Here is a 57,671-nt window from a genome sequence, read left to right as displayed (position 1 = left end):
CATCAAAATCTTTAATTAGATCATCAAAATACAGACTCGCCGAAGTCTGTTTTTCGTTTAAAGAAAAATCTTCAACGCAAATATGGTCTTTAAAACTGATTCCTTTTTCATTTCTAATTTTAAAAATCGCTTCTTTCGCTCCCCAGATTACGGTTAGTTTTTTAATGTATTCTTCTGTAAAATCCGGTTCCAGATAATTACATTCATAATCAGTAAATTTATCCGCAATTCTGATGATTTTTTCGCGCTGCAATTCCATATCAATTCCAACGGTTTCTTCACTTATTATTATTGCTGCATAATTGTATGAATGCGTAATTGAAATATAATTATGACAGTCAAAATATGGTTTTCCAAACTCATCATAATGTAAATCTTTATCGGTAAAACCCATTTCCTGAATCAGCATACGTACACTTAAAAAAGCACGTTGGTGAAGTTCAGATTTCATTCCGTCCAGTCTTCGCTGCGTCTTTTCTTTTAAAGTAACCTGACTGTACAATTCATCAAAAGATTCGGTAATCTTCCAAATTAAAATTTTAGTGTTTTCGTTAAATTGTATGGTTTGAAATAGAGGCATTTTTGAAATTGTTTGTTGTTTTGCTTTTAAACCATATAAGTTATGTAAGGAAATATTACTTTGGGTTTAAAAATATGTGTTAAGTAAATTTAAGCATTCTTAATAAATCTGCATAGTTAAGAATCTTTTTTTAAATGAACTTATATAACTTATATGGTTTAAAACGCACAGTCCAGAATCTTTTTTAAATGAACTTATATCACTTATATGGTTCAAAACGATTCTTAAACTAACATTCTAGAGATTAAGAAATTAAAGATTTCACAAATCTTACAGAAAATAGTAAAATTCAAAAGCTATTCCTTAAATTTGCAAAAAATTTACAATTATACAAATATAATATAAATGAGTACTACAACTACGCCTTATGTGGCTTTCAAAGTAAAAGATATTTCTCTAGCGGCTTGGGGAAGAAAAGAAATTGAATTGGCTGAGGCTGAAATGCCAGGTTTAATGGCGCTTCGTGCTGAATATAAAGATGAGCAGCCTCTTAAAGGTGCTCGTATCGCTGGATGTCTTCACATGACTATTCAGACTGCTGTTTTAATCGAAACTTTAATCGCTCTTGGTGCTGAGGTTACTTGGTCTTCTTGTAACATTTTCTCTACTCAGGATCAAGCTGCTGCTGCAATTGCTGCTGCAGGAATTTCAGTTTACGCTTGGAAAGGTTTAAACGAAGAAGAATTTGACTGGTGTATTGAGCAAACTTTATTCTTTGGTGAAGACAGAAAACCATTGAACATGATTTTGGATGACGGTGGAGATTTAACAAACATGGTTATCGATCGTTTCCCAGAATTGGTTCCTGGAATTAAAGGTCTTTCTGAAGAAACTACAACTGGTGTTCACAGACTTTACGAAAGAGTAAAAGCGGGAACTCTTCCAATGCCTGCAATCAACATTAACGATTCTGTTACTAAATCTAAATTTGATAACAAATACGGATGTAAAGAGTCTGCAGTAGACGCTATTCGTCGTGCAACTGACTTAATGTTGGCTGGAAAAAGAGTTATTGTTTGCGGATACGGTGACGTAGGAAAAGGAACTGCAGCTTCTTTTAGAGGTGCCGGTTCTATCGTAACAGTTACTGAAATCGACCCAATTTGTGCTTTACAAGCTGCAATGGACGGTTACGAAGTTAAAAAATTAGATACTGTAATTGCTAATGCTGATATCATCATTACAACTACAGGAAATAAAGATATCGTTGTGGGAAGTCACTTCGAAAAAATGAAAGACAAAACTGTTGTTTGTAACATCGGACACTTCGATAACGAAATCGACATGGCTTGGTTAAACAAAAACCACGGTGCTTCTAAAATCGAAATCAAACCTCAGGTTGACAAATATACTATCGCTGGAAAAGATATCATTATCTTAGCAGAAGGTCGTTTAGTAAACTTAGGTTGCGCTACAGGTCACCCAAGTTTTGTAATGAGTAACTCATTTACAAACCAGACTTTGGCTCAAATCGAATTATGGAACAACGCTGCAGCTTACAAAAACGAAGTTTATATGTTACCAAAACATTTAGATGAAAAAGTTGCTGCTTTACACTTAGCTAAATTAGGAGTTGAATTGGAAACTTTACGTGAAGATCAAGCTGCTTATATTGGTGTTGAAGTTCAAGGTCCATTTAAACCAGAATACTACAGATATTAATCTATTTTAGATTTAAGATTTCTGATTTCTGATTTTTAGAAATATATCTTAAACCCGACAAGTTTTAAAAAACTTGTCGGGTTTTGTTTTCTATATGAATTACATCTAATAAAGATTTCTTTCAAAAAATTGCACGTTTATAAATATCTCCTTACTTTTAATTACCAAAAATAAGTTTCTAATTCTCAACGACATAAACAATATACTTTGAAAAAAATATCTTATTTATTCGTCTTCATCTTTTTACTAACTCTTCCGCATATCATTTTTTCTCAGGAAAAGAAACCTAAAGTTGTATTAGTATTAAGTGGTGGCGGAGCAAAAGGAATTGCCCATATTCCGCTTTTGCAAAAACTGGATTCGCTACACATTGTTCCCGATCTTATTGTTGGAAATAGTATGGGAAGCATTATAGGCGGATTGTACGCGATGGGATATTCTGGAGACAGTATCGAAAAAATTACCAAAAATATTTATTGGGATAAACTTCTAGGCGGAGGTCAATCGTTACGATCTGTAAGTGTAGAAGAAAAAAGAGAATTTCAAAGATATTTAGTCGGAATTGGGGTTAAAGACGGAAAACTGAACAGTATTGGTTCCCTTTTAAATGACCAAAATTTGAGAGAATATCTTTCTGAATTAACCTTTCCGGTATACAATGTAAAAGATTTCGATAGCCTTCCAATACCTTTTAGAGCCATGGCCACAGACTTGGTTGAAGGAAAAGAAGTTATTTTAAGCAAAGGCAGTTTAGCTTATGCCATGAGAGCAAGTATGTCATTGCCTGCTATTTTCAAGCCAATGCCTTATGGGAAATCAATATTGGTAGATGGAGGAGTTTTAAATAATTTCCCAACAGATGTTGCCAAACAAATGGGTGCCGACATTATCATTGGAAGTGACGTGGGAGGCGGAATGGAACCATTAGACAAACTGAATAACATTATGACGGTGTTAATGCAAACCAGTATGTTTCCGAGTAATATTAAGAATCCTGCAAACCGTGATCTTTGTAATATATTAGTAGATCACTTCCCCAATTTACGATTCTCAACTGCTGATTTTGCAAAAAGTAATGAAATTTACAAAGACGGTAAAATAGCCACAAATCAAAATCTCCCGGCATTAATTTCTTTATCTGAAAAGCTAAAAGCATTTCCGCAACGAACTCACGCATTGCCTGAGATGCCAAAAGAATTTGTGTTTGACACTATCGTTTATAGAAGAATAAGTCCCGAAAACATGCCTTTGGTTGTAGGAAGAACAAATCTTAAAACACATGTAAAATACACCACCAAAGATTTAATTGCTGGAATTAACAGAGCTATGGGGACTAATCTATTTGAAGAGATTACGTACAGCTATTTCATAGAAGACAAAGACAAACTCGGCATCAACTTATTTGGGTTTGAGCGTGCCAAAAATCAGCTTAGCAATTCTGTACATTACGACACTTACAGAGGAGTCGGTATCATTTTTAATTACACCGGAAGAAACATTCTCGCAGATGCTTCCCGCCTTCTTATAACTGCCGATATTGCAGAACAGCCAAAAGTGAGAATCAATTATCAGAAAAACTTTGGAGGACGCAGAGAATGGTGGTGGGCAACAGAAGGTTACGGAGCTTTTCTGAGACAAGAAATTTACATCAATGGCAAGGCTTCAGACAATATATTGTACAATGCTCTTGAATTCAATAATGAAGTAAACCGAAATTTAAACTCCCTAAAAAGCTATGTAGGTTTTGGACTAAATTATAGCTACACTAATCTAAAACCAAAATATGACCGAGAATATAATCCTAACTCCCTCTCAATAAACAACTACAGTTTTAACAACATCGAATTTAATTTGCACTATTCCTACAATGATATGGATAAGGTTTTCTTTGCTACAGAAGGAACCATTATAAAATCAAATGTAGCGCGATCATTCCTTACCGATCTCGAAACCTCGTTTTCTGATCCAGATTTAACCAGCATTTCTGGTTCAACAAATGGTTACACCAAGTTTGGTTTTACTTATGAAAAGAGATTACCCATAAAAAAGAAAATTACAGGAATCCTAGGATTTGATTCTTATTTTATTTTTCAAGATAAACTCAAACAAGATGATATTCCATTTTCAGGATTTGGCTATGCTGCAAAATATTTCGTTGGTGGCATTATACCAAGCTCTGGCAGTAATCGTTTTTCATTTCCTGGCCTTCACGAAGACGAACTCAATGTCACACAATACATGGGTGTTAAATTGGCATCTCAAATCAATATTACAGGAAAAATTTATGTGACACCTCATTTTAAAGTTGCAACTGTTGGCTTTGACACTTTTAACGAATATCTAGATCACGCCTTTAATCCAAAAGGAAAATGGGATGACAACATGGATACTAGTCTTGTATTATCAGGGGGAGCCGCAATCTCCTACCAATCCATTTTAGGGCCAATCATTTTTGATACCTCATGGATAAATAATATCGAAAAAGTAAGATTGTTTTTTAGTGTCGGATTATCGTTTAATCCATAAAGATTTTAAAAATCCAAAATTTCAAAACCCAAATTCCAAAATCTAAAATCAGAAATCTAAAATCAGAAATCTAAAATTAATTTGGGCGTGCCACCACCCCGATAAAAATGGTAATTCACTTTGCGCACATGCCCCTTTTTATCGGGTTGCTGTCGGGCTATCCGCGCTACTTCGGTAGCCAACTCCTATCCCTCACGCAAACGGGTGTGCTACAAATAACAGAATTAATCAGATTATTATTATTTTATTGAAATATAAATTTAAATTTGGATGGAATAACTAACCGAAATCCAACTATGAAAAAACATTTATTTTTAATCTTATTAATTCTCTTTCCTTTTTTTGCTTCTGCCCAAAGTAGCAACTTTAACTCTCATATACAGCAAGCGCGAAACATGAATATGCAAATGCAGAGGCAAAATCAACAATGGGCAAGTGAACGCAGCAGAGCCGACCAGCAATGGTTCATGCAAACTATGATGAATCGCCAGTCAATGTCTAAAATTCAGCTAACAGAAAAAAAGATTGCCAAAGAAGAAAAAAACAAAAAGAAACTCGAAGAAAAAAATGCAAAGCTAAATTCTGAATTGGAACAACAGAAAAAACAATTAGAAACACTTGAGCATTCAGATAAAAATTTAAATGAAGACACGCAAAAAAGCATTGAAAAAGCCAAACAAAAAATAGCAAAATCTGAAGAAAAACTAACTCAATCAAAAGGTGAATTGGAGACAAGCTCTAAGAAAATTGATGATTTAAAAAATGAAAATACAATCTTATTAACTAAGAAATCTGAACTTGAAAAAAAGGAACAAGAAGAAAAAGCCAGAAAACAAAGTCAAGAAGATATAAACAAAGCTCTTTTGCAAAATTTAAAAACAAACTGATTAATTAAAATCATTTAAATGACCAACGAAAACATAATTCAAACCGCATTCGACCTCAACGTTCAATTCGTTGCCAATATAAATACAATGAATTTTGAAAATCTAAATAGTAAGTTCGAAATCAATCAAGCTGTTTTTGAAGAAATCAAAGAAGAATTATTCGACTACTTTGGAACAGAGGATTTACCCAAACTAAAAATTCTTATAACCGATTTCATTGTCTTTAAATACAATTCTGGCGAAAAATTGGGCATCGAAGCAAAACTTTTTACCGAAGATAATCAGGAAACAGAACTAACTTTACATACCGAATTCTACAATAATAGCTTAAGATTTAAGTTAATTGAAGTAATGTAGGATTACTTTTTAAAATTCAAAATAACATAGAATGATCGAGAAAATTATGTGCGATTTGCACGGCTCAAAAGAAATGTCTTTCGCTTGTATTCATATCGCAACAGCAATAGATTCAAAAAACCAAGTTGGATTTTTCTATTCTGAAGCCGAAGGAGATCTGCCACAAATTGCGTGGTGTAATTCCTGTGAACAATATCTTCTCGATAATGGTGAAGAATGGACTGACGCCTTTCAAAACTTAGCCGATTTCAAAATGCTTTGCTCCGATTGTTTTGATGAAGCAAAAAGTAATGAATTAGAGACCCATCTCAGATAAATACGATTACATGAGAAAGATTATTACGTTTTTTGCATTCGTTATCCTAAATTGCTCTGTTTTCGCGCAAAGCAATGATATTTGGACTTCATTCCCAAATAAAGACACAACACTTATCGGTTTTAAAGACAAAAACGGAACAATAAAAATAGAACCAAAATTTACAGGTTTTACAACTGCTCAAAAATTCGAAAATATCATAGCGGTTTCTGAAGAAGAAAACGGAAAATGGAAAAGCTATTACCTAACCAAACAAGGAAAAATAGTTGGACGCGACAGTTTGTATGTTTTTGACAATGGCCCAGATTGCGAAAATGAAGGTTTCATAAGATTTACAGATCGCAAAACAGATAAAATGGGAATCTTTAACAGTGAAGGAAAAATTGTAATCCCAGCGCAATACAGCGCTTTAACCAAAGTTAGAAATGGCCTAATCGTTGTCTTAAAAGACGCAGAGAAACAGCAAGATGGAGAACATTTTTTCTGGAAAGGCGGAACTGAATTTCTAATTGACATTCATAACAAAATCCTAGTAGAAAATTTTCCGTACAACGACAATCTTAATTACTATTCCTTAGAAAAAACAAAGGAACCAAGCAAAGATGTAACTAAGGAAAGCTTTCTTGGAGTCGACGGCCAATATTATTCTTTTATTAATTATGAAAAAGAATTCACACATTGGTTGAAAAATACTTTTCTTCCTAATTTATCCAAAGCCAATTTAGAAAAATATTCTTTCGATAAAATCACGTATTGGAAAGAGCCCGACGGCTGGATCAGCAAATCTAAAACTAAATTTATTGAACAGAATTATACTCTTTTAAAACTAAAATTACAGCAGTTAAATTCTAAAAACACAGACTACTTTATCTCTTCTGATGGATTAAATCAATTCATTTACGAATCAGAGGAATACGACATTTATTTCAACAATTGCAACGAATCTAAAGATTGGCAATATCCAACTATGGATATCGTAATTAATTCAAAAAACAAAACCGATTTCGGGCAAGATCACTTTGAATTTTTGCGGACAGAAAATGGCTATAGATTAATTAGTGTTTCGCTTAAAAAAGAAGTTCTTAAATAAGATTCTAGATTAAAGTTTAACTTTGTAAAAAAGCGAACTATGAAGAATTTTCTATTTTTATTCTTGGCGATAGTATTCGAAATCATCGCAACCTCAGCATTAAAAAAATCAGAAGAATTTACAAAATCGATTCCCAGTATCATTACTATAATTGGGTATTGCGGTGCTTTTTATTGTTTGAGTTTTGCAATCAGAACAATTCCAGTTGGTTTTGCGTATGCCATTTGGTCGGGAGTTGGTATTGTTTTAATCACTATTATTGGTGCTGTTTTCTTCAAAGAAATTCCAGATTTGCCTGCTATTATTGGCTTAGCATTAATCGTAATTGGCGTGATTGTAATTAATGTTTTTTCTAAGACTGTGGCGCATTAGAAAAATGCCACGAAGCCACAAAGACGTGAAGTTTTTTAAGTTTTAACCGCTCAATTCAAAACTTATGCTCTATCTTTGATAGTATCAAATGATACTATCATGAAGCCGCCTTATGACATTACTCCTACTATATTAAAGCTAATTAGTTTAATTTCTGAACAGATTGGTGCTTTAAATGCCACTTATCTTGACAAACATTCTCCACAGTTAAGAAAACAAAACAGAATTAAAACCATTCACTCTTCTCTAAAAATTGAAGGAAATACTCTAACTGAAGATCAGATAACTGCTTTAATAGAAAACAAAAGGGTTATAGGACCACAAAAAGATGTTTTAGAAGTTTTAAATGCTATTAGAGTGTATGACGGTTTATCAAAATACAAAGCTTCTTCTTCAAAAAGTTTTTTATTAGCTCACCAACAATTAATGAAAGATCTTGTATTAGATGCTGGAAATTATAGAAAACAAGGTGTTGGTATTGTTAAAGGTACAAAGGTCGCGCATATAGCTCCTCCACATGAAAATGTACCTTTTTTGATGAATGATTTATTTGATTACTTAAAAAATAAAGAGGAATTAACTTTAATTAAAAGCTGCGTTTTTCATTATGAAATGGAATTTATTCATCCATTTCTAGACGGAAATGGAAGAATGGGACGATTATGGCAAACCGTTATTTTAATGGAGAAGTATCCTGTATTTGAATTTTTACCTTTTGAAACCTTGATAAGCAAAACACAAGACAATTATTATAAAGCATTAGCCATTAGCGATAATATTGGAAAATCTACTCCCTTTATTGAATATATGCTTGATGTAATTCATAAATCTTTAGAGAGTCTATTGGACTATGACAATAGAATAATCAAAGATATTGATCGATTAGAGTATTTTTATTTGTTAGGTATTAAAGAGTTTACTCGCAAAGATTATATGCATGTATTTAAAGATATTTCAGCTGCAACAGCCAGTAGAGATTTAAAGAAAGGAGTAGCGCTAAAACTTTTTAATATAACAGGAAATCACAATACGAGTAAATATACTTTAAATGCAGAGTAATTTTTTTTAAAATAATATATTTTCTATGATTTTAAAAAAAGCAACAATTTCAGACCTTGAAGAGATGCAGCAGTTGTATGTGCAAACCATCCAAGCAGTTTGTCAAAACGATTATAATGAAGAGCAAAGAAAAGTTTGGTCTTCGGGTGTAAACAATACAGAACGCTGGCTTGAAGTCATTAAAACACAATTTGTTTTATTAGCAATAATAGAAAATCAAATTGTAGGTTTCGGAACTTTAAAAGACAGCAATTATATTGATTTCTTCTATATTCATAAAGATTTTCAACGACAAGGAATTGCAGATAAAATCCTAAACGAATTAGAACTAGAAGCTAGAAAACATAACTCAAAAATTATAACGTCTGATATCAGCATCACTGCAAAACCATTTTTCGAAAAGAAAGGATTTCTTGCTAAAGCTAAACAAAAAAATATTCGCGAAAACGTTGAACTGATCAATTATAAAATGGAGAAGAAATTATCGTGATTTTTTTTATGCCACAAAGGCGCGAAGGCACAAAGTTTAATTATTAATCTTTGTAATACTTAAAAAAATAGTGCCTTTGCGCCTTTGTGGCAAAAAGAACAGCAAGTTTCGGATTTTATACCTTTAAAAACCAATCGATATTTGTATTATAAAATTGAATGAAGATGAACACACAGGAAAACATCAATTATAATCGTATCGCCGAAGCTATAGATTATATCAAAGCAAATTTTAAAGACCAGCCTAATCTTGATGAGGTGGCAGAAAAAGTACATTTGAGTCCGTTTCACTTTCAAAGACTTTTTAGCGAATGGGCAGGCACGAGTCCGAAGAAATTTTTGCAATATACCAGTATCGAACACGCCAAAAAATTACTGAAAGAAAATCAGGCAACTATTTCTGAAACTGCATTTGAAACAGGTCTTTCAGGAACCAGCCGTCTGCACGATTTATTTGTAAATATTGAAGGAATGACACCGGCAGAATACAAAAACGGTGGAAAAAATCTGTCCATTAATTACAGTTTTGCCGAAAGTCCGTTTGGAAATATTATTGTGGCTTCTACCCAAAAAGGTGTTTGTTTTATGGCTTTCGCCGAAGATGAAGCAAAAGGCTTTATAGTTCTGAAAGAGAAGTTCCCGAATGCTCAATTTTCTAAAAAACTGGATTTAGCACAGCAAAATGCGCTATTTATTTTTCAAAACGACTGGAGTAAATTATCCGAAATTAAACTACACTTAAAAGGAACCGATTTTCAATTGAAAGTTTGGGAAGCTTTGCTGAAAATCCCAATGGGACAGCTTTCTACTTACGGTTCTATTGCACATCAAATTCAGAAACCAAATGCATCACGCGCAGTTGGAACAGCAATTGGTAGTAATCCAGTTGCGTTTTTGATTCCGTGTCATCGCGTAATTCAGTCTTCTGGAATATTCGGAGGTTATATGTGGGGAAACACCCGAAAAACAGCCATAATTGGCTGGGAAGGCGCGCAGATAAATCTTTAATTTTTTTGGCCACGACTCGAGCGATAGCGAACAGGCGAAGCAATTCACGAATTATTTTTAAAATCTTTGAGATTATTTTTTTCGAATTAATTAGAATAATACCAGGTAACGCATTTAAAAATAAAATTCGTGAATTCGTGGCAGAAAAACTTAACCCAAAACACCGCAAGTTTCGGATTTTTTAGCTTTTCCGATTTTAGAAACTTTGCATTCTAAAATCATAGAAAATGGAAAAATTAAAAAACAGAATTGCTTTTATTACAGGCGGAACCAACGGAATGGGATTTGCAACAGCGCAAGAATTCATTAACAACGGCGCAAAAGTAATTATAACCGGACGTAGTGAAAAAACCGTACATAAAGCCGTTGAAGAATTAGGCAAAAATGCCATCGGAATTGTTTCTAATGCAGGACAATTATCAGATATTTTCGAACTGCAAAATCAAATTAAAAAACATACCGATAAAATTGATGTTTTGTTTGTAAACGCAGGATATGGCAAATTTAATCCTATTGAAAATGTAACAATCCAAGAGTTTGATGAGGTTTTTAATATGTTGGTAAAAGGAACATTTTTTACTGTTCAGCAAATTTTACCGTTAATGCAAGAAGGAGGTTCGATTATTTTAAACACTACTTTCTTAACTGACATCGGGCAATCTAATATGTCAATTTACACTGCTTCAAAAGCAGCAGTTCAATCCTTTATCAAAACTTTTGCTGCCGAATGTACTCCAAAGAAAATCAGGGTAAACGGAATCAGTCCGGGTTATATCGCAACTAATATTTTCAACAATACTGGTTTAAGCGAAGAAAACATCAAAAACACGATCGATGCTGTTACACCCACTCTCCCATTTAAGCGTTTTGGGGAACCTGGAGAAATTGCCAAAACGGCTTTATTCTTAGCCTCAGATGATGCTTCTTATATTCATGGAATCGAATTAAGAGTTGACGGAGGTTTATCAAAAACAAAATCATGAAAACAAAAATAGAATCTCTAAACTGGGAAAACATCACCGAATCTATGCACGAAAATGGTTTTGCCATTATTCCAAATATTCTTGATAACGAGCAATGTGAAGATTTAAAATTCGATTATGACAATCCCAATTTATATCGGAAAACAGTTGTGATGGAACGTTATCGATTTGGTTTAGGCGAATACAAATATTTCAATTATCCGCTGCCAGATTTAATTCAGGATCTTCGAACTTCGATTTATCCAAAACTTGCGCCGATTGCCAATGCTTGGATGAGAGCCTTAAATATCAACACCATATTTCCAGAAACTCATTCTGAATTATTGCAGCAATGTCATGAAAACGATCAATTAAAAGCGACCGTTTTAATTCTAAAATACGGAAAAAGCGGATTCAATACTTTGCATCAGGATTTATATGGCGATGTTTATTTTCCGATTCAAATTGTGCTTTTTCTAAATGAACCTGACAAAGATTTTAGTGGTGGTGAATTTGTTTTGACGCAACAAACTCCTAGAGCGCAATCTAAAGCCATAGTTCTAAAACCTAAGAAAGGAGATGTTCTTGTTTTTACGACTAATTTCAGACCTGTCAAAGGAACAAAAGGTTATTATAGAGTAAATATGAAACATGGCGTAAGCGAAGTTCATTCTGGTGAAAGATATACGCTGGGGATTATTTTTCACGATGCTTTGTCCTGATATTTTTTTGCCACAAATTGCACAAATTTTCACAAATTTTTATTCTCAATATTTAAAAATTAATTCGTGGAAATTAGTGCAATTCGTGGCGAAAAATTACAAAACGTAGACGCACTGCAGTGCGTCTCTACAATACAAAACTCATAACCTTATGATTAATCATCAAAAAATATCCGATTCTAAATTGTTTCATAAAATTAAAAATGGCGAAATTTGCTTTGGCGGCAACCAAAAACTCAAAATTTACGGAACGCTGAAATGTTCTTCGGGAAAAAGAATGAAACGCGAAAATCGGGTTTTCTTTTCTTCTGAAAATGAAGCCAAACAAAACGGCTTTAGACCTTGTGGACATTGCATGAAAACCGAATATCAAAACTGGAAAAATGGACTTATTTAATCCTCAAATAGACGAAACTACGAATCTGCTTCCAAAAGATGGAACGGTAAATTATTATGGAAAATTATTCTCCAGACAAGATGCCGATTTCTACCGCGATATTTTGCTCAATTCTATTGAATGGAAAAATGATGAAGCCGTTATTTTCGGAAAATTAATTCTAACCAAAAGAAAAGTAGCTTGGTACGGCGATCAGGAATTTGAATATACGTATTCGAATACGACGAAAAAAGCACTTCCTTGGACTCCTGAACTTTTACAATTAAAAAAGAAAATTGAAGAAAAAACAGGAGAAACGTTCAATTCTTGTCTGCTGAATTTATATCATACTGGCGAAGAAGGAATGGCTTGGCATAGCGATGCCGAAAAAGATTTGAAGAAAAATGGAGCGATCGGATCCGTAAGTTTTGGTGCCGAACGCAAATTTGCTTTCAAACACAAAGAATCTAAAGAAGTTGTTTCATTGATTCTAGAACATGGGAGTTTGTTGGTAATGAAAGATGAAACCCAAACACATTGGCTGCATCGATTGCCGCCAACAAAAAGCACTCAAAAACCTAGAGTTAATTTGACGTTTAGAACTATTGTTCGATAAAAATATTTTCACCATTAAGAGATTAAGAAAATTAAGTGTAATTCTTAATTCTTAATTCTTAATTCTTAATTCTATAATCATTTCTTTTTTGTGGCGACATTTTCATAAGAACGTATCAAAGCGTCTTCAAACATTTCGGGTCTTACTCTGGTAAGTTCAACAATTGTCCAACCTTGTTTTCCCCATTTGTTTGGAACTTCGTAAAAAATCTTTTCGCTTGATGCACAAAAAACTGACTGATCAATTTCGTTTAATTTTAAAACAGCGTGATTGTTTTTTTTGTCAAAAGTCGCAAAAATTTTCTTTTTGATTCGAAAAGAAGTCTTCTCAAAATGAGGCTCTTCGGTTGCATCTGGAAATGATAGCGCTAATTTTCTAAATTCTTCAATTGAAACCATAATCATCATTTTTAAGATTAAAAGTTTACTTTACCAGCCTTGATTCAGTCCGTTTTTAAGAACCTCATCGTATTTTTCTTTATCAAAAGAATATAAGTTTGGAGCTTTGTGTGCGACGTTGCTTTTCTTTTCGTCGAGTTTGTTAAGGATTCCGATATTGGTAATTTTTCTAAGAAAGTTTCGCCTGTCCAGTGTTTTATCCAAAATGGTTTCATATAACTTTTGCAGTTCCGGAATCGTAAATTTCTCGGGCAATAAATTGTAACCAATAGGCATTAAATTCAATTCTGTTCTTAAAGTGTCCAACGCTTTATCCAAAATTTCTCTATGATCTAAGATAAGCTCAGGAACTTCTTTATGATCAATCCATTCTACAACTTCAAATCTGCCTTCCGGATTTGGAAGAATTTGAGAAAAATCGACCAAAGCATAATAGCCAATTGTTACAAAACGTCGCGTGAGCCATTTTCCCTTTTCTTCTTCAATCTGCAGGTATTCGAGTGTTTTTTTATCAAAATGCTGATGGTTACGATTTACTTTTCCAAAGGTTGCAAATTGTCTTAAAAATACGCCATCAACACCTGTTCTGCCATTTAATATTGTAATCGCGGCGGTATCAATATCCTGATCTACAGGAATAAATCCGCCAGGCAGGGACCATTTATTGGCGCGTTCCACTTTAATCAATAAAACTTTTAACTGATTATCATGAAAACCAAAAATGACACAATCTATTGACAGTCCTGGCTGGTAGTTTTCGTTATTATCTAAAATGTCTTTTAACATCTGTTTTGTATAAACTTTCTTTTAATAACCCTGCAATTTACTTCATTTTTATAGAACTAAAATCTTTTCGTAAAACAAAGGGATGATTTTCATTAAAAATAGAAGTGTTGAAATCACAATTTTAACGAAAATTTAAAATCAAATTTAAAAAAAATAAGTACATTGCGTCATAATAACACATTAATGATTTTAATTGTTAGAAAATAAAGAAAAATAATACAAGCTGTTTCCATTTTTCTCAAAGTGAGTGTAGAAATTTAAATACAGAAGCTATGAATGCCAATCCTTTAAAAAACATCAATAAAAAAATCAGGACTTCGATATGGTCGTCTTTTGGTTTTGTTTCGAAAACCTATCTTTTGGAAGCATCTCTAAAATATAGTGAAGAACAGGAACGAATTTTCAACGAAATGATTGTTGAAACTGATGTAAAAGATAAGAAAGCGAAGAGAGAAGCTTATGAGAAAGCTTTGTATGCATCTTATAAAGGAATTGGTGCAATGGATTTTATTAATACCGTTTTAAAGTAAGTCCTTTACACATTTATAATAATTTATATTGATTGCCTCACTTCGGTGAGTTTATTTATTCCAAAAAAAATGGGGTCTTTAAGACCCCATTTTTTTAATTTGCTAATTCAAAATCAGCTTTTAGTTTTATATCTGCTGATGAAGCTCCGATCATTACTTCGAAATCTCCTGGTTCAGCACCCCATTCTAATTTATTATTGTAGAACGAAAGTTTTTCTTTATCAATTGTAAATTCGATTGTTTTAGATTCACCTGCATTTAATTTCACTTTTTGAAAATCTTTTAATTCTAAAACTGGACGAACTACAGATCCAAATTTGTCTTTTAAGTATAATTGAACCACTTCTTCTCCCGCCACTTTTCCAGTGTTTTTCAATTGGAAAGAAACTTTGATTGTTTCATTGCTTTTGATTTTAGTTGAAGATAATTTCAAGCCAGAATAATCAAATGTTGTATAACTTAAACCGTATCCGAAAGGGAATTTTGGAGAGTTTTTCAAGTCAATATATGCCGAAACATAGTTGGTTGAATTCTCATCTTTAGCAGGTCTTCCTGTACTAAAGTGGTTGTAATAAATTGGCACCTGTCCTACTTCTCTCGGGAACGTCATTGGCAATTTTCCAGACGGATTGTAATCTCCAAACAATACATTTGCAATTGCATTTCCTGCTTCTGTTCCTAACCACCAAGTGTAAACAATTGCTGGAACATTATCTGCAGTCCAGTTAAAAACTAAAGGTCTTCCAGCGTTTATTAAAACTACAACTGGTTTTCCTGTTGCCATAACCGCTTTTACTAAATCTTCCTGAACACCTGGTAAATGCAAATCGCTACGACTTTTTGCCTCACCGCTCATATCGCGTCTTTCACCAATACTCAAAATGACAACATCTGCTTGTTTTGCTGTTGCTACCGCTTCTGCAAAGCCGTCTTTATTGTTTCCTTCTATTTCACATCCTTTTGCATACAATAATTTGGTGTTTTTGCCTACTTTATTTTGCAAACCATCCCATTGCGAAACGATCCATTTATTATAGTCAACTTCTGGAAGTTCAACCGCCCAGAATCCCATATTTTCTTTGTACTCTTTTACCATCGGCCCAATAAAGGCGATTGTTTTTGTATTTTTCGAAATTGGTAAAGTTTGGTTTTCATTTTTTAATAAAACGATACTTTTCTCTGCCATTTCGCGTGCAGCCTTTCTGTGCTCTGGATTGTTTAACGCTTTCTCTTCGCGTTTTGCATCAGAATATCTGTAAGGATCATCAAATAATCCCATTTCGAATTTCTTGCGAAGAATACGTCGTACCGCGTCGTCAACCAAATCAATAGAAACTCTTCCTTCTTTTACTAACTCTGCTAAATTCTTACGGTATGCATTACTTTCCATATCCATATCGCTTCCTGCTGTAATCGCAGCATAAGCCGCTTCTTTAAGATCTTTAGAATAGCCGTGTGCCACCATTTCTCCGATTGATCCCCAATCTGAAACTACGAAACCTTGAAAGTTCCATTTTCCTTTTAAGATATCTCTCTGCAAATGCGCATTTCCAGTTGCCGGAATTCCGTTAATATCATTAAATGAATTCATGAAAGTTGCTGCTCCAGCGTCTAAAGCGGCTTTAAATGGAGGCAAATACGTTTCTAAAAGCATTCTTTCGCTCATATCAACCGAGTTGTAATCTCTTCCTCCAACTCCAGCACCATAAGCTGCGAAGTGTTTTACGCAGGCCATTACAGAGTTTAATTCCCCTAGTTTATTTCCTTGAAAACCTTTTACTCTTGCATAAGCGATTTTAGAACCTAAATAAGTGTCTTCTCCTGCACCTTCCATTACACGTCCCCAACGCGGATCACGTCCAATATCAACCATTGGAGCAAATGTCCAGTGGATTCCGCTTGCTGCTGCTTCAATTGCCGCAACTCTTGCTCCTAATTCTATAGCTTCTAAATCCCAACTTGCTGCTTCTGCTAACGGAAGCGGAAAAGTGGTTTTATAGCCATGGATAACATCTTGTCCGAACAACAATGGAATTTTAAGTCTTGACTGCATTGCCAATTCCTGATATTGTCTGGTATATTTTGTTCCGATAACATTCAGCATCGAACCGATTAAGCCTTGTTTAATTTCGGCTTGTTTGTTCGGGTTGATTGTAATTGGCCCAGTTGCCTGATTATCGCCAGTGTACTGATTCAGCTGGCCTACTTTTTCTTCAATTGTCATTTTTTTCAACAGATCATTGACTTTTTGATCTATTGACTGCTGCTGTGCCGACGCCATAAGCGAAAGCATAAACAGCGTAATTGTTGTTACTTTTTTCATAGTTTAAGTTTTTACCAAACGTAAGTCGCTACTGCGCCAGCGTTTAGAGTGGTTGAGGTTTGTTTTTGGTTGTATTTAATATTAAATGTTTCTGCCGAAGCTCCGTCATTTTCTACAATTAAAACAGTTTGTCCTGATGGAGTTTTGAAAGCCACATTATATAAGTTTCCTGCAATATTACTTCCTATCCTTACTGAACCCTCTGGAACAAATTTAGAAGCGTGTCCTATAATATAATATCCTACTTCTCTTTTGATATTTTGATTTTGATCAATCATCAAAGCTCCTTTACAAGTTGAACATCCTCCTGGTGTAAAAGGTTTGTAGAATTCATCATTTGCTAATCCCCAAGAAAGCGCGTTTTTACTCCAGTTTCTCATCGAACCGATTACTACATTTTTTACGCTCCATTTTAGATCGTTTTCAAAATTGCTTCCAGATCCTGTATATTGTTCGGTAAAATACAAATCTTTATTCGGAAATGCATTATGAACCGTTGTTAAAGCGCTAATATCTCCTTCGTACAAGTGAAAAGCTGATCCTGTTACAAACGGATTTGCTTTTGGATCTTTTAAAATCGTTAAAGGATATTCTGGTTTGTTGCAGTTGTGATCGTAAACAATAATTTTTGTTTTGATTCCTGCTTTCGCGAAAGCGGGGCCTAAATGATTTCCAATAAAATCTGCCTGCTGCTCTGCCAACATCAACAAACTCGGATTGTTTCCTGGATGCAAAGGTTCATTTTGAGGTGTGATCGCGTCAATAACAATTCCGTGCGATTTCATTGCTTGAATGTATTTCACAAAATATTGCGCGTATACTTCATAATATTTTGGCTGTAAACTTCCACCTTTTGAACTTCCGTTGTCCTTCATCCAAACTGGAGGCGACCACGGAGAACCCATTATTTTTATTTTAGGATTTATAGCTAAAATTTCTTTTAAAACCGGAATCACATCTTCTAAATCTGGTCCTAAATTAAAATGTTTTAGTTCTAAATCGGTTTGCCCTTCTGGCATATCATCATACGAAAAAACTTTTTCATTCAAATCTGATGCTCCAATACTTAATCTTAAATAACTTAAACCAATTGCGTCGTCTTTTCTTGAGAATAATTCCTGAAGTAAAGCTTCTCTTTTTGGCTTATCCAATTTTTTGATAGCCTGAGCACTTCCTCCTGTTAACGAAAATCCAAAACCTTCTATGGTTTGAAATTTCTCTTCTGGATTTACTTCAATTGTTGGATTTGAATTTGTTTCTGAAGCGAAAGTCAAATCGGTTTGTTTTTTAAGTTTTGACGTTTCATCTGTGGTCGTAATCCAAGAAGAAACTTTTCCAGTATTTTTTACAGCATTTGTTGAAGATCCACAGTTGAACTGCATTGCAATTAATGGCAGTAAAACTAGAATTTGAAGTTTTTTGTTGATGTTTTTCATTTTAATCTATTTCTATTAAGACAGGCAAATGATCTGACGGATATTTTAAATCTTTAGAATCACTTAGCACTGCGTGTTTTGTAACGGTTAAACCACTATTTTTTGAAATAAAAATGTAGTCTAATAATAAGGTTACGGGTTCATTATGTTTGAAATCGTTGAAAGTTCCTGAAGGTCCGAAAGGTTTTGCTTTTGAAACGTCTCTAGTGTCATTCATCACTTTTTTGATTTCGCCAATTTGCGGTGTACTTGGTTCAGAATTAAAATCTCCCATTAAAAAAGCAGGATAATTTTTTGTGTTCAGTTCTTTCATTTTAGAAAGAACAAGCTGTACGCCTTTCACTCTTGCTTCTTCACCCATGTGATCCAAATGCAAATTGAAAACCCAGAATGTTTTTTTAGTTTTTAAATCTTTAAAAAGTCCATAAGTACAAACTCTATTGCATGCCGCATCCCAACCTCTTGAAACTACATTTGGAGTTTCTGACAGCCAGAAAGTATTGGATTGTTCTACCTTGAAACGATCTTTTTTATAGTAAATCGTACAAGCTTCTCCCAAGCCTCCTTCTTCTCTTCCTACTCCAAACTTGTTATAATTGGTCTGCGCATTTGCAATATCTATTACCTGGTTTGGTGTCGCTTCCTGAACTCCAAATATGTCTGGACTGTAAAAACCGATTTGAGCATTAAAATAGTCTTTTCGGTTTGGCCAGGCATTTTCTCCATCTGATGCAACATCGAGACGAACATTGTAAGTCATAATTTTTAAATTCTGACCATAAAATGAGTTCACGGTTAAAAACAGCATTACTGCAAAAACAAGTTTGTTTATCTTTTTCATGTTAAAAAATTTTAATCCCGTAAAGCTAGGTTTTCCGAGGCTTTAGAGAAAAATATTAACTTAAAAAATATGTTAATTATGTCTTATTTGTATAATAATATCAAGAAAGTGTATAAAAATCAGAACGCTGATAAAACAGGTTTTAATTATAAACTCTTACGTAGTCAACTTCATAAGTTGCACTTTTAAAGTTTGGATCTACTGCGCCTCCAAAATTTCCTCCCATCGCAAAATTCAGAATAACAAAGAATTTTTCGTTAAAAGGAGTTGAACTTGAATTTTTGAACGTATAGAATAAAGTATCGTCTACATAGAATTTGATGCTTTCTGCGCTCCATTCTGCCGCATAAATATGAAATTCTGTTGCTGTGTTTGCAATTTTTATGGTTTTAGTATCAGGCGTATTTCCAGAACGTCCCGGAGAATGAAGAGAAGAATGAATTACATCTGGATTATTCCCAACCGATTCTAAAATATCAATTTCGCCACAAGCTGGCCAAGGCACTGTATCAATATTATCACCCAAAAGCCAGAAAGCAGGCCAAGTTCCACCACCAACAGGCAGTTTTGCACGAACTTCGGCTCTTCCGTATTTGAACGAAAATTTACCTTTTGTCAGCATTCTTGTTGAAGTGTATTTACTTCCTTGATAATCTTCTCTAATTGCTGTGATTTTTAAAGTTCCGTTATCAATTCTAACGTTTTCTGTCCTGTTAGTATAGTATTGCAATTCGTTATTTCCAAAGCCATTGCCAGTTCCTAAATCATACCCCCATTTTGAAGAGTCTGGAGCTCCGTCTGTATTAAACTCATCTGACCAGATTAATTTTCTAGCCACAAAAATGTTTACTGTTGCTGTAGTATGTGTGTACTTTATGCCGTTAAATGCTGTTACATCAATCGTATAAGATTTTGTTCCTGGCTCAGTAAATTCATAAGCAAAAGTGTTGGCTGTAATTTCTTTTGTTTCATTGTTGACCACAATTTTATAAGACTTTGCATTGGCAGCTTCTATTTTTAAACTAATTTTTCCGCTTCCGTCACCATTTGGCATTTCGGCCGTTTTACCCACTACATCAACTTGCAGAGAAATTTTATCGGGTGCTACCACCACAGGATCTTCAGTCGAATCATTATTGCTGCTGCACGATTGAAACACAAACAGCAGGATTAAAGTAAATACTCCCGCTCTATTTATGAGATTGATTATTTTCATCTTTTTATTATTTAATGGTTTAGTTAATAAATTGACTTTCAATATAAATATTATTTCTTCTACTTTTTTGTTTTGTTAATAACAAAGTCTAAAATTGAAGAAAACTACTATTTTTAGAATCTATTTTATTTCCAAGTATAAGTTCCAACTGATCCCGCTTCTAGCGAAGTTGTTAGCCATTTTCCGTTAAATTTAATATTGAAAGTTTCTGTTGCAGCACCATCATTTTCAACAATCAATACTTTCGAGCCTGAAGGCGTAATAAAAGCAACATTTTGCAAGCTTCCGCCCGAATTACTTTCAATACGAGTTGATCCCATCGGAACAAATTTTGAAGCGTGGGCAATAATATAATAGGCTACATTACGCTGAAAACTATCGCTTGAAGTTATGGTTATAGCACCTTTACACATGGTGCAGCCGCCATCTGTATTTGGGCCAAAATTTTGGTTGTTGGCTACGTTCCATTCTAATGCATTTTTACTGTAGTTTCTCATCGATCCGATAATTACATTTCGAAGATGCCATTTCAAATCGCCATCAAAACTACCATCAGAAGAAGTCCATTGTTCTGTAAAATATACATTTTTAGTCGGATACGAATTATAAACATTTGTTAGAGCGCTAATGTCTCCTGCATATAAATGAAAAGCCGATCCGTCTACAAATGGAAATGCTTCTGCGTCTGCCAAAATTGCTTTTGGATAATTTGGGTTATCACAATTGTGATCGTATGCGATAATTTTCACGTTTAGGTTTGCTGCTTTAAATGCAGGCCCTAAACTCTTTTTAATAAAGTTTGCCTGATCTGCTGCAGACATATACATACTTGGATTATTTCCGTCATGCAAAGGTTCGTTTTGAGGAGTTACTGCGTCTATTGTAATTCCCTCAGCTTTCATCTGCTGAATGTATTTTACAAAATATTTAGCGTAAACATCATAATATTCTGTTTTCAGTTTGCCTCCTTTAAAACTAGCACCATCTTTCATCCAAATCGGTGCAGACCAAGGTGTTCCCAAGATTAAAATTTTCGGATTAATTGCTAGAATTTCTTTTAGCATAGCAATAAGATTTTTGTCTTTTTCTAAACTAAATTTATCAAGATTTAAATCTGTTTCTCCTGCCGCAAGATCATTATAAGTAAAAGGTGCGGCATTTAAATCTGATGCTCCAATACTGATTCTGATATAACTTACTCCGATTGCATTTTCACCAGAACCAAACAATTCCTGTAAAAGTGCGGTTCTTTTTGCTGGGTTTAACTGATTTATAACGTCTACACTTCCTCCTGTCAAAGTATATCCAAAACCGTCAATAGTCTGATATTTTTGAGCTGCATTAACTTCGATATTGGCATACGCATTTGCTGTGGTGCCAAATCCTAATACTCCTGCTTGTTTTGCCAATAAAACGCTTTGATTGCCTTTTGTCAGCCAGAAATCTACATCGTTGGTCACAACAACTGGCGGATTTACCACTGGCGGATCGACAGGCGGATTTTCTACTGGATCACTTGAAGAAGAGCATTTTACTTGTGCCAAAACAGCTGCCATAAAGAAAAATGCTTTTATGGTATTTTTAAAATTAAATTTCATTTTTTGTGGTTATTTAGTTAGTTGACAATCAATAAACAATTGTCTGTATAGCATGCGCTGGAATTGTGATTGTCGATTTTTCTTTTTTATTTTCTAAAGAATACACAATTTCTTTTTCAGATTGATTCATTACGATTGTAATCAATTGTCCGTCAGAGTTTTTAAAAGAAGTACTTACTAATGATTTGTCACTTGTCGTTTCAAGCATTCTTTTTGCATTTGGTCTAATGAATTTTGAGAAATGCCCGATATAATAATACATTGGCGTATAGATTAATTCATCTTTTGTAGTATCGGCATGAATGGGCGCAAAACAGAAATTTCCAACATGATTAGGGCCTCCTTTTTGATCTAGAAGAATATTCCAGTCTGTCCAGGCTACAGTTCCGTTATTAAAATCATTAATCATATTGATTCCGTAACGTTCTGCATTTCCCCAAAACTGATATTTTGCAGCATCAAATTTTTCAATGCAGCCTTCTGTAAAAATCAGGTTTTTATTTGGAAAAGCTTTATGAACTTCTGCTACAGATTCAAACTGAGGCGGGCCTCCATTCCAAGTTTCATACCAGTGAAATCCAATTCCCCAAGCATATTTAGAAACTTCTGGATCTGAGAAAACCAGATTGGCTCTTTTGGTTAACATGTCTCCTCGATTATGATCCCAAATAATAATGTTTTTAGAACCTAATCCTTCTTTTTCTAAAGTTGGCCCCAGATGATTTTTAAGAAAATCTCTTTCTGCTTCTGGAGTATAAATACAAGATTCCCAACTTTGTCTGGCCATTGGCTCGTTCTGAACCGATAATCCCCAGATTGGAATTCCTTCTTTTTCGTATTCTTTTATAAATTTAGCATAATACATTGCCCATGCTGGAGCAAATTCAGGCAATAAAACGCCGCCGTGCAAAATGTCATTATTGTCTTTCATAAAAGCTGGGGGACTCCATGGGCTGACAAATAAAGTTAGTTTCCCGCCGGCTGTTTCAATTGCTTTTTTGATTAAAGGAATTCTATATTTTCGATCGTGATCTATATTAAAAGTCTTCAGGTCTTTGTCTCCTTCAGCAATATAAGTGTAACTGTCACTGCTAAAATCGCAACTGTGAATGTTTGTTCTAGCTAAAGAATAACCAATACCATTTTTTTTGTCGTAATATGCATTTAGAAATTCCTTCTGCTTTTTTGGAGATAGTTTTGCAAAAACTTCTGCACTTGCATCTGTAATGGCACCTCCAATTCCAAGAAAGGTCTGGTCTGTTTTTTCAGTATCTACAGTAATAGAAACCGTTGCTATTTTTTGTGTGTTGTTAGAAATTAAATCATTTGATAATGACAATTTCCTGTTTGTGTTTTCGGCAGTAGTAAATACCTTTATTTTAGTTTTTTGCTGAGAGAAAGCACTCAACTGTGTGAAGATTATAAAGGCTGATATAAATATTTTAGTTTGAACATTCATCTCTTTAAAAAATAGTTTTTGAATTAAAAGAAAAGAGAAGACTAATGTGGATGATTCAAATTAGTCCTCGTCTTTTACTTTACTACAAAATATTAATAAACAAGCGTTTGTATAGCATGTGGCGGAATTTTTACTTCTGCCTTTTTATCACCAATAATTAAATTGTATGTAAGATCATTTGCCGATTGGTTCATGACAATTGTTGCCATTGTACCATCAGCATTTAAAAAAGAGGTGCTTAATAAAGCGCTTTTGCTTGCAGCTGTACTTACGCGAACAGCATTTAAACGAATGAATTTTGAAAAGTGTCCAATATAATAATACGACGGAGTGTAAATTAATTCTCCTGTTGTAGTATCAGCATGGATTGGCGCAAAACAGAAATTTCCAACATGATTAGGGCCTCCGTTCTGGTCTAAAAGAATATTCCAGTCTGTCCAAGCAACCGTTCCGTTATTAAAATCGTTAATCATATTCATTCCATAACGTTCTGCATTCCCCCAAAATTGGTATTTAGAGGCATCAAATTTTTCGATGCAGCCTTCTGTAAACATCAGTTTTTTATCTGGATAAGCTTCGTTTACTTTTCCTACGTTATCAAACATCGGTGCACCGCCAGACCAAGTTTCGTACCAGTGAAATCCCATTCCCCAAACATATTTTGATGCTTCAGGATCTGAGTAAATTACGTTGGCACGATAATTCATCAAATCACGGTTATGATCCCAAACAACGATTTTTTTATCGCCAAGATTTTCTTTTTTTAAGGTTGGCCCAAGATAATTTTTGATAAAATCTCTTTCTGCTTCAGCTGTGTAAATACAAGATTCCCAAGTCTGCACCGCCATTGGCTCATTTTGAGTCGAAGTTCCCCAAATTGGAATGCCTTCTTTTTCGTAAGCTTTAATAAATTTTACATAGAAATTTGCCCAAGTCTGGTAGTATTCAGGAAGAAGAGTTCCTCCTTTTAAGACATTTTTATTGCTTTTCATAAAAGCGTTTGGCGACCAAGGTGCTACATAAGTTGTAAGCTTTCCTCCTGCTTTCTGAATGGCTTGTTTGATTAAAGGAATACGATATTTTCTGTCGTGATCAATAGAAAAAGTCTTCAAATCTTTATCTCCTTCTTCGATATAAGAATAGGTTCCACTGCTAAAATCAGAACTTTGAATCGTTGTTCTTAGCAAAGAATAGCCTATACCTTTTTGCTGATCGTAGTAAGCATTTAAAAATTCTGCTTGTTTTTCTTTTGAAAGCGTAGCAAATATTTCGGCGCTAGCATCTGTAATAGCTCCTCCGATTCCCATAAAAGTCTGAAACCTTTTGGCTGGTTCTACAAAAATAGAACTTTCAATTTCTAGAGGCTGTTTTGCTGCAGAAAATGTCAGATTATCTGTAGTGGTTAATCGTAACTTAGAGTTCTCTGCTGTAGTATAAACGGTTATTTTTTTTCCGTTGGTTGTAAACTCTTTTTTTGTTTTTGGCTGTTGCGCAAAAGCTGCAGCAGAAAACAAAAGGCATATAATTTTTAGGCTATTTTTTTTCATTCGCTTTCAATTATTATGGTTTCAAATTGAAGTTTAGAAGAAATCAAAAAATCGAGTTCTACCCTTTTGAGGATTTAAAAAATAGCCCATACTCATAATGATTATGGGCTATTTACAACCAAACTTAAACTTAAACTTAACTTAACTTTTTATTTTCCTCTGAACTCAACTTTTGTAATAGTAATTGGCTCATTTCCTGTTTTATTACTTCCAGATCTAATTACAAGGTAAATTGTTCCGCTTTCAGAGAATTTAACTACGTTAGAAATGTCACCAGTAACTTTATTTTTCTTGCATCCAATTCCAGATAATCTTCCTGAAAATTTAGATGTTCCGCAACCATCCCAAGTGCTTATCCCCATAACTACATTATCATTATATTCAACACCTGATGTTGGTACAGTTTTCCCTGCGAACACTTCAAACCATGTTTCATTTAAACCGCTAGGACAAGAAATTGTCATATCGATAGTATATTCTCTATCTTTTACAACTTCAATAGCTTGGTAAATACCTTCTTGAGCACCTCCTCCTGGTAAATGAATCGTAGCGCTATTATTAGCAAAAGACCAAAACGCGGCGCCTGATGGACTTAATTTTAAATTTGTCCATTTTGCTATATCGGCAGGTGTTTCAAATTTTCCTCCTTGAACTAAGTTTCCTTTTGCAGGATCTGTTTGTGCCACAATAATCTGCTGAGAAGAAGTTCCCATTGCTGCACCAGCTCCAATAGCGGTATGCGTAACAGTATACGTTCCTGCATCTGGTAAAGAAATCACTTGATTCATTTTTCCTGGACTAGCACCATCTCCTGTATCCCATTTTGAAGAGATAACTCCAACAGGCTGCGCTGTTAGAAGATACGTATTCATAGCTCCCGCAACAGGAGTTATTGTAAACGAAGCATCAACATTTTCAGCTACAAGCGGGTTTTCATTAACTTCTTCGCTACAGCTATTTAGTGTTCCTAATGCTAAAGCTAGCATTAGGTATACACTTTTTCTAAAATATATATTTAGGTTCATTTCTTTTTGTTTTGGTTAATTAGTAAAATACTATTGGTAATTAGGATTTTGTTTCAATTTAGTACCGTTAAGTTCTGTGTACGGAATTGGTAAAATCTCATCTGTTCCAGCATCAAAACCTCTATCAGATAATGCAGCTGATGCATCTCCCCATCTTACTAAATCGAAGAATCTGTGTCCTTCACCCGCTAATTCCATTCTTCTTTCATGCTTGATAGCGGCTAATGTTACAGGAACAGAACCTAATCCAGCTCTTTTTCTAACTGCATCAAGTAATGCTTGTGCTCTTGCGCCAGATCCTAAAGCTTCTGCTTCCATTAAGTAAGTATCTGCAAGTCTGATTACATAAGAGTTTTGTTTGTAATTCAACTCTGAGTTACCTCCACCTGTACTAACATCTGACTGTCTTGGAAGATATTTGTTTAAGAAATACCCAGTATCTTGGTAAGCTGGAATATAATCTGCTTTACCCGCTGCTTTTAATGCTTTTAAATCAAGAATTGTAGCATCTTTACGTGGATCACCTTGCATTGCATCGTATAATTTTTGAGTAGCAACGTTGAAAGCCCATCCTGCAGGAAGGTTTGGTGCATCAGAACCCTCTGGTCTAGAATATCCTCTAGGTCCAACCATAATGTTTAATGAGTTTCCTTCGTCTCTACCATTACCCCAGAATGTCCAATCTGAGTTACCAGCACTACTGTGAGATACTTCGATTAATGATTCTGCGTTGAATTTGTTTGATGTAACCCATAAATCACTAAAGTTATCTAGTAATTTATTACCGTATTGGTTTGTCGCTCCTGGAGTTCCGTTTACTTCTGCTAAAACAGCTGCTGCCTCAGGTTTTTTACCTTCAAACAAATATACTTTTCCTAAAAGTGCTTGAGCAGCCCCTTTGTTAAATCTTCCAGCTTCAGTTTTTGCAACAACCGTATTTGGTAAAACTGCAATAGCTTCAGTTAAATCTTTTTCGATTTGAGCATAAATCACTTCTGGCGCAACTTGCTCAGGAGTATAGATTGTTTCTGTTGTTAACGGTTCTAAAACTAATGCAATGTTTTTGAACATTCTTACTAAGTTAAAATAGTAAAGCGCACGTAAAGTTTTAGCTTCTGCAGCAAATCTGTTTCTAACTGCATCATTCATTGAAGCTGCTGGCAACTTAGATAATAAAATATTTGCTCTAGAAATACCTTGATAGTGATCGTTCCAATAACTTCCTGGAATTGTAATTGAAGAAAGCGAGTGTGTAGAGAAATTTTGAATTCCAGTTCCATCTGTAGAACTACCTCCACCAGCATAAAAATCGTCTGAACCAGCATTCATCATGGCTACCCAGTTTTCAAAACCTCCAGTGTTTTTTCTCATCGGATCGTAAACTCCAACTAAAGCCGCATAACATTGCTGTTCATTAGAAAAGTAGGTACTTGTATCAAATTTTCCTTCTGGATCAATGGTCACGAAATCTTCAGAACAAGATCCTAAAAGTGCCATTGCTACAGCTACATATATATATTTAAATTTTATCGTTTTCATGATTCTTTAATTTTATTAAAATTGAACGTTAGCTCCAAACAAAATAGATCTTGCTTGTGGATAAACTCCTTTGTCTACACCATAAACTTGGCCTCCAATTTCTGGATCAAATCCAGTATATTTTGTAAAAGTGATTAAGTTTTCTCCTGTTAGGTAAAAACGAACTTTATCTGCACCAATTTTAGAAGATAAATTAGTTGGCATTGTGTATCCAAGAGTTACTACTTTTAAACGTAGGTAATTTCCATCTTCAAGATAAAAATCAGACATGTTAGTGTAGTTTTTATTTGGATCGTTATTTGTCAATCTTGGGTAATCGTTTGAAGTTCCTTCTCCAACCCAACGCTCTAAAGCTTTAGTCTGGTAGTTTGCATTCAATACATCTAGTCTTCTTAATCCTTGGAAAATTTTGCTTCCCGCAGCTCCTTGAGTAAAGGCCATAAAGTCAAAGTTTTTGTAATCTAAGTTTACTGTAAAACCAAAAGTATATTTAGGCACGTTTGTTCCTAAGAATTGTTTATCATCATCTGTAATAGATCCGTCACCATTTGAATCTACCCAACGGAAATCTCCAGGTCTAGCATTTGGCTGAATTAAACCTCCGTTTGTGTTTTTGTATGCTGCAACTTCAGCTTCGTTTTGGAAAATTCCAGCTGTTTTAAATCCGTAGAATTCATTAAATGAATGTCCAACTTGTGTTCTTGTTACAGGTCCCATAGATTGGAAAGTAGCATCTCCAACGATGAAGTTTGTAGATGATCCTACATAAGTAATTTCGTTTTTCAAGTAAGCCATGTTTGCATTAACACCTAAGTTAAATTCTCCAAGTCTTTTCTTATAACCTAATTCAACCTCAAAACCGCTGTTGTCCATATCTGCAATGTTTGCAGAAGGCGCATCAACTACTCCAACATATCCAGGAATTACAATATTTCTTAAGATTCCTTTCGTTGTTTTTTTGTAGTAGTCAAGAGTAAGAGAAAAATCATTAAATAATTTTGCATCAAGACCAACTGTAGTTTGAGATGTTTCTTCCCATCCTAAGTTAGCATTCGGAAGCGTAGAGTTTCCGTATCCTGTTGTAATATCTCCTGAAGTTCCAACTGCATAATTATAACCTCCAACAACCAAAGCTCTATATTTGAAATCATCGATGTTATCATTACCTACAACTCCATAACCTCCACGTAGTTTTAAAGTATTCACTACATTGTTATCTTTCCAGAAACCTTCTTTTGAAAGTACCCATCCTAAAGAGAATGATGGGAAAACCCCCCATTTTTTGTTTTCACCAAAACGAGTTGATCCATCACGACGAACAATTCCTGTGAAAAGGTATTTCTCCATGTAATCGTAGTTAGCACGTAAGAACAATGAAGATAATTTGTGCTCTGTAAAATCACTTGCTCTGTTAACTCTGTCTGATTGTGGAATGTCAAAGTTGAAAGAAGCATCTTTGTAACTTGTAATTGGCAATCCGTACATTGTTACTCCGATAGTACCACCAATGTTTTCAACATAAGCACCTTGTCCTGCTAAAACACTTACGTTGTGATCTCCAAATTTATTAGCATAGCTTAAAGTGTTCTCTAATGTCCAAGCTAATGATTTGTTATTGTTCTGGCTGTAGTTATTTCTATCAGCTTTCATGTTTGGGTTTAAGTAGAAAGTTGGAGTAAACATTTCATCTCCCCAATATGCTAATTTACCACCAAGTGTAGTTCTTAATTTTAAATGGCTTGTAATGTTAGCCTCTAAATAAGCGTTTCCAACAAAATCATCTGACCAGTTGTAACCTCCTAATCTTGTTTGGATATATCCAAGTGGGTTTGTCATCTCTTGTTGTACTAAAGAAGAAATTCCATAAGGATTACCGTTTGCATCTCTAACAACGTTTGGATTTGTATAAAAACCTGTATTTGCTACAGCTGGATCAGTTACCACAAGCGGAGTAAGCGGATCTAAATTGATTGCAGAGCTTAAAGGCCCACCGAACTCACTGTTTACGTTTCCAATTCCTTTTGATTTTTGGTGTGTGTATCCAAAAGTCTGTCCGAAAGTAAAGTAATCAGAGATTTTGTGTGTTGAGTTTAATCGGAAGTTTTTCTTTGTGTAGTTAGAAATATCTGTTACTACGATACCTTCCTGATCTTGAATTCCGAAAGAAGCATAGAAAGTAGATTTTTCACCACCACCACTAATACTTAATTCGTGTGTGTATCTGAAAGCAGAATCATTGAAGATTGCATCCTGCCAATCTGTACCTTTTCCAAATGATGAAGGATTTGCATATTTAATAGCACCACCATCATTTAAAGATTTTTCATTCATTAAAGTTGCATACTGAGTAGCATTCAACATATCTAATCTTTTAGCGGGAGCCGAAATACCTGCAAAACCATTATAGTTTACAGAAATTTTACCAGATTTTCCTTTTTTAGTAGTTACTAAAATTACCCCAGTAGCCGCACGAGTACCGTAGATTGCAGCAGAAGCAGCATCTTTAAGTACCTCGATAGATTCGATATCAGATTGATTAATAAAACCAATAGCATTTGCATCTACAGCAATACCATCAACAACCCATAAAGGATCATTTCCACCTTCTCTGAAAGTAGTGATACCTCTAACACGAACTTTTGAAGCTGCACCAGGCTGTCCAGAAGTAGCTGCAACAGAAACCCCCGCTACTCTACCTTGTAAAGTCTGTTCAACACGTCCGTTTGGCACTTTTTCAAGATCGGCTGCTTTTACACTAGAAATTGCTCCAGTTACAACAGATTTCTTTTGAGTACCGTATCCAACCACTACAACCTCATTTAAAGATTGTGATTCTGGCTTTAATTGAATATTAATCTTTGTTCTTCCGTTTACCGCTTCTGTTACTGTAGAGTAACCAATAAAAGTAATTATTAATGATCCGTTTGAAGGTACCTGCATCTGGAATTTACCGTCAAAGTCTGAGGCAGTAGATTTTGTAGTACCTTTTAATAAAATTGTCGCACCTGGAACAGGCATACCAGTTTCATCTTTAATCATTCCATTTACTGTGACATCCTGAGCCACAGCTATAACCGAGAATAACAAAGATGAAATACAAAAAACAAGTAATTTTGTTAATTTCATTTTTCTAAAAATTTTGGTTAATTAATTAGTAATTTGATGCAATACTAAAACTAAAATTTTACTTTTCATATCTAAAAGTCATTACAAAAACACATCAAAAACAAAAAAATAATATTATAAAAACACATCAAAAAAAATGTAATAATTTGATATTTACATATTTATTAAATAAAAAAATAGTACTAAAGAAAAGTTAATTTTAAAAAATAACACTACACATTATTTTTTGAATAAATAATTGCTAAAAGTTGTTAAAACTACAACGTGATAGTACCTATCGGCAATCGTAAATAGCTACTATATAAAGAATTACAAATGAAAAACCATCTTTTTTTATAAAGTCAAAAAAATAAAGAATATGATATTTTTACCCTACTTTTTTTACATTATTGACAATAATTTTTATTGAAAGAAAAAACTTATTTTTAAAAATATAGTAAGATTTTACTTTCTTTTAAACGTTATCAAGGAGGCTTTTTTAGAGAAAATAACATCATGAAAAATCAAAAAATCGCCATTTATAAGACATAACCACGAAATCGTTCTTTTGAAGCCTAATTTTTAGCTCAAAACTTAGCCATGCTTAAAGAAATGTTTTTGAAAATTCTTACTGATGGAGATAAATGGAAAAAGAAAGACTTAAAAGACTCATAAAGAGCCCAATAATCGTTTAAAAATTGCCTTTAAACCTAACAATACTAGTCTAAATGAATACATTCGGGCAATCTTTCAAAATATGGTCAGCAAATCAAATAAAAAGAAGCGTTTATTAGCTATTTAATTCATTTTCTCTTTTATTATTCTAGCTCAAGTGTAGTATGAAAACATAAAGCAAAAAAAATAGCCCATAATCGAAATTATGGGCTACCCAGGCAATAAACTTAACTTAAACTAACCATAGTTTAACTCTTAAAAATACACTTCACAAGAATGAAGCATAGAGGGTTTGAAATTCGAAAAAGGAAATTTTCAGGCTTCCTTTTTCGAAATAACTAACACAAAATATTATTATTGAGGTTTGTACACGAATGTCCAACCTGTTCCAGGATCTTTTAAACTTCTTGGTACGTACAGCACTAATTTATCTTCCGTAAGCGTAATAATATTGTACTCGTTAGCTGCATTTCCAGCCTCATACCCTAAAATTTTTGAATTGGTAATGTATAGCTTTTTATTAGCAATGTCCAGAACAAAACTTCCTTTTTCAGCTGCTGCAGAAGCGGTTTGATAATGAGTATAATTTGCTCCCGCATTTAAATCAAAGTGCATCTTACCTGCAACATCTGCAGGAACACTGTCTCCAGAGCCTCCTGCATTCCACCAAGCCGACATTGCACTGTCTGGATTATCTGGAGGAGACATAAACCACCAGAAGCCTCCGTCACCGCCAACACCATCAAAAACCCATGTTTTACCTGCCGCAGTGTTAGGACTAACTAAATCGTACCAATCTTGCTCCAATGGAGTATCAAGTCTATCCACCTGCACATCAATTGTTTTAGTAAAAAACTCACCTCCTAAAGTCCCCACAAAAGTAAATGTAGACTTACCAGGAATTGGATAAACAATAGTTACTTCGTTAGTAAGAGCTTTTCCTAAATTATAATCCCAATAGCCTGTAACGCCAGGGGTATTCATACTTAAGGTAATTTTATTTCCTCCCGCTGGGCTTTGCGCAGAAGTTAATTGAACTCCAGCAACATCTGTGGAATTTTCTAAATGCTGTTCGTCTACAATTGGATCACATGCTGAAATGACCAGCATGAAGGCAGCAATTAGTAAATATTTTATATTATGAATCTTCATCTTTCTAATTATTAATAGTTAATAAATATTACCACCCTGGATTTTGATTGTAAACTCCATTTAAAAGTCTAATTTCAGTTTCGGGAATCGGAACTAAACCTTTAGTTTCAGTTCTGTATTTTACACTATAATTAGCGTCAACACCTGAGTTTCTAACTTGAATTACATCATTAAATGCTGTATCAACATCTCCCCAACGTACTAAATCGAACCAGTGTAACCCTTCAAAAGCTAATTCGTGCAGACGCTCTGCTTTAATATTTTCAAGTGAGTATGCTACAGGTGGCAAATTACCTGCTCTTCTTCTTACAGCATTCATACCGTCTGCAGTTTTAGTAATTTCTGAATGCATTAATAATACATCTGCAAAACGCATCAAAATAAAATCTTGAGCATGCATTAACTGCATGTCTGTATTTGCCCAAGCATACATCTGAACAAACATACCTACATTTGATCCTTTGCCATTATCGTGCTGAAGCGAAGTATATTTTTTATTAACATATCCTGTTTCATGATCGCCTTTATCAGCCGCATAACCAGCTGTTCCTTGATCTGCTCTACCCACTTCAAGTATAGAACCTCTTTTTCTTGGGTCTGCATCATCCCAGCCACTGTATAATTTTGGATTTACAGTACACCATCCCCAGCCCTCTCCAAAAGGAACTAATGAATTACCACGTAAAGAATTAAACAAAGCAAGTCTGTTTGTGTAAATATTACCGTTTGTCCAGCCCCAGTCACCGAAAGAGAATCTTTGCATAAACATTGTTTCAAAGTTTCCTGTTCCAAATGTTGGCGTAATACCGTCTTGACCTACCCATGACAAGCCCTCTGCAGCTGCCCAAGGTAATACAGTATTACTTTTAGCACTTTTATTTATATAAGAGTACGGCCAAAGATTTCTAAAATCAGTTGCTAATTTGTATCCGCTATTATTGATACAATCGTCTAAATAAGTAGCAACTTGAGCTCCTGTCAGAGAACCGCCTCCTGCAAGAGGTAAATCTGTAGTTGCCTGTTTTTCCATATTACTCATGTATCCCGTATAAAATAAAAATACACGACCTAAATAAGCTTCTGCAACCCATTTATTAGCATGACCATATCTAGAAGTTGGAATGCTTGTAAACGGCGTAGCAGGCATTGTTTCAATAGCCAGTTTTAAGTCTGCAGCTATTTGTGCAAATGTTTCTGTATAAGTTGCTCTTGGCACTAACCTATCACCACCATAAGTTGTAATCATTGGCACTCCCCCAAAAAATTTGGCTAATCTGAAGTAAAAGAAAGCTCTCATAAACAAAGCTTCACCAAGTGCTTGTTTTTTAAACTCTTCTGCTTCTTGTGGGGTATTAAAATCCTTAGAAAAATCTGCCAATGGAATTTTTTCTATAATGGCATTTGCTCTAGCAATCCCGTTATAAGATTGCTTCCACATGTCACGATAGGTATCTTCAGCTGGATCTTCAAAATTGTCTACCCATTTTGCCGATTTATCATCAGGACCTCCACCTCCTAGCATCATATTATCCATCAAATTGGCTGCAACTTGCTCTTCACTATGTACATTTGCTGTATAAATGGCATTATAAACACCTGCCATTGCTTCGTTTATATCAGTTGGAGTTTTGTAAAAATTTTCTAAACTCTTTTCTGATAAGTTCTCCGTATCCAGATAATCATCACAGCTCGATACTGCAAAAATTGCTGAAATTGCTATTATATATCTTAATTTTTTCATTGTCAATATTTTAATATTAAAAATCTGCACTTAATCCAAACATTACCGTTCTAGATTGCGGATATAGACCAAGATCTATTCCCGAAGCCCATGGAGTTGTATTATTATCTCCCGACCAACGTACCTCTGGATCCATACCATCATATTTTGTAAATGTGTATAAGTTATTTACAGCTACATAGAATTTAAGATTCGAGATAAACTTAATATCTTTTAATAATTCATTAAAGTTATACCCTAGAGTTAAATTGTTAATTCTCAAATAATCTGCATTCTGCATGTAGATGTCAGAGATATAATTGGTGTTTCTGTTTGACACAGAGCTTAAACGAGGCATTTTGTTTGAAGTTCCTTCTCCATGCCAGCGATCAAAAACATCTGAAGTATAATTTTGTTTTGGGCTATCAGCAAAAGATCTGTATGATTGCATTACCTGCATTCCATATTTTCCTGCCAACGTAGAGTTCAAGTAAATATTTTTGTATTCGAAATTTAATTGAATACCTAATTGAAAGTTTGCATTCGGGTCTCCTAAAATCACTTTATCTTTTTCATCAATTACCCCATCGTTATTCTGATCAACAAAACGAACATCTCCAGGACGCTGATCATTAAAATAAGGCTGACCATTAGGACCTACGTAAGCATCAACTTCTTGTTGATTCTGCAAAATTCCCGCAGTTTTAAAACCATAGAAAGCACCAATTGGATACCCTACTTGCGCTCTTGAAATTTCAGATGTTCCTTGAGACAACACGTGGGCAGGCCCATTAATTATACCATTACTGTTGGCAATTTTTGTAACTTCATTTTTGTTGAAAGCACCGCTTACTGTTAGACCATATTTGAAATCTCCTACTTTATCTTTCCAGCTTACAGAAAACTCAACTCCCTTGTTTTCAATATCTCCACCATTAATATATGGATAATCAGCACCTGCAGTTCCAGGCAATTCAGCTAGTACTAACCAATCTCTAGTTGTTTTTTTGTACCAGTCAAGTGTTATTCCTAACCTTGAATTAAACAAACTTGCATCAAGCCCTAAATCCAACTGCTCAGAAGTTTCCCAAGTAACACTTGGATTAGTCACTTTTGCAGGATAAGCAGTCTGTCCAGATACCGGTTTAGTATCTCCAAAAAAGTAACCTGGGAAAGCATATTTGATATTAGATGAATAATAGAAAGCATAATCTGTATACTGATTACCATTTTGTCCCCAGCTTGCTCTTAACTTCAAGAAATCAAGGTATTTTGAAGCACCAGCCATAAAATCTTCTTTAGTAACAACCCAACCTGCAGATACAGAAGGGAAATTCCCATATTTGTAACCATCACCAAAGTTTGAAGATCCGTCACGGCGTATTACCGCAGAAAGAAGGTATTTCTCCTTATAATCATACTGAGCACGCGCAAAGTACGACATAATAGCACCTCCACCAGCAGCTTTATCAAAACCAGTTGTATTAATATCTGCAATAGAACCTGGACTCTTAGTATTATCTAAATAAGCATATTTTGGATCATTTGGAAACAGCAAACCGTTTCTTGAGCCATAAACATTATTTTCAACAATTCTTTGCCATAATTCAGTTCCAATTACTGCATTAATATTATGATTACCAATTTGTTTTTGATAGGCAAGAGTATTTGTCCAAGTTGAGTTTGCTCCAAAATACTGAGATTGTGTTGCACCGTCAACTGCATCATTATAAAGTACTCCTAAATGGTATGTTGGGTTCATAGTTCTGTTATAACCAAACCATGAATCGATTCCGTACACCGTTTTAAATCTTAAATTAGAAATTGGTTCAACCTCTAGAAATACATTACCAATAATTTTATGATCTTTTGGATAGTTGTAATTACTTCTGTAATACATTACCGCCAAAGGATTTGTTTGGTTTGTATTTAAACCATCTAAAGTTGGAGTAAATCCGTATTCGTTAATATTTCTATCAATTGCTGTCTGCCAATACGCTGGTTGTAATGGGTTTTGTGTAAGAGCATTATGCAAATCGTTTCCGTAAATATTACCGGAAGAAACATCTCTTTTTTGAATATTAGTATACGTTAAATTTTCTCCAATAGTGATAATATTATGGCTTTCATTTTTCTTCAAAACCATTTGCGTATTCAGCCTTGTAGTTAATCTTTTAAATCCAGCATCTACGATATTACCGCCAATAATACCATCTTGATCAAAATAAGAAACCCCAAATGAATACGTAATATCTTCGCTTCCTCCAGTAATATTAATCGAATGATTTACAATAGGAGCGTCTTTTTTAGACATTTCATTTATCCAATTCGTTCCTGTCCATCCTTTTTGCAGTTTGTCCCAGATTTCGTTACCAAGCTGAGTTCCTGCTCCTGGATAATTTCTCTCTAACCAGTCATTACTAGTTAACATTGTTTTCCAGTCGTTTGGCGCAAGTCCGTCATTAACCCTTCCTTCATCCATGATATACATGTACTCTTGAGCGTTAAGAGGATCAAGGTTTTTATAAATATTCTGAATTCCAAAATAAGAATCATACGAAATTCTTGCTGGTTTGCCTTTACGTCCTTTAACAGTAGTCACCAAAACAACCCCGTTTGCAGCCCTAGAACCATAGATTGCTGCAGAAGCCGCATCTTTAAGAACGTCTATAGATTCAATATCTGAAGGGCTCAAATAATCTATATCTCCAACAGCAACACCATCAACAATATACAATGGATTTGAGGATCCGATGGTACCGATACCACGGATAACAACTTTTGTACCCGCACCTGGTGCACCGCTGTTTCTTGTAATACTAATCCCTGGTGCAATTCCTTGAAGTGCCTCCATTGCAGAACCTGTATTCAATTCTTGTAGCGTCTCTCCTTTTAAGTTTGTAGAAGCACCAGTAATCAAAGCTTTCTTTTGTGTACCGTAACCGATAACCACAACCTCATTTAAACTTTGAGATACTGCTTTAAGAGCAATAGTAAGCTTGGTTCTTCCTCCTATTACCTCATTTACAGTTTCAAAACCAACGAAACTGATTACTAAAGTTCCATTAGAAGGAGCACTAATCTGAAATTTCCCATCAAAGTCAGATGCAGTTGCCTTATTGGTTCCCTTTACTAAAACCGTCGCACCTGGGACGGGTAATCCACTGTCGTCATTAATGATTCCGTTTATGGTCACATCCTGAGCAAATGCGACTACAGAAAACAGTAAAGACGAAACACAAAAAATAAATAATTTTGTCAATTTCATTTTTCTAAAAATTTTGGTTAATTAATTAGTAATTTAATGCAATGATAATGTTAAATTTCAATAATCTGAGATTAAAATTCTTTACAAAAACACTTCAAACTAAATCTTAACACACTACAAAACCACAACATTTATTTTTTAATTAATTGATTTAATGATATTTAACTTTTAGAAAATTTTGTTATAAAAATGTTAATTAAAAAAAACGTATATTACATTCGCATAACAAGAACTATTACGTTATAATTTTAAAAAAAATCAAAAAATAAGTTTTATAACGATTAAAAAATCAACAATATAAAGTCAAAATAACGCATTTATAATAAAAATATATTTAAAATTTTATGAAATCCATAGTTAGATCTATACCATTAATTTTATTGTTATTCTTACAAATAGAAGGTTTTTCACAGGTAAAAAATATTGGAATTCCAGATATAAAAAATTATAAGAGATCTGAATACAAAGGTGGAACTCAAAACTGGAGTATTGATCAGGATAAAAATGGCAATATCTACTTTGCTAACAACAGCGGTTTGATTCAATTTGACGGTTCAAACTGGCATAAATACTCCTTACCCAACAAATCGGAGATTAGAAGCTTAAAAATTGATGCTTTAGGAAGAATATTTGTTGGCGGAAATAACGAATTTGGATATTTTAAGTATGACGAAAAGGGAATTTTAAAATACTATTCCCTTTACAATCTTTTAAGCCCAATAGACAAAGAAAACATTAATTTAATCTGGAGAATTCACATTTTCAATGGAGAGGTTATCTTTCAATCATTCAGCAAGGTCTTTTTTCTAAAAAATGAAAAAGTTACAACGCTAACCGCTCCTCACAAATTTCAATTTTCATTTTTAGTTAACAACCGCCTTTATTTTCAAGATAAAACCTTAGGAGTTCTTGAATATAAAAACAGAAAACTTACAGCAATAAAAGGCACTACTGTTTTTAACGATAAAGAAATATGGTCCCTTTTCCCATTGTCCAACAACAAATTATTATATGCAACTTTAGAAAAAGGGCTTTTTGTTTCAGAAAACGGAGTTATCAAACCTTGGGCAACAGAGGCTAATGAATTCATTAAGAAAAACACTTCGCTGGGGGGATCAATTATCAAAAATAAGTTTATAATACTCAATTCGGTATTAGACGGAGCCATTATCTGTGATTTAAACGGAAAAATAATCCAGCATTTAAACCGTCAAAAAGGTATTCAAAATAACACCATTTTAGCTTCCTTTGTCGACAATAAAAGCAATATCTGGCTTGGACTTGATAACGGAATCACTTTTATAAATGAAAATTCGCCTTTTTCTTATTTTGATTACAGTTATAATATAGGAACAGTCTATGCCTCTACGACTCACAATGGAAATCTTTATGTAGCCACAAATCAAGGGCTATTTTATCACCCTTGGGGAAGCTCTTTTAAAGACAGTCCGTTTACAAGAGTTGAAGGAACGATTTCTCAAGTTTGGAACATTCAAGTCTTAAATAATGTATTAATATGCGCCAGTAACAGTGGGGCATTAATTATTGAAAACAACAGAGTATCAAAAATACTGGACAACAAAGGATATTTCGGATTTAAAAAAATACCCGACCACGAAAATTACATAATTGGTGAAAGCTATAACGGATTTTCAGTTTTTAAACGATCTGCCTCTGGATATGACTATTTGCATCAGGTAAAAGGATTTGATGAAACGACTAATAATTTTTCTGTAGAAATAGACGCTAATTACTTATGGCTGAAAAAAAATCCTTTCTTATATCAGGTAAAATTATCTGAAGATTTGCAAAGATTTGATTTTATCAAAAAACACGTCAACATATCCGAAAAATATAAAGGAATAAATAGTCTTCAAAACATCAATGGAAAAGTTTATTTTCAAGTAAAAAATCATTTTTACAGATATTCTGTAGAACAGGAAGCTTTTTTTGAAGATAAAAAAATAACAAACTTATTTAACGGAATCCCAACCATAAACACATTAATCGAAGATCCGACAGGAAATTTATGGTATGCTTTTAACGAATCACTTGGCGTATTAGTAAAAAACAAAAATGGAACTTTTACCAAAAAACAAGCGATATTCTCCAACTTGACCGGAAATTTGGTAAACAATTATATCTCAGTTAACGCGATAGATCCTCAAAACATTTTTATAGGATTAACAGATCGTTTGGCGCATTATAACTCGACCATTCCAAATACTTTTATGACAAAGCCAAAAGCTTTTATTGAGAGCTTTTCGAACCCTGGAGATACTATTTTAACAGGCAATCTAGCCAACAAACTGGATTCGTACAGCATACCGTACAAATACAATCGTGTAAAATTTACTTTTGCATCACCAACTTACGAAAATCAGGATAATGTAATGTATTCCTATAAATTGGAGCCTTTTGAAGAAAATTGGCGAGGATGGTCGTCTACAGCCATAAAAGAATACACCAATTTAAGAGAAGGTAATTATGTAATGAAATTAAAGGCCCGAAACAGCTATGGCATCGAATCGAATATTACCGAAGTTGAATTCACCGTATCGCCGCCATGGTACAGACACTTTTTGGCCTATTTGTTTTATTTGATGCTCATATTACTTGGCGCTTATCTAATTTCAGTTAGAATTAAGCTGAAGATCAGAAAGAACAGGTATTATGAAACCATCGAGCAAAGAAGATTATATCTGGAGAAAGAATCTAAAATCAGGCATGAACAGCATGATTTGGAAAAAGAAATTGAAAAACTGAAAAACGACAAACTTCAGATTAAAATCTTAGCAAAAGATAAAGAACTAGTAAACAACTCATTGCAGGTTGTTAAAAAGAATAAAGTTTTAAACGGAATCATTCATAAACTCAAAGATATTGATACCGCAATATTGGACGAAACCACTAAATCTGAGTTTAGCAAATTGCATAAAAGTATTGTAAAAGAAGTAAATACCGACAAAAGTTGGAAAGACTTAGAAAAACACATTAAAAATGTGCATTTTGAGTTTTTAAAGCGCTTAAAAGGGCAATATCCGACAATATCTCCTCGAGAATTAGATTTATCGACTTATTTATTAATGAATATGTCGACAAAGGAAATCGCCGAAATCATGAATATTTCAACAGGCGGAGTGGAATTGGCCCGTTACCGTTTGAGAAAGAAACTAGGGTTAAACAAAAAAGAAAACCTAATAGGTTTTCTAATGAGCATTTAAAAACAAAAGCCATTCGACGCGTCGAATGGCTTTGTTCTTTTTATAAAATATAATCTAAAGTTCGCTCTAAGGCCATGCCTCGCGAACCTTTTATCAATATCATATTAGAATCAAATTGGAACGTTTTTAAGAATGATGCAAATTCATCAAAGGTTTCGAAAAACTTTACATTTTCATTTGACACAAGATTTGCATAAAATGATTTTCCAATTAAGAAACACAATGCCTGATCTTGAGCTACCAAAGAATTGACAATAACTTTGTGCTCGTAAAGGCTTTCGTCTCCTAATTCGAACATATCTCCAAGAATCATAATTTTATTTTTCTTTTCCAATTGCAGAAAATTGGTAATCGCTACCGCCATACTGCTCGGATTGGCATTATAAGCGTCTAAAATGATTTCATTAGAACCTTTTTGCATCATTTGAGATCTATTGTTTGCCGGAATATAATTCTCAATAGCGCTCTTTATATCACTTTCTTTGACTTCAAAGTATTTTCCAATTGACACAGCCGCATTTATGTTATTAGCGTTGTAAAGTCCAATTAAATGCGATTCAATTGCAAAATCATTATAATTAATAGCAACAAAAGGGTTGGCTGTAATATTCTGGATATTTAAATCTGCACTTTCTTTTTTCACTCCGAAAGTAAATGATTTAATCCCTTTTGATTTCTCAATCTGGATAGGATCTTCCAAATTTACGAAAACAGTTTTATGGTTTGCAGCAAGATATTTGTACATCTCACTCTTCCCTGCAATTACACCTTCAACTCCACCAAAACCTTCCAAATGTGCTTTCCCGAAATTGGTTATATATCCAAAATCTGGCTGCGCTATTTCGCACAAAAATTCGATTTCTTTCTGGTGATTCGCTCCCATTTCAACAATTCCGATTTCTGTTTCTTTTGTAAAAGAAAGCAGTGTCAAAGGCACACCAATATGGTTATTTAAATTTCCAATAGTAGCTTTTGTTTTAAACTTTTTTGACAGCACCACATTGATTAATTCTTTTGTTGTCGTTTTTCCGTTACTGCCCGTCAAAGCAACAATTGGAAGAGCCAAATAAGCACGATGGAACTTTGCCAATTCCTGAAGCGTCTGCAGACTGTTTTCTACTAGAATAGTCCTTTCATCAATAAAGTAAGATTCATTGTCAATAACAACAAATAAAGCCCCTAAATCCAGCGCTTCTTTAGCAAATGTATTAGCATCAAAATTCTCTCCTTTAATAGCAAAAAACATCGAATTCTTTTCGATTTTTCTTGTATCTATAGACAGAGAACTACACTGTAAAAACAAGTTATGAATGTCTTGAATATTCATTTATAAAAATTATTTACATTAAAAATAAGCAATAAAAAAATTCCAAATTCCAAAAGCTGAGTAATTCAGTTGGAATTTGGAATTTTTTTATTGAATTCCTAGAATTTAGTTTCTAGGAGATTTTCTTTTTTCTGCTTTAGAACCTACTCTAGACATTGCACATCTGAAACCAATGTAATCAGTCGCCATATCTTGAGGGAAGTATCTTCTTTGAGCTGGATCTAACCAGTAAGCTCTATCTCTCCAAGAACCTCCTTTGTAAACTCTTACTTTATCATCGATTAAAGTTGTACGTTTACTAGAGTTATCATACTTTCTGATCATTTTTCCTAAACTATCAGTAGTGATGTTGTGCTTAGGAGAATTGTACATAGCTTGATCTGCTTTTGATCCTGATTCAGAATCTCCGAAGTCAAAATATCTTGAAGATTGTTTATCACCATCTCTGTAGTTGATATTGTCGCTTGTACTGAAATTTGTTCTTAAATATGTTTCTTGTTCGTCAACTGGCACTTGAGCAATTTCTCCTGGAAGGTTTCTTGCAATAACTTTACCGTTACTTAAAGTATCATATTTAATATTAGCAGCTGTTACAATTTCTAACTTACCATCTTTACCAATTTTGTTTTTAGCATATTGGTTACCTCTGTAATAGTTGAAATCATTTGCTTCGTTATCAATAATAGGTCTGTAAACGTCAGCTACCCATTCTGCAACGTTTCCTGCCATATCATAAAGACCGAAATCGTTTGGTGCATAACTTTTTACTTCATTCGTAATATCAGCTCCATCATCTGACCAACCTGCAATTCCACCGTAATCACCGTTTCCTTGTTTAAAGTTAGCCAATTGGTCACCTTTATTTTTACGTTTGTTAGAACGTGTATAATCTCCAGACCAAGGGTATTTCTTTTGTCCTTTGTAGATATTGTATTCTCTTTGTCCAACATCAGCTGCTGCTGCATATTCCCATTCAGCTTCAGTAGGAAGTCTGTATTCTGGTAAAATAACACCAGAAGAACGTTGAGCATAAACGTTTTTCTCTTCAGGAACTACACCGTCTTTACCAGCTCTAGGTTTTCTTCCGTTAGGGTTTTTCTTTAATACCAATTCTTCGTTTCCACCATAAGTAGTAGATGGAGAAGCAACATAAGCTTCAGTATTAAATAAACTTTCAGCGCTTACATCATTAGTTTTAGCACCTTTTTTAAGATATCCATTTTTTTCTAAAACAGCCTCGTTTACACGGTCTGTTCTCCATTTGCTAAATTCAACTGCTTGAATCCAGTTAACACCAACTACAGGATAGTTAGCATAAGATGGGTGTCTTAAATAGTTATTAGTCATCGTTTCGTTGTAACCTAAACGATTTCTCCATACTAAGGTATCAGGAGATGCTCCTTCGTAAATATTCTTGTAATTTTCTTCTGTTGGTGGAAAAACTTTCTTTAACCACTCTAGGTATTCTAAGTACATACCGTTCGTAACTTCGGTTTCATCCATATAGAATGATTGAACGTGTTGTTGAGTTGGTGTGTTATTCCAATCGTGCATAACATCATCCTGTACTTTACCCATAGTAAACGTACCTCCTTCAACAAAAACCAAACCAGGACCAGCCTGTTGTTTTTTTCCTGCATTTCTGGCAGCAGTTCCATTCTGACTATCTACATCCCAGCCAGTAGCTCTAGAAGCGTGAGAGGAACTCGATTTTTTGCTACAACTAGCCGTGCCCAACATCAATACCATTGACATCATTAACTGCAAGACTACAATTTTGTTTACTTTCATACTCATTCTTAGGTGATAAATTTAGGTGCTGCAATATAATAATTAACATTTAATTGGCAACATCAGTTCTAATAATTTTATTTAGCTGTTTTTTCCAGAAAATAACCTTTAGTTACGAACGCAAAAATATACTTTTTATTATTTACTGTAACATGAAATACTATATTTTTACTTACTAATTATTTTTTAAGTAAATTTCGCTTTTTAAACCTATGAAACAAGTAATACTTATCTCTCTTTTTCTAATTCCAATTCTTTCGTTTTCCCAGATAAATGGGGCTATAACGATAGATTGGCAGAATAAAAAAGAGGTAAATTTTGGCGAAAATAAAATCACAATTCCATACTTCTCAGGAAACAGTTTTCGCTTCGACACTACAAAAAAAAGCATAACATTCCTCCAAAATTTGAACCAACAGAACGTCTCAAGTGGCAGCTCTGTGCAAATCAGCAATATCATTTACGAGTCAATCACTAGAGCAGATTTAGGAGATTTAACACTTGAAAACATCTCAGAAAAACCAAATGAGACTGTAATTATCACCAACGCAAGAGATATAAAGTATACTTTTCTTTCGTTGTCTCCAATAATTAAAGAAGGAAACAGCTACAAACGCATAAAATCTTTTTCTTACTTTATCAGTAATGCAACTGCGCGATCTGCCAGCACTTCTTCCTTTCAAAAATCAGCAGCCATTTCAAATTCTGTTTTAGCTTCAGGAGAATGGTACCGATTTTACATCCAGAAATCAGGTGTTTACAGAATTGATCGATCTTTTTTACAAAGTTTAGGATTCGATCCTTCTAAAACTGATCCGAGAAGAATAAAGATTTATGGAAATGGCGGAAGAATGCTTCCTTTGGCCAATAACACTTATTATCCTGATGATTTAATAGAAAATGCGATACAAATTTTAGGCGAAAATGATGGTGTTTTTAATAATGAAGATTACATTCTTTTTTATGCTGAAGGAACCGATACTTGGAATTCAGAAAGCCAGACCAACATAAACTTATATGACACCAAGTCCTATTATTATATAACTGCTTCTGGCGGTGACGGAAAGAGAATTCAAAACTTAAACCAGCCTACAGGAATTAGCACTTTAGAGCTAAACACGTTTGATGACTATCAATATCATGAAATTGACCAAACCAACATTGCGCACCTTGGCCGCCAATGGGTCGGCGAAGCATTTGATATTAATCAGGAACAGGAATTCTCATTTAGTTTCCCAAATCTTGAAGCCACGGTTCCCGTAAAAATAGAAGTAAGCGCCGCATCGGCATCTTTAACCACTACTTCTTTTGCAATAGTAGCAAACGGGCAAAATACGGGGTCTATAAATTTTTCGCCTTTAATAGCCAATTCCGACACTAAATATACTACAGGTAAATTACCATCAAATGCACAATTTACCGGAACAGACAATATCAAAATAAAACTTACTTATAATAATAATGGTGTTCCTGGATCAAAAGGCTATTTAGATTACATTAATCTGACTGCCAAACGAAGGCTTTTAGGAACAGGCAAACAATTTCATTTTCAATACAACGCTGCTGGTTCTACAGCAGGAATCGTCAATTATACATTCGGAAATGCTTCGGCAATATCTCAAATCTGGGACGTTACAGACCTATATAATGTATCTAAAATAGAAAATGCAAATCAGGGTTCTTTTAGTTTTAAAGCCAATTTGGGAGAAATCAGAAAATATATAGCCCTTGATCCTTCTGACTATTATGCTCCGCAAAAAGAAAATCAGTCAAAAATTGCCAATCAAAATTTAAAAGGAACGCTTTTTAGAAACAATCAAAATGCTTTTCAAGATATAGATTATATCATCGTAACTCCAAAATCTTTAGTTTCACAAGCTGAAAGGTTGGCGAGTTTTCACAGAACAAATTCCAATTTAAACACAAAAGTTATTGCTTTAGAAAATATCTATCAGGAATTTTCTTCTGGCAAACAAGATATTGCAGCTATTAGAAATTGCATTAAATATATTTATGATAACGCTTCTTCTTCAGAAAGAAGAGTTCGTTATGTCAACTTATTTGGAGACGCTTCGTTTGATTATAAAGACCGAATTTCAAATAACACGAACATTGTACCTATATATCAATCCCTAATTAGTAATACGGTTGGCGAAGCTTCATTTCCTTCTGATGATTTTTACGGATTAATGGACGCTAACGAAGGCGTAATTATTCCGTCTCTTGCCGGAATTGATATCGCGATAGGAAGAATGCTGGTTTCAGACAACGCGCAAGCACAAGAAATGGTCAATAAAGTTCTCGAATATTACGACGCCAAGTCATACGGGAACTGGAGAAATAATATGGTTTTAATTAGTGATGATTCAGATAAAGCCGGTGATCAGACTTTACAAGCCAACCAAAATGCGCTTGCAGATCAAATTGCAACTGAAAAACCTTTTTTTAATATTGATAAAATATTTTTAGACGCTTATACACAAGAAGCTTCAGCGGGCGGATCAAGATATCCGAAAGCAAGAACAGACTTTTTTAATGCTTTTGAAAAAGGCGCTCTAATATTCAATTATTTAGGGCATGGTGGCGAGGACGGATTAGCAAGCGAAAGAATTTGGGAGAAATCAGACGGACAAAATCTTACCAACCAATACAAATATCCTTTATTTATTACGATTACTTGTGAATTCTCTCGTTTTGATGATCCTACAAGACCAACTGCGGGCGAATATGTTTTCTGGAATCCGAAAGGAGGCGCTATTTCGATGCTGACTACTGTTCGTGAAATTGGACAGACTAATGCTGAAGACTTCAATAAAACGCTCAGCAAAAACCTTCTTTCTTATGGTTCAAACCAATATAATACGATTGCAGAATCTTTAAGAATATCCAAAAACGAAAATCCGAGTTCTGCCAGCAATGTGGTCTTTTATATAGGCGATCCTGCTTTAATGCTTGCCATTGCAAAACCGCGAATTAATTTAACGAAAGTAAACGATATTGTGATTTCGCAAGCAATTCCTGACTTAAAATCGTTATCTAAAATTAAAATTTCTGGAGAAATCACCGACGAAAACAACACACTTTTAAGCAATTATAATGGAGAATTAGCCACAGCTATTTTCGATAAATTAATTACAAATACGACTTTAAACAACGATGGTTTTAGCCCTCCAATGCAATTTAAAACTTTGGGAGAAACCATTTTTAGAGGAAACGCCTCTGTAACTAACGGTCAATTTGAATTTAGTTTTGTCGTACCAAGAGATATTAGAATTCCTGTTGACAATGGTCGAATTAGTTTTTATTCGAAGAAAAATGAGTCATTAGAAAATCAAACAGGATATAATAACGTCATTAAAATTGGAGGAATTAACGAAAATGCACCTCAGGACAATATAAGTCCAAAAGTGAAGTTATATATGAACGATGAAACTTTTGTATCGGGAGGAATCACAAATGAATCGCCTTTTCTTTTGGCCTTTTTAGAAGATGAAAACGGAATTAATACAGCAAGCGGAATCGGACATGATATTGTCGCTATTTTGGACGGAGACGTAAGCAATCCTTATATTTTGAATGATTACTATCAGACAAAACTGGACGATTACACCAACGGAAATCTACGTTTTCCATTCCGAAATTTAGCTCCTGGACTGCATACCATAAGTTTTACAGCTTGGGATGTTTACAACAATCCCGTTACGAGTGAAATTCAATTTACAGTTGTTGGAGACGATTCGTTGACATTATCGCACGTTCTTAATTATCCAAACCCTTTTTCAACTTATACGCAATTCTGGTTTTCGCACAACAGGCCTTACGAACCACTAGATGTACAAGTACAGGTAATGACCATTACAGGAAAAGTAGTTTGGACAAAAAATCAAACCGTTACAACAGAAGGTTTTTTATCACGAGAAATAACATGGGACGGAAGAGACGATTTTGGTGACAAAATCGGAAAAGGAGTGTATATTTACAAACTGACTGTGAAATCTAATTTAACAAATAAAAAAGCAGAAAAATACGAAAAGCTTGTCATCCTATAATATTATATATATTTGCACCACCAAAAACACAAGTCCCATAAATGAAAAAACTATCACTTTTATTAATTTGTATTTTTAGCATTTACAATTCAAAGGCACAGGAATCAAGACCTATTGTTACTGGAGTACCTTTTTTATTAGTCGCTGCTGATGCTAGAGCAGCAGGTTTGGCAGACCAAGGTGTCGCCACTTCTGCAGACGTTTTCTCACAACAATGGAACCCTGCGAAATATGCATTTTCTGAAGATGCGCAAGGTCTTTCTATCAGTTACACTCCTTATTTAACAGATCTTGCCAATGATATTTCATTAGGCCAGATTACGTATTACAACAAAATCAACGAAAAAAGTGCTTTCGCAGGAAGTTTTCGCTATTTTGGTTTTGGAGGAATTGAATTAAGATACACAGGAGATCCAAACGAAGCTGTAAGAGAAGTAAATCCGAACGAGTTTGCCTTAGACGGATCTTATTCTCTAAAATTAAGCGAGAAATTCTCGATGGCCGTTGCCGGACGTTTTATCAATTCAAATCTAAAAGTTGCTTCAGAAGAAGTTGATGCTACTTCTGCGAGTTCTTTTGCCGTTGATGTGGCCGCTTTTTACCAATCAGAAGAAATTGCTTACCAAGATTTCAACGGTAGATGGAGAGCTGGAGTCAACCTTCAGAACCTTGGACCAAAAATCAGTTATGATAATGACGATGTAAGTTCAAACTTCTTGCCTGCTAATTTAAGATTAGGAGGAGGATTTGATTTTATCTTTGACGATTATAACAAACTTACTTTAAGCGCAGAGCTTACTAAACTTTTAGTTCCAACCCCTCCAGGAATCGGAACACCTGTTGATGCAAATGGCGATGGAGATTTTGATGATCCAGAAGATATTTCTCAGCAAGAAGCTACTGAGATTGGCTACAGAAACTACAATGACATTGGATGGTTCGAAGGCGTTTTCAAATCTTTTGGAGATGCTCCAGGAGGTTTCAGCGAAGAAATTAAAGAGGTTACCTATAGCGTTGCGGCAGAATATATGTATCAAGATGCTTTTGCAATGCGTTTGGGTTATTACCACGAAAGTCCAGAAAAAGGTGCTAAACAATTTTTCTCTTTAGGAGCAGGATTTAAGTACAACATTATGAAAATTGATGTTTCGTACTTATTCTCAGCATCTAAAATAAAAAATCCTTTAGAAAATACACTTCGTTTCTCTTTAACGTTTAACTTTGGAGACAAATACGAAACTTATTAAAGAGAAAAAATCAAAATAAAATAATTCAATCCAAATTCCTGCATTTTAGGAATTTGGATTTTTTTTCCCTTAAAAACAGATGAAAGAAATCAATATAACCTCTTCATTTACAATATTTGACAATTTAAATGAACTTCCAGCCGATATTCAAGATTTAATGAATCAGGCTGTCGAAATTAGAAAAAAAGCTTACGCACCCTATTCTAAGTTTAAAGTTGGTGCCGCTTTGCTTTTAGACAACGGAAAAGTTATCGTAGGTTCTAATCAAGAAAATGCCGCTTATCCGTCAGGACTTTGTGCCGAAAGAACAGCTATATTTTATGCTGGAAGCACTTATCCAGAAGCAAAAATCTTAAAAATGGCTATTACAGCAGCTTCAGACACCAACCAAACTACCGCTCCTATTCCACCGTGTGGATCTTGCCGACAATCAATAGCAGAATACGAGATAAAACAAGATACCCCTATAGAAATCTATTTTATGGGCGAAATAGGTGAAGTTTATAAATCAGCATCCCTAAAAAATTTACTCCCATTAATGTTTGATAAAAAGTTCTTGTAAAAAAAAGCCAAAAAGTAGCGTTTAAATTTTAGTTCTTAAATGTAATGTCTTATTTTTGCATCCCGACCTTTCGGGCGCAAATTTGTGGGAGGAAACTATTTTGCGTTACAGGCACAATAATCGATAACACAAACAACTTTAGCAAAAGAAAGAATTCAGATGAAAGAAGTTACAAAAGAGGTATATTTAAAGTGGTATGAAGACATGCTACTTTGGAGAAAGTTTGAAGACAAACTTGCAGCGTTATACATCCAACAAAAAGTTAGAGGTTTTCTACACTTATATAATGGTCAGGAAGCTGTATTAGCAGGTGCTCTGCACGCTATGGATTTGACCAAAGATAAAATGATTACTGCTTACAGAAACCACGTTCAGCCAATTGGTATGGGAGTTGATCCTAGAAACGTAATGGCAGAGCTTTTAGGAAAAGCAACAGGAACTTCTAAAGGTATGGGAGGTTCTATGCACATTTTCTCTAAAGAACACGGTTTTTACGGAGGACACGGTATCGTAGGTGCTCAAATTCCTGTGGGAGCTGGTATTGCTTTCGCAGATAAATATTTCAACACTGGCGGTGTTACCATGACTTACTTTGGTGATGGAGCTGCTAGACAAGGTTCTTTACACGAAGCTTTCAACATGGCTATGTTATGGAAACTTCCAGTTGTATTTATCGTTGAGAACAACGGTTATGCAATGGGAACTTCTGTAGAAAGAACTGCAAACCACACTGACATCTGGAAATTAGGTTTAGGTTACGAAATGCCTTGCGGACCTGTAGACGGAATGAATCCTGTAAAAGTTGCTGAAGCAATGCACGAAGCTATCGAAAGAGCACGTCGCGGAGACGGACCAACTTTCCTTGAAATGAAAACGTACCGTTACAGAGGACACTCTATGTCTGATGCACAATTGTACCGTTCTAAAGAAGAGGTTGAAGAGTACAAAAAAATCGACCCGATTACTCAAGTTTTAGACGTAATCTTAGATCAAAAATATGCTACTGAGGCAGAAATTGAAGTAATTGACCAAAGAGTTAAAGATTTAGTAGAAGAATGTCAAAAATTCGCTGAAGAATCTCCATACCCAGATTTACAACAATTATACGACGTAGTATACGCACAAGAAGACTATCCATTTACACCTCATAAATTATAAGAATTATGGCAATTAAAGTAACAATGCCTCGTTTGAGCGATACAATGACGGAAGGAACGGTAGCGACTTGGCTTAAAAAAGTAGGCGATAAAGTAAGCGAAGGAGATATCTTAGCAGAAATTGAAACAGACAAAGCAACAATGGAGTTCGAATCTTTTAACGAAGGAACTCTTTTACATATCGGAATTCAAGCTGGAGAAACTGCTCCAGTTGATTCATTATTAGCCATCATTGGTAACGAAGGAGAAGATATTTCTGCTCTTTTAGCTGGTGGTGATGCTCCTGCTGCCGAAGCTCCAAAAGCGGATGCTCCTGCTGCTGAAGCAAAAACAGAAACTGCTGCTCCTGCAAAAGCTGCAACTGAATTACCAAAAGGAGTTATAGTAGTAACTATGCCTCGTTTGAGTGATACAATGACAGAAGGAACCGTAGCAACTTGGCTGAAAAAAGTTGGTGATACTGTTGCTGAAGGTGATATTTTAGCAGAAATTGAAACAGACAAAGCTACTATGGAGTTTGAGTCTTTCAATGCTGGTACATTATTATACATCGGAATTCAAGAAGGAAATACTGCTCCTGTTGATAGTTTATTAGCGATCATCGGACCTGCAGGAACTGACATTTCTGGAATTGCTGATAATTTCTCTGCCGGAGGTACTGCACCTGCAAGCGCTCCTGCTGCTGAAGAAACAAAAGCTGCTCCAGCTGCTGAAAAAGCGCCAGAAGCTGCTGCTGAAACTTCAAACGGAAGAATTTTAGCTTCTCCATTAGCTAAAAAAATCGCTTCTGACAAAGGAATTCAATTATCTCAAGTTAAAGGTTCTGGAGAAAACGGACGTATCGTAAAAAGCGATATCGAAAACTTTACTCCATCTGCTCAAGATGCACCTGCATCTAACGCTTCTGCACCTGCTGCAAAAGCGGAAGAAAAAGCTGCTGCTCCAAAAGTATTTGTTCCTGCTGGAGAAGTTTACACAGAAGAGATCAAAAACTCTCAAATGCGTAAAATCATTGCAAAACGTCTTTCTGAGTCATTATTCACTGCTCCTCACTACAACTTAGTAATCGAGGTAAGCATGGACGAAGCAATGCAGGCAAGAGCTGCTATCAATAGCGTTCCAGACACAAAAGTATCTTTCAACGATATGGTAATTAAAGCTTGTGCTTTAGCATTGAAAAAACACCCAAAAATCAACTCTACTTGGAAAGAAGATGCTATCATCATCAACCACCACGTAAACATTGGTGTTGCTGTTGCTGTTGAAGACGGATTAGTAGTTCCTGTATTGAAATTTACAGATGCTATGAGTTTATCTCAAATTGGCGGAAGCGTAAGAGATCTTGCTGGAAGAGCTAAAAACAAGAAATTGGGACCACAAGAAATGGAAGGAAGCACATTTACAGTTTCTAACCTTGGTATGTTTGGTATTACTGAATTTAATTCAATCATTAATCAGCCAAACTCTGCAATCCTTTCTGTAGGTGCAATTGTTGAGAAACCTGTTGTTAAAAACGGTCAGATCGTAGTTGGAAACACAATGATGTTATCATTAGCTTGTGACCACAGAACTATCGACGGTGCAACTGGAGCTCAGTTCTTACAAACATTAAAACAATACATCGAAAGCCCAGTTACAATGTTGGCATAATTTATTTGTCAACCTGAGCGAAGTCGAAGGTTATAATTAAATCCCGTCCCGAAGTTTTTCGGGACGGGATTTTTTGTTTAATTTTCATCCTCAAATTCAAAACCTCATAAAATGAAGAAACTAATTTTTGTCACTTTATTTCTGACAGCAATTGCCTGCCAGAAAAAAGAAAACACAGAAAAAACCACAGCCGTTGTAGATGAACACAGCTATTCAAAACCAGAACTTGCTGTTGTAAAACATCTTGATTTGGACATCAAAGTGGATTTTGACACACAGACAATTTCAGGAAAAGCATCTTGGACGATTGACAACAAAAGCAAAGGAAACGAAATTATCTTCGACGAAAACACTTTAGAAATCACTAAAGTAACTTTAGGAGACGAAGAAAAAGAAACGAAATTTGAACTTGGTGCAGCTACCGAATTTCACGGAAAACCGCTTCATATTACGATTGAACCCAATACAACCAAAGTAAACATTTACTACAACACTACTAAAGATGCTGTAGCTTTACAATGGCTAAAACCTGAACAAACTGAAGACAAAAAGAAACCTTTTTTATTCTCTCAAGGAGAAAGCGTTTGGTCAAGAACTTGGATTCCGTGTCAGGATTCACCAGGAATTCGTTTTACTTACAATGCAAAAGTTACAGTTCCTAAAGATTTATTGGCCGTTATGAGTGCTGTTAATCCGCAGAAGAAAAACGATACTGGAGTTTATACTTTCAAACAAGACAAAGCAATCCCATCTTATTTAATGGCAATTGCCGTTGGAGATATCAAGTTTCAAGCAATTGACAAGAGAACTGGAGTTTATGCAGAGCCTTCAATGCTAAAAAAATCAGCTTACGAATTTGCCGAGCTTGGAAAAATGGTCGATGCTGCTGAAAAATTATACGGCCCATACAGATGGGGACGTTACGATGTTTTAGTCCTGCCTCCAAGCTTTCCTTACGGCGGAATGGAAAATCCAAACTTGACTTTTTTAACTCCTGGTGTAATTGCAGGAGACCGTTCGCTAACAAGCTTATTGGCACACGAATTAGGCCACAGCTGGAGCGGAAACTTAGTTACCAATGCAACTTGGGATGATATTTGGCTAAACGAAGGTTTTACCACTTACGTTGAACATCGAATTGGAGAAGCTATTTTTGGCAAGAAAGAATTTGAAATGCAAAACGTTATCACCAATAAAGAATTAACAGATAATGTTGCAGAATATGGCGAAACCAATCCAGATACAAGATTAAAAGTAAGCCTTACGAATAGAAATCCTGATGATGGAATCAGCCAGATTCCTTATGTGAAAGGTTATGCTTTTTTAAGAGTTATTGAAAATGCCGTTGGACGCGAGAAATTTGATCCGTTTATTAAGAATTATTTTGATTCTCATGCATTCAAGTCGATCACAACTGAAGATTTTGTAAAATATTTGAATGAAAATTTGATCAAAGGCGACAAAACTTTAGCAGATAAAATCAAATTGGAAGACTGGATTTACAAACCGGGAATTCCGTCAAACATACTTCCTGTAAGTTCTGCCGATTTTGATGCTATTGATGCCATTCAAAAAAGCTGGAGAGAAACTGGCGTTGCAGGTTTAAGCAAAAAAATCACTACAACTGCAGAAAAACAACATTTTATAGACCATTTGCCAGCTGATATTACAGCAAAAGAAATGGAAGCGATTGACAAAGAGTTCAACTTTACACAAGGTGGTAATTTCATTATCAAACGCCAATGGTTTGTTCAGGCATTAATTCACCAATACAAACCTCCTTATCCTGCAATCGAACAATTCTTAATCGGAATCAGCAGAACAGGTTCTGTGATGATGCTTTACAAAGAAATGGTTAAAACTCCAGAAGGAAAAGTTTGGGCGAAACAGGTTTTTGAAAAAGCAAAATCGGGTTATCATGCTACAACTATTCAGGCTGTTGAAGGGGTTTTGAAATAAAATTTTTTAAATATACTTCGAAAGGCTTTCCATTGCGGAAAGCCTTTTTTTTTGCACAATATTGTCATCCCGAGGAACGAGGGATCTCCGCGAGAAACTCCACAATCAGAATCGACAATCTTTGTAGAGCTACTTGCGAAGATCCCTCGTTCCTCGGGATGACAAACTAGACGAAAAAAAACTTGACTAAAGATGACAAAACAAACGAAATAAGTTCTTATGAAAACCAATCCCCTAGCCCAGATTGAAGTGGAAAGCCCGGAGCTCGAAAGCCTGATTTTTCTTGCCAGAAAACAGCGACCAACGGAAGCTCGTTTTATGGTTTAGAAAAATCAGGCTTTTGAGTGTCCCGATAGCTATCGGGATGGAACGGAAAGCTGGATTAGCTCCTGAAAATAAAGCGAGGGAAAATTGTCCATCACATAGCGTAAATCCTCCATGTTCTAAAATCTGTAATCGTCGCACCTTTGTAATGTCAAAAGACAACAACAAATTATAACAATTAAAATTTAAATAAAATGACACGATTAACAGCATTAAACCCAGAAGAAGTAACAGGAAAAACTAAAGATTTATTCAACGCTGTACAAGCAAAATTGGGCGTTGTTCCAAACATGATGAGAACAATGGGAAATTCTCCAGCAGTTTTGGAAGGCTATTTAGGTTTAAGCGGCGCTTTGAGCCACGGAAAATTAAGCGCTAAAACAGGTGAATTAATTGCTTTGGCAGTTTCAGAAAGCAACTCTTGTGATTACTGTTTAGCAGCTCACACTTTTATCGGTGAAAAATTGGTAAAAGCTGATCCAGCAGTTTTACACGCTGCAAGAACAGGAAATTCTACAGATGCTAAAACAGAAGCAATTTTGCAATTGGCTAAAACCTTAATCAGCAAAAATGGTTTGGTAAATGACGAAGATGTAAACAAAGCAAAAAATGCAGGCGTATCTGATGCTGAAATTGCCGAAACGGTGGCACATACAGCGTTGAATGTTTTAACCAACTACTTCAACAATCTTGCAAATACTGAAATTGATTTTCCAACAGTATAAACCAATCTTTCAATAACAAAAAACAATGTATAAAGATAGCTGTGAGTTTATTTCATAGCTATCTTTATATTTCCAAAAATGAATTGATTATGAGTTCACAGAATGTTTTCACTTTAATAAATCCGCAAAATGGGAATTTGGCTTTCAAGATTCTTCCTTTTGACGACAACAGCCATTTTGATTATTTACAGCGAAATAATTATTATTCTCTAATTTGGGTTACGAAAGGAAAAGGCAAAGTAAAAGCCGATTTTGCAGAACATCATTTTGAAGAAAACTCACTTCTCGCCTTTTCGCCCTATCAGCCTTTTATGCTTTGCGTAAGCGAGCCAATTGAAGGGATTGCGATTCATTTTCATTCTGATTTTTATTGCATCCACATGCATCAAAAAGAAGTTTCGTGCAACGGCGTTTTATTCAACAATATTTATCAGCCTCCATACGTGAAGGTTACAGAACAAACAGCACTAACTTTTAATATGGTTATCGACCAAATGAAAGCAGAGATTCAAAATGCAGAATTGGCGCAATATGAATTGCTTATTTCATATTTAAAGATTTTTTTAATTACAGCTTCTCGTTTAAAAACGGAACAATTGGAAGAAATGAAATCGGTTCCAGATTCTAAAGAACCGGTTATTCTTCAAAACTTGAAAGATGCTATTGAACTGAATTTCAAAACCAAACATTCTGCCGCAAATTATGCCGATTTATTAAATATTTCTCCAAAAGCGCTAGCGAAATTAGCCAAGAATTATTTCAACAAAACGCTTACCGATTTAATTTCGGAAAGAATTATTATTGAAGCCAAAAGAGAATTGTATCTGACCAATAAAACCGTAAAAGAAATTGCTTACGAATTGGGTTATGATGACGAGCATTATTTTAGCCGTTTCTTTAAAACAAATGCCGATGTTTCTCCGCAAATCTATCGCGAAACGGTTGGTTTTGGAAAAATGGACGCTTAATTTTTATTCTTAGCTTCAATCCATTTAGACATGTACATGGTGCTTTTGTAGGCATGATGCTGCAACAAATTGCCCATAAAGTTATGAAGACGATGGTTTTCTGAATCTGTTAAAAGTGAATGTACCAATGAAAGCAGCTGCTCTGAATAATCGCTTTTTTGATAACATTTATTAATGATTTCGATTCCATTTTTTTGAGATTGTTTCCAAAGATTTTCATCTTGATAAAGCTGAATCGCTTTTCTAGCAAATTCCGCTGGATTATCTTCAATAAAACCATTCCAAGGCAACTCGGCATGCATCGCTTCAGAACCAATAGAAGTTGTCATACTCGGCGTTCCGCATTGCATAGCTTCTAATAATTTGCCTTTTAAACCCGCTCCAAAACGAATTGGCGCCAAAACAATTCTAGATTTTTTCACAATTTCATTGGCATTTTCTGCCCTTCCCATGATATAAAAACCATTTTTAGGCTGATGCAATTGCAGTACTTTTTGCGAAGGATAAGCTCCGTAAACTTCCAAAATGGCTTCAGGAAAATCTTTTTTTATGAAAGGCCAAATCGCTTCTTTTAAATATTGAACCGTATTCCAATTCGGTTCATGAAGAAAATTTCCAATGAAAACAAAATTCTTGCGATTTTCAAAAGAAGGTAGCTGCAGAAGGTTTTCTTCCTTCATTTCATCAGTCAAAAACGGAAGATAGAAAAGTAAGTCTTCGTTAATTTTGAAAACATCTTTTAAAATATTCATTTCAAAATCAGAAATAATCAGAGACAAATCACATCTTAAAATACTAGCGATTTCTCGTTTTGCCACTTCTTCAGAAAGCAAATCAACCAATTCAAAAGTTCTATTTTCTTTGAAAGCTTTTTGCCTTGCGGTTCTTAAACAATGCAAATCTTCGGTATCTAAAATTCGGATTGCTCTTGGGCATTTTTCAATCACACGCCATCCAAATTGTTCTTCAATCATGAAACGATCAAACAAGACAACATCTGGATTCAATTCTGAAACAAAATCATCAAAAGAAGAAGAATTGAGTTCGA

Annotated in this window: 43 protein-coding genes (2 of these 43 running past the window's edge); 24 read left to right on the top strand and 19 right to left on the bottom strand. The window is 34.7% G+C overall.

What is annotated here, in order from left to right; genetic code table 11:
* Nucleotides 1-580: the 5' portion of a 4'-phosphopantetheinyl transferase superfamily protein gene (locus tag Q9Q97_RS07235; protein WP_306155890.1), read on the bottom strand. It extends 53 nt beyond the left edge of the window; 580 of the gene's 633 nt are visible here — the first part of the coding sequence; the start codon lies at nt 578-580; its stop codon lies beyond the left edge, outside the window.
* A gap of 345 nt (nt 581-925) precedes the next feature.
* On the opposite strand from Q9Q97_RS07235, the gene ahcY reads away from it, so the two are divergent.
* The 14 genes from ahcY to Q9Q97_RS07165 all read left to right on the top strand — a co-directional run bounded on the left by ahcY (nt 926) and on the right by Q9Q97_RS07165 (nt 13,022).
* The gene (gene ahcY, locus Q9Q97_RS07230) at nt 926-2,242 is read left to right on the top strand and encodes an adenosylhomocysteinase (protein WP_306155889.1); all 1,317 of its coding nucleotides are present in this window, start codon (nt 926-928) and stop codon (nt 2,240-2,242) included.
* A gap of 207 nt (nt 2,243-2,449) precedes the next feature.
* Complete coding sequence (locus Q9Q97_RS07225) at nt 2,450-4,768, top strand: patatin-like phospholipase family protein (RefSeq protein ID WP_306155888.1); 2,319 nt, start codon at nt 2,450-2,452, stop codon at nt 4,766-4,768.
* 296 nt (nt 4,769-5,064) lie between these two features.
* Nucleotides 5,065-5,655 (top strand): hypothetical protein, encoded by a 591-nt coding sequence (locus Q9Q97_RS07220; RefSeq protein ID WP_306155887.1) that lies wholly within the window; start codon nt 5,065-5,067, stop codon nt 5,653-5,655.
* 18 nt (nt 5,656-5,673) lie between these two features.
* On the top strand, nt 5,674-6,012 hold the full coding sequence (locus Q9Q97_RS07215; RefSeq protein WP_306155886.1) for a hypothetical protein: 339 nt from the start codon (nt 5,674-5,676) through the stop codon (nt 6,010-6,012).
* Between the two features lie 31 nt (nt 6,013-6,043).
* Nucleotides 6,044-6,328, top strand: a complete 285-nt coding sequence (locus tag Q9Q97_RS07210; RefSeq protein ID WP_306155885.1) for a hypothetical protein — start codon at nt 6,044-6,046, stop codon at nt 6,326-6,328.
* A gap of 10 nt (nt 6,329-6,338) precedes the next feature.
* A complete protein-coding gene (locus Q9Q97_RS07205; protein WP_306155884.1) occupies nt 6,339-7,418 on the top strand; it encodes a WG repeat-containing protein in 1,080 nt (359 codons plus the stop codon).
* A 39-nt stretch (nt 7,419-7,457) separates the two neighbouring features.
* On the top strand, nt 7,458-7,790 hold the full coding sequence (locus Q9Q97_RS07200; RefSeq protein WP_306155883.1) for a multidrug efflux SMR transporter: 333 nt from the start codon (nt 7,458-7,460) through the stop codon (nt 7,788-7,790).
* 99 nt (nt 7,791-7,889) lie between these two features.
* The gene (locus Q9Q97_RS07195) at nt 7,890-8,849 is read left to right on the top strand and encodes a Fic family protein (protein ID WP_306155882.1); all 960 of its coding nucleotides are present in this window, start codon (nt 7,890-7,892) and stop codon (nt 8,847-8,849) included.
* A gap of 25 nt (nt 8,850-8,874) precedes the next feature.
* Nucleotides 8,875-9,339, top strand: a complete 465-nt coding sequence (locus tag Q9Q97_RS07190; RefSeq protein ID WP_306155881.1) for a GNAT family N-acetyltransferase — start codon at nt 8,875-8,877, stop codon at nt 9,337-9,339.
* Nucleotides 9,340-9,503: 164 nt separating this feature from the next.
* Nucleotides 9,504-10,346, top strand: coding sequence for a methylated-DNA--[protein]-cysteine S-methyltransferase (locus Q9Q97_RS07185; RefSeq protein ID WP_306155880.1), 843 nt, complete (start codon nt 9,504-9,506; stop codon nt 10,344-10,346).
* A 227-nt stretch (nt 10,347-10,573) separates the two neighbouring features.
* Complete coding sequence (locus Q9Q97_RS07180; protein WP_306155879.1) at nt 10,574-11,329, top strand: SDR family oxidoreductase; 756 nt, start codon at nt 10,574-10,576, stop codon at nt 11,327-11,329.
* Complete coding sequence (locus Q9Q97_RS07175; protein ID WP_306155878.1) at nt 11,326-12,030, top strand: 2OG-Fe(II) oxygenase; 705 nt, start codon at nt 11,326-11,328, stop codon at nt 12,028-12,030. The genes Q9Q97_RS07180 and Q9Q97_RS07175 overlap by 4 nt, the downstream gene beginning before the upstream one ends.
* A gap of 151 nt (nt 12,031-12,181) precedes the next feature.
* Nucleotides 12,182-12,427, top strand: coding sequence for an Ada metal-binding domain-containing protein (locus Q9Q97_RS07170; protein WP_306155877.1), 246 nt, complete (start codon nt 12,182-12,184; stop codon nt 12,425-12,427).
* Nucleotides 12,414-13,022, top strand: coding sequence for an alpha-ketoglutarate-dependent dioxygenase AlkB (locus Q9Q97_RS07165; RefSeq protein WP_306155876.1), 609 nt, complete (start codon nt 12,414-12,416; stop codon nt 13,020-13,022). The genes Q9Q97_RS07170 and Q9Q97_RS07165 overlap by 14 nt, the downstream gene beginning before the upstream one ends.
* Before the next feature lie 77 nt (nt 13,023-13,099).
* Here Q9Q97_RS07165 and Q9Q97_RS07160 read toward each other — a convergent pair whose 3' ends face one another.
* Nucleotides 13,100-13,420, bottom strand: coding sequence for an MmcQ/YjbR family DNA-binding protein (locus Q9Q97_RS07160; protein ID WP_306155875.1), 321 nt, complete (start codon nt 13,418-13,420; stop codon nt 13,100-13,102).
* A gap of 30 nt (nt 13,421-13,450) precedes the next feature.
* Nucleotides 13,451-14,206: an NUDIX domain-containing protein gene (locus Q9Q97_RS07155; RefSeq protein ID WP_306155874.1), complete on the bottom strand. Its 756-nt coding sequence runs from the start codon at nt 14,204-14,206 to the stop codon at nt 13,451-13,453.
* Nucleotides 14,207-14,478: 272 nt separating this feature from the next.
* Between Q9Q97_RS07155 and Q9Q97_RS07150 the strand changes: the two genes are divergently transcribed.
* Nucleotides 14,479-14,736: a hypothetical protein gene (locus Q9Q97_RS07150; RefSeq protein WP_306155873.1), complete on the top strand. Its 258-nt coding sequence runs from the start codon at nt 14,479-14,481 to the stop codon at nt 14,734-14,736.
* Between the two features lie 94 nt (nt 14,737-14,830).
* On the opposite strand, the gene bglX is transcribed toward Q9Q97_RS07150, so the two are convergent.
* The 13 genes from bglX to Q9Q97_RS07085 all read right to left on the bottom strand — a co-directional run bounded on the left by bglX (nt 14,831) and on the right by Q9Q97_RS07085 (nt 37,640).
* Nucleotides 14,831-17,059 (bottom strand): beta-glucosidase BglX, encoded by a 2,229-nt coding sequence (bglX, locus tag Q9Q97_RS07145; protein WP_306155872.1) that lies wholly within the window; start codon nt 17,057-17,059, stop codon nt 14,831-14,833.
* 11 nt (nt 17,060-17,070) lie between these two features.
* Nucleotides 17,071-18,495 (bottom strand): glycoside hydrolase family 30 beta sandwich domain-containing protein, encoded by a 1,425-nt coding sequence (locus Q9Q97_RS07140; protein ID WP_306155871.1) that lies wholly within the window; start codon nt 18,493-18,495, stop codon nt 17,071-17,073.
* Between the two features lies 1 nt (nt 18,496).
* Nucleotides 18,497-19,336 (bottom strand): endonuclease/exonuclease/phosphatase family protein, encoded by an 840-nt coding sequence (locus Q9Q97_RS07135; protein ID WP_306155870.1) that lies wholly within the window; start codon nt 19,334-19,336, stop codon nt 18,497-18,499.
* A gap of 142 nt (nt 19,337-19,478) precedes the next feature.
* Nucleotides 19,479-20,552 (bottom strand): glycoside hydrolase family 16 protein, encoded by a 1,074-nt coding sequence (locus tag Q9Q97_RS07130; RefSeq protein ID WP_306155869.1) that lies wholly within the window; start codon nt 20,550-20,552, stop codon nt 19,479-19,481.
* A gap of 125 nt (nt 20,553-20,677) precedes the next feature.
* Nucleotides 20,678-22,150 (bottom strand): glycoside hydrolase family 30 beta sandwich domain-containing protein, encoded by a 1,473-nt coding sequence (locus Q9Q97_RS07125; RefSeq protein WP_306155868.1) that lies wholly within the window; start codon nt 22,148-22,150, stop codon nt 20,678-20,680.
* Nucleotides 22,151-22,178: 28 nt separating this feature from the next.
* Nucleotides 22,179-23,609 (bottom strand): glycoside hydrolase family 30 protein, encoded by a 1,431-nt coding sequence (locus Q9Q97_RS07120; protein WP_306155867.1) that lies wholly within the window; start codon nt 23,607-23,609, stop codon nt 22,179-22,181.
* Between the two features lie 92 nt (nt 23,610-23,701).
* Nucleotides 23,702-25,156 carry a glycoside hydrolase family 30 protein gene (locus Q9Q97_RS07115; RefSeq protein WP_306155866.1) on the bottom strand — a complete coding sequence of 485 codons (1,455 nt, stop codon included), beginning with the start codon at nt 25,154-25,156 and terminating at the stop codon, nt 23,702-23,704.
* Between the two features lie 149 nt (nt 25,157-25,305).
* On the bottom strand, nt 25,306-26,181 hold the full coding sequence (locus Q9Q97_RS07110; protein ID WP_306155865.1) for a hypothetical protein: 876 nt from the start codon (nt 26,179-26,181) through the stop codon (nt 25,306-25,308).
* A 30-nt stretch (nt 26,182-26,211) separates the two neighbouring features.
* Nucleotides 26,212-27,720, bottom strand: coding sequence for a RagB/SusD family nutrient uptake outer membrane protein (locus tag Q9Q97_RS07105; RefSeq protein WP_306155864.1), 1,509 nt, complete (start codon nt 27,718-27,720; stop codon nt 26,212-26,214).
* A 15-nt stretch (nt 27,721-27,735) separates the two neighbouring features.
* Nucleotides 27,736-30,846, bottom strand: a complete 3,111-nt coding sequence (locus tag Q9Q97_RS07100; RefSeq protein WP_306155863.1) for a TonB-dependent receptor — start codon at nt 30,844-30,846, stop codon at nt 27,736-27,738.
* Nucleotides 30,847-31,854: 1,008 nt separating this feature from the next.
* On the bottom strand, nt 31,855-32,652 hold the full coding sequence (locus Q9Q97_RS07095; RefSeq protein ID WP_306155862.1) for a hypothetical protein: 798 nt from the start codon (nt 32,650-32,652) through the stop codon (nt 31,855-31,857).
* 28 nt (nt 32,653-32,680) lie between these two features.
* The gene (locus Q9Q97_RS07090; RefSeq protein ID WP_306155861.1) at nt 32,681-34,393 is read right to left on the bottom strand and encodes a RagB/SusD family nutrient uptake outer membrane protein; all 1,713 of its coding nucleotides are present in this window, start codon (nt 34,391-34,393) and stop codon (nt 32,681-32,683) included.
* A 16-nt stretch (nt 34,394-34,409) separates the two neighbouring features.
* Nucleotides 34,410-37,640 carry a TonB-dependent receptor gene (locus tag Q9Q97_RS07085; protein ID WP_306155860.1) on the bottom strand — a complete coding sequence of 1,077 codons (3,231 nt, stop codon included), beginning with the start codon at nt 37,638-37,640 and terminating at the stop codon, nt 34,410-34,412.
* A 344-nt stretch (nt 37,641-37,984) separates the two neighbouring features.
* On the opposite strand from Q9Q97_RS07085, the gene Q9Q97_RS07080 reads away from it, so the two are divergent.
* A complete protein-coding gene (locus tag Q9Q97_RS07080) occupies nt 37,985-40,864 on the top strand; it encodes a triple tyrosine motif-containing protein (RefSeq protein WP_306155859.1) in 2,880 nt (959 codons plus the stop codon).
* Between the two features lie 40 nt (nt 40,865-40,904).
* On the opposite strand, the gene murF is transcribed toward Q9Q97_RS07080, so the two are convergent.
* Both murF and gldJ read right to left on the bottom strand, forming a co-directional pair.
* Nucleotides 40,905-42,191, bottom strand: coding sequence for a UDP-N-acetylmuramoyl-tripeptide--D-alanyl-D-alanine ligase (murF, locus tag Q9Q97_RS07075; RefSeq protein ID WP_306155858.1), 1,287 nt, complete (start codon nt 42,189-42,191; stop codon nt 40,905-40,907).
* A gap of 105 nt (nt 42,192-42,296) precedes the next feature.
* Complete coding sequence (gene gldJ, locus Q9Q97_RS07070) at nt 42,297-43,982, bottom strand: gliding motility lipoprotein GldJ (protein ID WP_306155935.1); 1,686 nt, start codon at nt 43,980-43,982, stop codon at nt 42,297-42,299.
* A 212-nt stretch (nt 43,983-44,194) separates the two neighbouring features.
* On the opposite strand from gldJ, the gene porU reads away from it, so the two are divergent.
* The 8 genes from porU (at nt 44,195) to Q9Q97_RS07030 (ending at nt 56,623) form a co-directional block, all read left to right on the top strand.
* Nucleotides 44,195-48,031 (top strand): type IX secretion system sortase PorU, encoded by a 3,837-nt coding sequence (porU, locus tag Q9Q97_RS07065; protein ID WP_306155857.1) that lies wholly within the window; start codon nt 44,195-44,197, stop codon nt 48,029-48,031.
* A gap of 41 nt (nt 48,032-48,072) precedes the next feature.
* Nucleotides 48,073-49,278, top strand: a complete 1,206-nt coding sequence (porV, locus tag Q9Q97_RS07060; RefSeq protein WP_306155856.1) for a type IX secretion system outer membrane channel protein PorV — start codon at nt 48,073-48,075, stop codon at nt 49,276-49,278.
* Nucleotides 49,279-49,357: 79 nt separating this feature from the next.
* Nucleotides 49,358-49,840 (top strand): cytidine deaminase, encoded by a 483-nt coding sequence (cdd, locus tag Q9Q97_RS07055; protein ID WP_306155855.1) that lies wholly within the window; start codon nt 49,358-49,360, stop codon nt 49,838-49,840.
* 159 nt (nt 49,841-49,999) lie between these two features.
* Complete coding sequence (pdhA, locus tag Q9Q97_RS07050) at nt 50,000-50,998, top strand: pyruvate dehydrogenase (acetyl-transferring) E1 component subunit alpha (RefSeq protein ID WP_306155854.1); 999 nt, start codon at nt 50,000-50,002, stop codon at nt 50,996-50,998.
* 5 nt (nt 50,999-51,003) lie between these two features.
* The gene (locus Q9Q97_RS07045) at nt 51,004-52,647 is read left to right on the top strand and encodes a pyruvate dehydrogenase complex dihydrolipoamide acetyltransferase (protein ID WP_306155853.1); all 1,644 of its coding nucleotides are present in this window, start codon (nt 51,004-51,006) and stop codon (nt 52,645-52,647) included.
* Between the two features lie 111 nt (nt 52,648-52,758).
* Nucleotides 52,759-54,606: a hydrolase/aminopeptidase gene (locus Q9Q97_RS07040; protein ID WP_306155852.1), complete on the top strand. Its 1,848-nt coding sequence runs from the start codon at nt 52,759-52,761 to the stop codon at nt 54,604-54,606.
* Between the two features lie 518 nt (nt 54,607-55,124).
* On the top strand, nt 55,125-55,655 hold the full coding sequence (locus Q9Q97_RS07035) for a carboxymuconolactone decarboxylase family protein (RefSeq protein ID WP_125722183.1): 531 nt from the start codon (nt 55,125-55,127) through the stop codon (nt 55,653-55,655).
* Between the two features lie 89 nt (nt 55,656-55,744).
* Complete coding sequence (locus Q9Q97_RS07030; protein WP_306155851.1) at nt 55,745-56,623, top strand: helix-turn-helix domain-containing protein; 879 nt, start codon at nt 55,745-55,747, stop codon at nt 56,621-56,623.
* Here Q9Q97_RS07030 and Q9Q97_RS07025 read toward each other — a convergent pair.
* Nucleotides 56,620-57,671, bottom strand: the 3' portion of a protein-coding gene (locus Q9Q97_RS07025; protein WP_306155934.1) for a glycosyltransferase. Its footprint extends 193 nt past the window's final position; 1,052 of the gene's 1,245 nt are visible here — the last part of the coding sequence; its start codon lies off the right edge, out of view; its stop codon occupies nt 56,620-56,622. The two genes, Q9Q97_RS07030 and Q9Q97_RS07025, sit on opposite strands and share 4 nt — an antisense overlap.

Origin of the sequence: Flavobacterium sp. DG2-3, from assembly GCF_030730925.1 — a bacterium.
Taxonomy (GTDB): Bacteria; Bacteroidota; Bacteroidia; order Flavobacteriales; family Flavobacteriaceae; genus Flavobacterium.
The sequence above is the reverse complement of the archived record's forward strand: the minus strand, read 5'-3'. Positions and strand labels throughout refer to the sequence as shown.

Excerpts from the sequence above, each read along its gene's own strand:
- ahcY (WP_306155889.1), top strand. The coding sequence starts at position 926 with ATGAGTACTACAACTACGCCTTATGTGGCTTTCAAAGTAAAAGATATT.
- Q9Q97_RS07220 (WP_306155887.1), top strand. The coding sequence starts at position 5,065 with ATGAAAAAACATTTATTTTTAATCTTATTAATTCTCTTTCCTTTTTTT.
- Q9Q97_RS07215 (WP_306155886.1), top strand. The coding sequence starts at position 5,674 with ATGACCAACGAAAACATAATTCAAACCGCATTCGACCTCAACGTTCAA.
- Q9Q97_RS07210 (WP_306155885.1), top strand. The coding sequence starts at position 6,044 with ATGATCGAGAAAATTATGTGCGATTTGCACGGCTCAAAAGAAATGTCT.
- Q9Q97_RS07205 (WP_306155884.1), top strand. The coding sequence starts at position 6,339 with ATGAGAAAGATTATTACGTTTTTTGCATTCGTTATCCTAAATTGCTCT.
- Q9Q97_RS07200 (WP_306155883.1), top strand. The coding sequence starts at position 7,458 with ATGAAGAATTTTCTATTTTTATTCTTGGCGATAGTATTCGAAATCATC.
- Q9Q97_RS07195 (WP_306155882.1), top strand. The coding sequence starts at position 7,890 with ATGAAGCCGCCTTATGACATTACTCCTACTATATTAAAGCTAATTAGT.
- Q9Q97_RS07190 (WP_306155881.1), top strand. The coding sequence starts at position 8,875 with ATGATTTTAAAAAAAGCAACAATTTCAGACCTTGAAGAGATGCAGCAG.
- Q9Q97_RS07185 (WP_306155880.1), top strand. The coding sequence starts at position 9,504 with ATGAACACACAGGAAAACATCAATTATAATCGTATCGCCGAAGCTATA.
- Q9Q97_RS07180 (WP_306155879.1), top strand. The coding sequence starts at position 10,574 with ATGGAAAAATTAAAAAACAGAATTGCTTTTATTACAGGCGGAACCAAC.
- Q9Q97_RS07175 (WP_306155878.1), top strand. The coding sequence starts at position 11,326 with ATGAAAACAAAAATAGAATCTCTAAACTGGGAAAACATCACCGAATCT.
- Q9Q97_RS07170 (WP_306155877.1), top strand. The coding sequence starts at position 12,182 with ATGATTAATCATCAAAAAATATCCGATTCTAAATTGTTTCATAAAATT.
- Q9Q97_RS07165 (WP_306155876.1), top strand. The coding sequence starts at position 12,414 with ATGGACTTATTTAATCCTCAAATAGACGAAACTACGAATCTGCTTCCA.
- Q9Q97_RS07160 (WP_306155875.1), bottom strand. The coding sequence starts at position 13,420 with ATGGTTTCAATTGAAGAATTTAGAAAATTAGCGCTATCATTTCCAGAT.
- Q9Q97_RS07155 (WP_306155874.1), bottom strand. The coding sequence starts at position 14,206 with ATGTTAAAAGACATTTTAGATAATAACGAAAACTACCAGCCAGGACTG.
- Q9Q97_RS07150 (WP_306155873.1), top strand. The coding sequence starts at position 14,479 with ATGAATGCCAATCCTTTAAAAAACATCAATAAAAAAATCAGGACTTCG.
- bglX (WP_306155872.1), bottom strand. The coding sequence starts at position 17,059 with ATGAAAAAAGTAACAACAATTACGCTGTTTATGCTTTCGCTTATGGCG.
- Q9Q97_RS07140 (WP_306155871.1), bottom strand. The coding sequence starts at position 18,495 with ATGAAAAACATCAACAAAAAACTTCAAATTCTAGTTTTACTGCCATTA.
- Q9Q97_RS07135 (WP_306155870.1), bottom strand. The coding sequence starts at position 19,336 with ATGAAAAAGATAAACAAACTTGTTTTTGCAGTAATGCTGTTTTTAACC.
- Q9Q97_RS07130 (WP_306155869.1), bottom strand. The coding sequence starts at position 20,552 with ATGAAAATAATCAATCTCATAAATAGAGCGGGAGTATTTACTTTAATC.
- Q9Q97_RS07125 (WP_306155868.1), bottom strand. The coding sequence starts at position 22,150 with ATGAAATTTAATTTTAAAAATACCATAAAAGCATTTTTCTTTATGGCA.
- Q9Q97_RS07120 (WP_306155867.1), bottom strand. The coding sequence starts at position 23,609 with ATGAATGTTCAAACTAAAATATTTATATCAGCCTTTATAATCTTCACA.
- Q9Q97_RS07115 (WP_306155866.1), bottom strand. The coding sequence starts at position 25,156 with ATGAAAAAAAATAGCCTAAAAATTATATGCCTTTTGTTTTCTGCTGCA.
- Q9Q97_RS07110 (WP_306155865.1), bottom strand. The coding sequence starts at position 26,181 with ATGAACCTAAATATATATTTTAGAAAAAGTGTATACCTAATGCTAGCT.
- Q9Q97_RS07105 (WP_306155864.1), bottom strand. The coding sequence starts at position 27,720 with ATGAAAACGATAAAATTTAAATATATATATGTAGCTGTAGCAATGGCA.
- Q9Q97_RS07100 (WP_306155863.1), bottom strand. The coding sequence starts at position 30,846 with ATGAAATTAACAAAATTACTTGTTTTTTGTATTTCATCTTTGTTATTC.
- Q9Q97_RS07095 (WP_306155862.1), bottom strand. The coding sequence starts at position 32,652 with ATGAAGATTCATAATATAAAATATTTACTAATTGCTGCCTTCATGCTG.
- Q9Q97_RS07090 (WP_306155861.1), bottom strand. The coding sequence starts at position 34,393 with ATGAAAAAATTAAGATATATAATAGCAATTTCAGCAATTTTTGCAGTA.
- Q9Q97_RS07085 (WP_306155860.1), bottom strand. The coding sequence starts at position 37,640 with ATGAAATTGACAAAATTATTTATTTTTTGTGTTTCGTCTTTACTGTTT.
- Q9Q97_RS07080 (WP_306155859.1), top strand. The coding sequence starts at position 37,985 with ATGAAATCCATAGTTAGATCTATACCATTAATTTTATTGTTATTCTTA.
- murF (WP_306155858.1), bottom strand. The coding sequence starts at position 42,191 with ATGAATATTCAAGACATTCATAACTTGTTTTTACAGTGTAGTTCTCTG.
- gldJ (WP_306155935.1), bottom strand. The coding sequence starts at position 43,982 with ATGAAAGTAAACAAAATTGTAGTCTTGCAGTTAATGATGTCAATGGTA.
- porU (WP_306155857.1), top strand. The coding sequence starts at position 44,195 with ATGAAACAAGTAATACTTATCTCTCTTTTTCTAATTCCAATTCTTTCG.
- porV (WP_306155856.1), top strand. The coding sequence starts at position 48,073 with ATGAAAAAACTATCACTTTTATTAATTTGTATTTTTAGCATTTACAAT.
- cdd (WP_306155855.1), top strand. The coding sequence starts at position 49,358 with ATGAAAGAAATCAATATAACCTCTTCATTTACAATATTTGACAATTTA.
- pdhA (WP_306155854.1), top strand. The coding sequence starts at position 50,000 with ATGAAAGAAGTTACAAAAGAGGTATATTTAAAGTGGTATGAAGACATG.
- Q9Q97_RS07045 (WP_306155853.1), top strand. The coding sequence starts at position 51,004 with ATGGCAATTAAAGTAACAATGCCTCGTTTGAGCGATACAATGACGGAA.
- Q9Q97_RS07040 (WP_306155852.1), top strand. The coding sequence starts at position 52,759 with ATGAAGAAACTAATTTTTGTCACTTTATTTCTGACAGCAATTGCCTGC.
- Q9Q97_RS07035 (WP_125722183.1), top strand. The coding sequence starts at position 55,125 with ATGACACGATTAACAGCATTAAACCCAGAAGAAGTAACAGGAAAAACT.
- Q9Q97_RS07030 (WP_306155851.1), top strand. The coding sequence starts at position 55,745 with ATGAGTTCACAGAATGTTTTCACTTTAATAAATCCGCAAAATGGGAAT.